Here is a 57,671-nt window from a genome sequence, read left to right as displayed (position 1 = left end):
GCACCTTCGCCCTGCACCTGGACGCCGGCTCCCGCGAATTCAACGACCTGCGCATCCCCGGCTATGCCCACTCGTCACGCCAGCGCCAGACCGATGGCGACGACTCCAGGCACCGCGTGAACAACAGCGACGGCCGCCAGGACAGTGGCGCCATCGGCGGCAGCTACCACTGGGACCATGGCTATGCCGGCCTCTCCTACAGCGGCTACGACAGCAACTACGGCTCGCCCGCCGAAGACGACGTGCGGCTGAAGATGCAGCAGGATCGCTACGCCTTCGCCTCGGAAATCCGCGACCTCGACGGCCCCTTCAGCTCGGTGAAGCTGGACGCCGCCTACACCGAGTACCAGCACAAGGAGATCGAGGACGGCGAAACCGGAACCACCTTCAAGAACGACGGCTACGAGGCACGCATCGAGGCCCGGCACAAACCCATCGGGCCACTGGACGGCGTGGTCGGCGCGCAGATCGCCAACAGCCGCTTCTCCGCGCTCGGCGAAGAAGCCTTCGTGCCGCATACCGAGACCGACAGCGCCGCACTGTTCTTCCTCGAGAACTGGCAGGCCACCGAACGCCTGGCGCTGAACCTGGGCGGCCGCGCCGAGCACACGCGCATCGAGCCCAACGCCAAGGACAACGAGCGCTTCGCCGAGAATGACGGTTCGCGCAGCTTCACCGCGGGCAGCCTGTCCACGGGCGCGGTGTACAAGCTGACCTCGATCTGGTCGCTGGCCGGCACCCTGGCCTACACCGAGCGGGCACCGACCTTCTACGAGCTGTATGCCAACGGCGCCCACGCCGCTACCGGCACCTATGAAGTGGGCGATGCCGACGCAAGCAAGGAAAAAGCCGTCTCCACCGACCTCGCCCTGCGCTTCGACAACGGCCGCCACAAGGGCAGCGTCGGTGTGTTCTACAGCCGCTTCTCCAACTACATCGGCCTGCTGGCCAGCGGGCGCTATCGCGACGAGGAAGGCGCGGTCGTCGATGCTGGCGACGACGAGGCGCTGCCCGAGTACCTCTACAGCGGCGTGAAGGCGGACTTCTACGGCGTCGAGGCGCAGGACCGCATTCACCTTCTGGACAGCCCCTACGGCCGCTTCGGCCTGGAACTCTCCGGCGACTACACCCGCGCCAAGAACAAGGACACCGGCGAAGCCCTGCCGCGCATCGCCCCGCTGCGCCTGAACAGTGCAATTCTCTGGGAACTGCAGCAGTGGCAGGCCCGGGTCGACGTGGAATACGCCGCCGACCAGAACCGCGTCCCGGAAAACGAACTGCGCACCGACGGCTATACCACTCTCGGCGCCAGCGTGGGCTACCGCTTCGACCTGGGCGACAGCCGCTGGCTGGCCTTCGTCAAGGGCGAGAACCTGACCAACCAGACCGTGCGCTACGCCAGCTCGATCCTCCGCGACAGCGTGCCGGCCGGCGGACGCGGCATTCAGGCGGGGGTGAAAGTGGCTTTCTAAGCAGTGGCGTTCCGAGTCTCTAGAACTGGCGCCCGGCGTAATCCCGGGCAAACTGCGCGGCAATCCGCCCGGACCGCGACCCGCGATGGGTCGCCCAGCGGATCGCCGCCTGTTCCCACTCGTCCTGTTGCACACCGCCCAAGCCGTGGTACTCCAGCCAGCGCGCGACCGCCTCCAGGTACTGCTCCTGGCTGAAGGCATAGAAAGATATCCACAGGCCGAAGCGCTCGGAGAGCGAGATCTTCTCTTCCACCGCCTCGCCGGGGTGCAACTCGCCGCTCTCGCCGCGCTGGAAGGACAGGTTGTCCTCGGCGCGCTCGGCCAGCAGGTGGCGGCGGTTGGACGTGGCGTAGATCAGCACATTGCCGGACTGCCCGGCGACCGAGCCATCGAGCACGGTCTTCAGGCCCTTGTAGCCCGTCTCGCCATCCTCGAACGAGAGGTCGTCGCAGAACAGGACGAAGCGCTCCTGGCGATGGCGCAGCAGGTCGATGATCTGCGGCAGGTCGGCCAGGTGTTCCTTGTCCACCTCGATCAGACGCAACCCCTCCGCGTGGAAGGCATGCAGGCAAGCCTTCACCAGCGAACTCTTGCCGGTGCCGCGCGCGCCGGTCAGCAGCACATTGTTGGCCGGGCGGCCGGAGACGAACTGGCGGGTGTTCTGCTCGATCAGCGCCTTCTGCCGCTCGACATTGCGCAGGTCCTCGAAGGCAATCAGCGCCGGCTCGATCACCGGCGTCAGGCGCGGCTGGCCCTGGCGGTACTCCCAGAGATGGGCGATGGCGCCTTCGTCCAACGCCAGCTCGGCGCGCGCAGGGAGGGATTGTTCAAGCAACTGGGCGATTCGGGCCAGTTGTTCGGCGATCAGGGACATGTCGTTCATGGCGGGATCATCGATGCAGAGGGGACTGTTCAGCAGCCTAACGATGGAGGAAAGTGGTCGTCTAACGACAAACAGGTATCCAGATGCGCAAAAAGGACATTCCACCCCAACCGCTGGAGAACCACGGTGACGAACGGGCCGCCAGCCCGGTGGCGGCCATCGCCCTGGACTTCCCCGATGGCCATCAGGTGCCCGCGCACAGCCATCACCGTGCGCAGTTGCTCTACGCCGTGCGTGGCGTTCTGGTGGTGGGCAGCGCCAGTGGCCAGTGGGTGGTACCGGACAACCGTGGCCTGTGGATACCCGGCGGCGTGGAGCACTGGACGCGCATGGTCGGCGACGTGCAGGTGCGCACCCTTTATGTGGAGCCGGGCAGCGCCCCGCACCTGCCTGCGGACTGCTGCGTACTGGCGGTTTCGCCGCTGCTGCGGGAACTGATCCTGGCGGCGCTGTCGATCAGCGGCGAGGTCAACCCGGACTCCCGCGACGGCCGCGTGCTAGGCCTGATGCTCGATGAACTGCGCGAAGACCCGATGCTCCCGCTGCACCTGCCCCTGCCCGCCCATCCGCGCCTGCGTGGGCTGTGCCAGGCCATCCAGGCCCAGCCCAGCGACCATGCCAGCCTCAGCGACTGGGCCGCCCGGCTGAGCGTCGACGGCAAGACGGTGCAACGCTGGTTCTGCGCCGAGACCGGGCTGACCTTCGGCCAATGGCGGCAACAGGCACGCCTGCTGGCCGCCCTGGAACGTCTGGCCATGGGCGAGAGCGTGCTGAGCGTGGCGCTGGAAGTGGGCTACAGCACGCCCAGCGCCTTCAGCGCCATGTTCAGCCGCCAGTTCGGCCGGCCGCCCAGCGATTTCCTGCGGCCGCGTCGCTAATCCGCTCCTAAGCTCCTGTCGTCCACAATCGACCGCAACATCCCCAGACATATCCTTCGAACAATGGGATTGAAACCCCGAGCCGGTTTCCCCATCTAGACTGTCATGTTCAATCAGTCAGGTGCCTCATGAGCGACCACGACGAGATTCACGATATCCATAGCGCCGAAGAGGTCAGCAACACCGGGCTGGTGTTGCCGGGGCAGAACCTGCCGACCACGGTGTACGTCATTCCGATCCACAACCGCCCGTTCTTCCCGGCGCAGGTGCTGCCGGTGATCGTCAACGAGGAGCCGTGGGCCGAGACGCTGGAACTGGTCGCCAAGACCGAGCACCACAGCCTGGCGCTGTTCTTCATGGAGAACCCGCCGGAAGACCCGCGCCACTTCGACCCGGACAGCCTGCCCGAGCACGGCACCCTGGTGCGCGTGCACCACGCCAGCCGCGAGGGCGGCAAGCTGCAGTTCGTCGCCCAGGGCCTGTCGCGCGTACGCATCCGCGGCTGGATCAAGCGCCACCGCCCGCCCTTCCTGGTGGAAGTGGAGTACCCGCACACCCCCAACGACCCCAGCGACGAGGTGAAGGCCTACGGCATGGCCCTGATCAACGCGATCAAGGAACTGCTGCCGCTCAACCCGCTGTACAGCGAAGAGCTGAAGAACTACCTCAACCGCTTCAACCCCAACGATCCTTCGCCGCTGACCGACTTCGCCGCCGCGCTGACCACCGCGCCAGGCGCCGAGCTGCAGGGCGTGCTGGACACCGTGCCGATGCTCAAGCGCATGGAAAAGGTGCTGCCGCTGCTGCGCAAGGAAGTGGAAGTCGCGCGCCTGCAGAAGGAGCTGTCCGCCGAGGTCAACCGCAAGATCGGCGAGCGCCAGCGCGAGTTCTTCCTGCAGGAACAGCTGAAGATCATCCAGCAGGAGCTGGGCATCACCAAGGATGACAAGAGCGCGGACTCCGACGAATTCCGCGCCCGCCTGGAAGGCAAGACCCTGCCCGACCAGGCGAAGAAGCGCATCGATGAAGAACTGAACAAGCTGTCGATCCTGGAGACCGGCTCGCCGGAATACGCCGTCACGCGCAACTACCTCGACTGGGCGACCTCCGTGCCGTGGGGCCTGATGGGCGTCGACAAGCTCGACCTCAAGCACGCACGCAAGGTCCTCGACCGGCACCATTCGGGCCTGGAAGACGTGAAGGACCGCATCCTCGAGTTCCTCGCGGTCGGCACCTTCAAGGGCGAGATCGCCGGCTCCATCGTCCTGCTGGTGGGCCCGCCGGGCGTCGGCAAGACCAGCATCGGCAAGTCCATTGCCGAGAGCCTGGGTCGGCCGTTCTACCGCTTCAGCGTCGGTGGCATGCGTGACGAGGCCGAGATCAAGGGCCACCGCCGCACCTACATCGGCGCCCTGCCCGGCAAGCTGGTGCAGGCGCTGAAGGACGTCGAGGTGATGAACCCGGTGATCATGCTCGACGAGATCGACAAGCTCGGCAGCAGCTACCAGGGCGACCCTGCCTCGGCGCTGCTGGAGACGCTGGATCCGGAGCAGAACGTGGAGTTCCTCGACCACTACCTGGACCTGCGCCTGGACCTGTCCAAGGTGCTGTTCGTCTGCACCGCCAACACCCTGGATTCCATCCCCGGCCCGCTGCTGGACCGCATGGAGGTCATCCGCCTGTCCGGCTACATCGCCGAGGAGAAGCTGGCCATCGCCAAGCGTCACCTGTGGCCCAAGCAGCTGGAAAAGGCCGGCGTGCCGAAGAATCGCCTGTCGATCAACGATGCTGCACTGCGCGCGGTGATCGAAGGCTACGCCCGCGAGGCCGGCGTACGGCAGCTGGAGAAGGTACTGGGCAAGCTGGTGCGCAAGTCGGTGATGAAGCTGCTGGAAGACCCGGACTCGGTGGTGAAGATCGGCGCCAAGGACCTGGAGGAGTACCTCGGCATGCCGGTGTTCCGCACCGAACAGGTGCTCTCCGGCATCGGCGTGATCACCGGCCTTGCCTGGACCAGCATGGGCGGCGCGACCCTGCCCATCGAGGCGACGCGCATCCATACGCTGAATCGCGGCTTCAAGCTCACCGGGCAACTGGGCGATGTGATGAAGGAGTCGGCGGAGATCGCCTACAGCTACATCAGCTCGAACCTGAAGAAGTACGGCGGCGAGTCGACCTTCTTCGACCAGGCCTTCGTCCACCTGCACGTGCCTGAGGGCGCCACGCCCAAGGACGGCCCCAGCGCCGGCGTCACCATGGCCAGCGCCCTGCTGTCCCTGGCGCGCAACCAGGCGCCGAAGAAAGGCGTGGCCATGACCGGCGAGCTGACCCTCACCGGCCAGGTGCTGCCTATTGGCGGGGTGCGCGAGAAGGTCATCGCGGCGCGGCGGCAGAAGATCTTCGAACTGATACTGCCCGAGCCCAACCGGGGGGACTTCGAGGAACTGCCGGAGTACCTGAAGGAAGGCATCACGGTGCATTTCGCCAGGCGCTTCGGTGACGTGGCGAAGGTGCTGTTTCCGGGCTGATGTCCTGAATGAACCCGCAGAAGCGGGCCACGCTTGCGAATCACCTCCATGGGCGTGATTCGCAAGATCACTGCTGCCTTTCCGTTCTATCTCCTCGTAGGAGCGACGCTTATTCGCGGCAGACGCTATCGCTGCCTCCGTCGAACACCGGCGTAGGATGGTGTGGAGCGCAGCGATACCCATCGACTCGGTCGCACCGACAGCATGGGTATCGCTAGCTCCACCCACCCTGCATTCCTGCTCCGTGGTGATTCAGGTGTGGACTTGGATTCTGAACACGGAGAATTCCCCTGCCCTCGGCGAACGCCCCGAATTCGCACCCGCGCCAAACGCCTTCCCCGCGAAACCTCTATTTCTCACATGATTGCGTTATCCTGCGGCCCAACCTGTCCCCACCCAGGAGCCGTCATGCCGTCGTACCGCCCGTTGCTGCCCCTCACCCTGGCCCTGCTCGCCGGCTGCGCCGGACAGAGCAAACCCGTGGTCACCCTGGAAGACGCCAGCGACTGCAAGCCGCTGAAGCTGCACACCGGCCAGGAACTGGTGCTGATCCTGCCGAGCAACCCCACCACCGGTTTCCGCTGGGAACTGCGCAACGCCGCCAACGGCCTGCTGCGCGCCCTCGGCCCGGAGGTCTACAGCAACCCGGAAGACGCAGGCCTGGTCGGCAGCGCCGGCGAATCCACCTGGCGCTTCCGCGTCACCGCCGCCGGCGAGGACAAGCTTGAACTGGCCTACCGCCGCCCCTGGGAAGCGGAAGTGGCACCGGCGCAGACCTTCGTCTGCCCCATCCTCGTCAAGTAGGCGCCGTCGAATAGGCGCAGACAACGAAGGCGCCATAAGCCGCTCGCACTGACGCCTTCGGCCTGTAGGCCTGGCGTCGCGCTGCGGCACAGTGGACGTTCATTTCCTCGGGAGGGAACCCCATGCGCTGGACGCTCCTGGCACTGATCGGCGGTGCCGCCTACCTGTTCGCCGTCACCTTCGACCTGCCCGCCCTGCGCATGCTCTGCAAGCCGCTGCCGGTGCTGGCGATGCTGTTGTGGATTCTCGCCACGCCAGCTGATGGCTATCGCCGCTGGGTCGCCATCGGCCTGGCGCTGTCGATGCTCGGCGACATCCTGCTGGAATGGCCGATCAACGCCTTCGTGCCCGGCCTCGCCGCTTTCCTGCTGGCGCACCTGGCCTACCTGGGCGCCTATCTGGGCGATACCCGCCGCTTCGCCCCGCTCGGCCTGCTGCTCGCCGGCAGCGTGGGTGGCGGCCTGTTCGCGCTGCTCCATAGCCGCGGCCTGGGACCGCTGTTGCTGCCGATTGCGTTATACAGCCTGACCATCAGCGCCATGCTCTGGCGCGCCGTCGCCCGCCTTGGCGTGCCTTCGATCACCAATGCCAGCCGGGTGTTCGCAGCCCTGGGCGCACTGCTGTTCGTCAGCTCCGACTCGATGATCGGCATCAGCCGCTTCGTCGCCGCCTTCGATGGCTCCTCCTACGCCATCATGCTGACCTACTGGCTTGGCCAGTTCGGTATCGCCGCGTCCGTCACATCCCGTCATATCGCTCTGCCATACTCGGAAGGACAAACCACTTCCCGGGCCTGACATGCTGCGAATCGCGTCACCGCTGCTGCTCCTCTGTTCGGCGCTGACCAGCGCAGAACCCCTGCGCCTGGCCGGCGACGACTGGTGCCCCTACCTCTGCCCGGATAATCCGGACAAACCCGGCTACCTGCTCGAAGCCCTCGGCCAGGTGCTCCCTCAACCGCCCCTCTTCGAACCCCTGCCCTGGCCACGCGCTCTGCAGATGGCCCGCGAGGGACTGGTGGACGGCGTGGTCGGCGCCTACAGCGAAGAGTCCGAGGAACTGCTGATCGGCGAGGAGCCCATCGGCTGGGTGACCATGCGTTTCTACGTGCGCAACGATAACCCCTGGACCTGGAAGGGTCCGACCTCGCTGAGCAGCCAGTCCATCGGGCTGGCGCAGGGCTATTCCTACGGCAAGGAACTGGACGACTGGCGCGACGAGCACCTCGCCAACCACGAACAGGTGCAAGTGCTCAGCGGCGAAAAGGTGCTCGAGCGCAACATCCAGAAGCTGCTGCTCGGGCGCATCACGGTGCTGCTGGAAGACAGCCAGATCGTCGAGCACTACCTGCACCGGCACGGCCTGACCGAGCGCATTCAAGCAGCCGGCGAGCTCGCCGATAAACGTCCCATGTACGTCGCGCTCAACCCTCGCCTGGAAGGCGTGCAGGAACGCCTGGCCGACCTCGACGAAGGCCTGCGCGAACTGCGCCGCAACGACCAGTGGAAACCCCTGATGCAGGGTTACGGCGTCGTCGTTGACTAGTCCTGCGAAGGCGTGAGAAAAGTCCGGCAGAGCCCTCTGTCATCGGCTATAGATCAATCAATAAGAGACTGGGAAAAGGGGAGCTCCATGCGTGCAGTAGTTCGCTCGATGTTGTTGCTGGGAGCCTGCCTGACGCTCTCTGCCTGTGGCAGCCTGCTGCCCAGCGAACGCGCGGAAGTGCAGTCACCATTCCTGGATTACCAGGATGCACAGAGCCGCTACAACCAGGTCGACCCTGGCAAGACCACCAAGTCGCAGCTCTACGCCCTGGGCTTCGATCCGCTGTCCCAGGGCAACGCCAAGATGCTTTCGTTCATCGACGTGCGCCTGCTCTTCGTGCAGCCCAACATCCCCATCGACTACCTGCCCGACGGCCTGGTGACCTGCCTGCAGGCCAAGGACCGCTGCATCGGCTATGCCTTCGATTTCAACAAGACCGACAGCCAGCGCGTGGGCAGTTTCTGGGCCGACATCTTCAACTTTCGCAAGCGCCGCCAGGTGCAGGGCTGGTCATTCCGTCCGGTGTTCGTGCTGATCGACGACGTGGTGGTGCACAAGACCAGCAACGGCGAGCCGAACATCCGCCGCATGGAAGACAAGAAGAACCCCCTCGGTCCATTGCAAGGCGCCGGCGAATACTTCTCCGACCAGCTCAAGTGACCCTTATCGGCTGAAGCTTGGGCGCACCCCGCGCCTCGGCTACAATGCGCGCCCCGGCAATCGGGGCGCGCTGCGCCCCGCTGCCTGTTCCAGCGTAACGAGGCCCCCTCCAGCGTGAGCGAATCCGACCGCATCTTCGCCCAGCCGCAAACCCAGGTTCCCGACTTCACCTTCAATGAGGACGTGGTGCGCGTCTTCCCGGACATGATCAAGCGATCCGTGCCGGGCTACCCCACCATCGTCGAGAACATCGGTGTGCTCGGGGCGCGCTTCGCCACGCCGAACAGCTTGCTCTACGACCTCGGCTGCTCGCTGGGCGCCGTGACCCAGGCGCTGCGCCGCCACGTGAAGAGCGATGGCTGCCGCGTGATCGGCGTCGACAACTCCGCGCCGATGATCGCGCGCTGCGGCGAATACCTGCGCGCCCAGGACGCCATGCACCAGGAACTGCTGCCGGTCGAACTGATCGAGGCGGACATCCTGAAGCTGGACCTCAAGCCCTGCTCGCTGATCGCGCTGAACTTCACCCTGCAATTCATCGCCCCCGAACAACGCCTGGGCCTGCTCACCCGCCTGCACAGCGCACTGCTGCCCGGCGGCGCGCTGATCCTCTCGGAAAAACTGCGCTTCGCCGACGAGCAGGAGCACGACCTGCTCACCGACCTGCACATCGACTTCAAGCGCGCCAATGGCTACAGCGAACTGGAAATCGCCCAGAAACGCACCGCCATCGAGAACGTCATGCGCCCCGACACCCTGGAGACCCACCGCGAGCGCCTGCTGGCCGCCGGTTTTTCCAAGGTGGTGCCCTGGTTCCAGTGCCTCAACTTCGCTTCCCTGATTGCCCTGCCATGATCGAACGCTTCGACCTCGACCGCCTGCGCCTTGAACTGGCCGGCACGCCACTGGAATCCTGGGCTGCCTCGCTGCCCGTGCAACTGGCCGGCAAGGTCGACGATGGCCATGGCGATCTCGAACGCTGGCTGGCCGCGGTGGACCGCCTGCCGGAGCTGCAAGCCGCCGCCGTCGAGCTGCGCGAGCGCTTCAGCCTCGAAGGCGACTGCGACGAGGACACTCGCGCCCAGCTCAAACTCGCGTTGCAAGGGCTGATCCCGTGGCGCAAGGGGCCGTTCAACCTGTTCGGCGTACACATCGACACCGAATGGCGCTCGGACTGGAAATGGGAGCGTGTCTCGCCGCACATCGACCTGGTGGGCAAGCGCATCCTCGACGTCGGCTGCGGCAATGGCTACTACCAATGGCGCATGCTGGGTGCCGGCGCGCGTAGCGTGGTCGGCGTGGACCCGAACTGGCTGTTCTTCTGCCAGTTCCTCGCCATGAAGCGCTACCTGCCGGACTTGCCGGCCTGGCACCTGCCCTTCGCCCTGGAAGACCTGCCCGAGAAGCTGGAAGGCTTCGATACGGTGTTCTCCATGGGCGTGCTCTACCACCGGCGCTCGCCCATCGACCACCTGCTGGCGCTCAAGGACTGCCTGCGCCGGGGCGGCGAACTGGTGCTGGAAACCCTGGTGGTGGAAGGCGACGTGAACACCGTGCTGGTGCCCGAAGACCGTTACGCGCAGATGCGCAACGTGTGGTTCCTGCCGTCGGTGCCGGCGCTGGAACTCTGGCTGCGTCGCGCGGGCTTCACCGACGTGCGCAGCGTCGATATCAGCCGCACCTCGGTGGAGGAACAACGCGCCACCGACTGGATGCGCTACCAGTCGCTGCCGGACTTCCTTGATCCGCACGACCACAGCCGCACCGTCGAAGGCCTGCCGGCGCCGCTGCGCGCCACGCTGGTGGCGCGCAAGCCCTGATCCGCAGGTGCGCCCTGACGGGCGCCATCGCGGGCATGGCCCGCTCCTACAGGGACCATCGGATCAGCGGTTAGCCGCCGCCACGATCAGCGCCTTCATCTCGGCGACCGCCTGCTTGAAGCCCACGAACAGCGCATGGGCGACGATGGCGTGGCCGATGTTCAGCTCGTTGATCCCGGCAATCGCCGCCACCGGTTCGGCATTGTGGTAATGCAGGCCATGGCCGGCGTTGACGATCAGCCCATGGGACAGACCGAACTCCACGCCATCGCGGATGCGCGCCAGCTCATGGGCGGCTTCGGCCGGGTTGTGGGCGTCGGCGTAGCGACCGGTATGCAGCTCCACAGCCGGGGCGCCGATGCGGGCGGAGGCTTCGATCTGGCGCTGGTCCGGGTCGATGAACAGCGACACCTCGCAGCCAGCAGCCGCCAGGCGCTGCACCGCCTCGCGGATGCGCGCTTCCTGGCCGGCGACGTCCAGGCCGCCTTCGGTAGTCAGCTCCTGGCGGGTCTCCGGGACCAGGCAGACGTGGGCCGGGCGGATGATCTCGGCGAACTTCATCATCTCCTCGGTGACGCCCATCTCGAAGTTCATGCGGGTCTGCAGCACTTCGGCGAGCACGCGCACGTCGCGGTCCTGGATGTGCCGGCGATCTTCGCGCAGGTGTACGGTGATGCCGTCGGCACCGGCTTCCTCGGCGTCCAGCGCCGCTTTCACCGGGTCGGGATAGCGGGTGCCACGAGCCTGGCGCAGGGTAGCGACGTGGTCGATGTTCACGCCGAGCAGAATACGGTTGGCTTCAGTCACGGGAGTTGTCCTTGCGATTCATGAAGAGCTCACGGCTGACCAGCGGTCGGCCGCCTAGATGGGGCGCCAGGGCCTGGCGCATCAGGCGCTTGGCCGCCGCCAGGGCGCCGGGTGCGCTCCAGTCGGCTTCGGCCATTGCCAGCAGGTCGGCGCCATGGAACAGCCCCGGCTGCAGGCTGCCGACCGGTTCCAGGCCGGAGTCGGGCAACAGACGGTAGAGGCCATCCGGCGCGACGGGCTGGCCGACGATATCGCTGTCCAGGGAAAAACCATAGCCCAGGTCGTCCAGCAGCCGCCATTCGAACGAGCGCAGCAGCGGCTCCAGCGGGCTGCCGGCAGCCAGCAGCGGCAGGGTCGCGCGGTAGTGCTCGAACAGTGCGGGATGCGGGTCTTCGGCCGGCAACAGGCGAATCATCAGCTCGTTCAGGTACAGGCCGCTGAACAGCGCTTCGCCACTGAGCAGGTTGGGGATGCCGTTGGGCTCCAGGCGCACGACATTCTTCAGGTCGCTGCGCCCGCGGAATTCGGCTTCCAGCGGCACGAACGGCCGCGCCAGCGCTCCAGCCTTGCCCCGCGCACCACGAAGGACGGCGCGCAGCCGTCCCTGCGGGGTGAAGAAATCCACCAGCGCACTGGTTTCCTTGTAGGGACGGCTGTGCAGGACGAAGGCGGCTTGGGCAGTAGAAGCGAGGCTCATGGCGCTGCGCCTGGAGTGGAAGTCGGAAGACGGGCGCGCTCAGGCGCCCGGAGGGTGCGCCCCGCGAAGGCTCGCGGGGCAGCGAGGATCAAAGGTCGCCGTAGCCCAGCGAACGCAGCGCACGTTCGTCGTCGGACCAGCCGCCCTTCACTTTCACCCAGAGGTTGAGCATGACCTTGGAGTCGAACAGCACTTCCATGTCCTTGCGGGCGTTCTGGCCGATGCTTTTGATGCGCTCGCCCTTCTCGCCGATGATGATCTTCTTCTGACCGTCGCGTTCCACCAGGATCAGCGCATGGATGTGCAGGATCGGACCGTCCTGCTTGAACTCTTCGATCTCCACCGTGACCTGGTACGGCAGCTCGGCGCCCAGCTGGCGCATGATCTTCTCGCGCACCAGTTCGGCGGCGAGGAAGCGGCTGCTGCGGTCGGTGATCTGGTCTTCCGGGAAGAAGTGCTCGCTCTCCGGCAGGCGCTCGGCCACCAGGGATTCCAGGACGTCGAGGTTCTGCCCGTGCTGGGCGGAAATCGGCACGACCTCGGCGTTGGGCAGTTGCTCGGCCAACCACTGCAGATGCGGCAGCAGCTCGCCCTTGTCCTCCATGCGGTCGACCTTGTTCACCGCCAGCAGGACCGGACAGCTCACGTACTTGACCTTGTCGTAGACCATCTGGTCTTCGTCGGTCCAGCGGTTGCGGTCGACGACGAAGATGACCACGTCGACGTCCTTCAGCGCGGCACTGGCCGACCGGTTCATGTAGCGGTTGAGCGCCTTGTCGTTGTCCTTGTGCAGGCCGGGGGTGTCGACGTACACCGCCTGCACGTCACCCTCGGTCTTGATGCCCAGCAGGGTGTGGCGGGTGGTCTGCGGCTTGCGCGAGGTGATCGCCAGCTTCTGCCCGAGGATGTGGTTGAGCAGGGTCGACTTGCCGACGTTGGGGCGGCCGACGATGGCGACGTAACCGCAACGAACGGCTCCTGCTTCATCGTGCTCGGATGGGTCGTGCTGGTCTTGCTCGTGCTCACTCATGGCCATTCTCCACGCCCAGGGCTGCCAGTGCGGCGGCGGCGGCCACCTGCTCGGCGATGCGGCGGCTGCCGCCGTGACCGTGGGTCTTGTCGTTCAGCAGGGCCACCTCGCACTCCACGAAGAAAGTGCGGCAATGCGGTTCGCCCTGGATATCCACCACGTCGTAACGCGGCAGTTCGCACCCGCGGGACTGCAGGAACTCCTGCAGGCGGGTCTTGGGGTCCTTGTTGGTATCCACCGGGGTCAGCTCGCGCAACTGCGGGCCGAGCCAATCCATGATCCGCTCACGGGCGGAATCCATGCCGGTGTCCAGATAGATGGCGCCGATCAGCGCCTCCATGGCGTCAGCCAGGATCGACTCGCGGCGATAACCGCCGCTCTTGAGCTCACCCGAGCCCAGTCGCAGGTAATCCCCGATCTCAAACCCGCGGGCCAACAGGGCCAGGGTCTCGCCCTTCACCAGTCGCGCGCGCAGGCGCGACAGCTGGCCTTCGCGGGCCTGGGGAAAATGGGTGAACAGGGCTTCGCCGATGACGAAGTTGAGGATGGCGTCACCGAGAAATTCCAGGCGCTCGTTGTTGCGCCCGGCGAAACTGCGATGGGTCAGCGCCAGGACCATCAGGTCCTGGTCGCGGAAGGTGTAGCCAAGCTTGCGCTCGAGTCGATCCAGACTGTTGTTACTCACGGCATTCGTACACGGAATTCTTTGTCAAATTTGACCACCAGGTCGATGTTCTGCACCAGCGGCTCGCGTTTTTCGTATTTGAGGTGGGCGCGGAACTCGTTGTTCTCGAGCTTCACGTCCAGGGCATCGTCTAGATTGAGGTCGCGAATGTTGTTGAGCATCAGCGCCTTGCCGACATAGGAATAGAACTCGGGGACAGTATGCACTTCGGCGGCCTTGTCGGTTTCCACCGAGGTGATGGCCTTCTCGATGGCGTAGTAGTCCAGGTAGTGCGGAATGATCTTGAACGCGGCACTGGCAAGAAACGCCACGAGCGCAAGAACGACCAGCCAACCCAGCAACGACATTCCCTTCTGCGAACGTGCGTACGTCATATCGACCTCATGTCGGTATCTTTCTTATATGCCCGCCAGGCGCGGCGGGTCCAAGTGAAGCGGGGCTGCCTCGCTCCCCGCGTGCAGCCCCGCCCTTTTCTAGCACCGCTCCAGCCTTGCCGGCCTGAAACGTCTCACAAGTTTAGTGAATCACGCCGACTCGCGAGAAATTCGGCAGATTGCGCATCTTCGGATCCGGCCAGCTCATCCAGACCGCGAACGCCTTGCCGACAATATTGCGGTCCGGAACCATGCCCAGCAGGTCCTTGGGAATCTTCGGATCGTTCCAGTAGCGGCTGTCGTTGGAGTTGTCGCGGTTGTCGCCCATCATGAAGTAATGGCCGGCCGGCACTTTCCACTGCTTGCCCGGCTCGATGCGGAAGCGGGTCATTTCCTTGCGGATCATGTGCTCCACCGCGCCCAGCTTCTCCTGGTACAGCGTTACGCTGCCCAAGGTGCCCGGCTCTTCGCCCACCAGCGACTCGGCCACGGCCTGGTCGTTGATGTACAGGCGCTTGTCGCTGGTGTAGCGAATGGTGTCGCCCGGTACGCCGATGACACGCTTGATGTAGTTGATGTTCGGGTCGCTGGGGTAGCGGAACACCATGACATCGCCACGCTGCGGGTCACCCACCGGGATGACCTTGGTGTCCAGCACCGGCAGGCGGATGCCGTAGGCGAACTTGTTCACCAGGATGAAATCGCCCACTTCCAGGGTCGGCTTCATCGAGCCCGACGGGATCTGGAAGGGTTCGACCAGGAACGAGCGCAGCACCAGCACGATGAACAGCACCGGGAAGAACGACTTGCCGTACTCGACGAGCACCGGCTCCTTGTTCAGTTTTTCCAGCACTTCCGGGTCGGGCTCGCCGACCGTGCCCTCGTAGGCGGAAATGGCTGCCCGGCGGCGCGGTGCAAACAGCACCAGGTCCACCAGGGCGAGAACGCCGCATACCGCGACGGCAATCACCAGCAACAGCGGGAAATTCAGGGTCATAGGGTTCAACTGTCCACTTTGAGCACAGCGAGGAAGGCTTCCTGCGGAATCTCCACGCTACCGACCTGCTTCATCCTTTTCTTACCGGCCTTCTGCTTCTCCAGCAGCTTGCGCTTACGGCTCACGTCACCACCGTAGCACTTGGCCAGCACGTTCTTCCTGAGCGCCTTGACCGTCGAGCGGGCGATGATCTGCCCACCGATGGCCGCCTGAATCGCGACATCGAACATCTGCCGCGGAATCAATTCCTTCATCTTCTCCACCAACTGACGGCCCTTGTACGGAGCGTTGTCGCGGTGGACGATCAGGGCGAGGGCATCAACCTTCTCACCGTTGATCAGCACATCGAGGCGAACCAGGTTGGCCGGCTCGAAGCGGTCGAAGCTGTAGTCCAGCGAAGCATAGCCACGGCTGGTGGACTTCAGGCGGTCGAAGAAGTCCAGCACCACTTCGTTCATCGGCAGGTCGTAGATCACCTGGACCTGGCCACTGAGGAAGTGCATGTCGCGCTGGACGCCGCGCTTCTCGATGCACAGGGTAATGACGTTGCCCAGGTGCTCCTGAGGCACAAGGATAGTGGCGCGGCAAATTGGCTCACGCATCTCGTCGATGGACGAGAGGTCCGGCAGCTTCGACGGGTTGTCGACATAGAGGATGTCGCCGTTCTTCTGCACGATCTCGAAGATCACGGTCGGAGCGGTGGTGATAAGGTCCAGGTCGTATTCGCGCTCCAGGCGCTCCTGGATGATCTCCATGTGCAGCATGCCGAGGAAGCCGATGCGGAAGCCGAAGCCCAGGGCCTCGGAGCTTTCCGGCTCGTACTGCAGTGCAGCGTCGTTCAGGGTCAGCTTCTGCAGGGCTTCGCGGAAGTCCTCGAAGTCGTCCGAGCTGACCGGGAACAGGCCGGCGTAGACCTGCGGCTTGATGCGCTTGAAGCCCGGCAGCACGTCCACGTCCGGGGTGCTGTTGAGGGTCAGGGTATCGCCCACCGGCGCGCCGAGGATGTCCTTGATGCCGGCGATGATGAAGCCCACTTCGCCGGCCTTGAGGTCCGGAGTCTCGGTGTGCTTCGGGGTGAAGACGCCGACGCTGTCCACCTGGTGGACCTTGCCGGTGGACTTCACCAGGATCTTGTCGCCCTTCTTGACGCGGCCGTGCTTCACACGCACCAGCGAGACCACGCCCAGGTAGTTGTCGAACCAGGAGTCGATGATCAACGCCTGCAACGGCGCATCGATATTACCTTCCGGCGACGGGATGGTCGCAACCAGGCGCTCCAGCACCTCGTCGACGCCCATGCCGCTCTTGGCCGAGCAGGCCACGGCATCGGTGGCGTCGATACCGATGATGCTTTCGATCTCGTCCTTCACGCGGTCCGGGTCGGCCTGCGGCAGGTCCATCTTGTTCAGGACCGGCATCACTTCCAGGCCCTGCTCGATGGCGGTGTAGCAGTTGGCGACCGACTGCGCTTCCACGCCCTGGCCGGCATCCACCACCAGCAGCGCGCCTTCGCACGCCGCCAGCGAACGGCTGACTTCGTAGGTGAAGTCGACGTGGCCGGGGGTGTCGATGAAGTTCAGCTGGTAGGTCTTGCCGTCCTTCGCCTTGTAGTGAAGGGTGACGCTGTGCGCCTTGATGGTGATGCCGCGCTCGCGCTCCAGATCCATGGAGTCCAGTACCTGGGCCTCCATCTCGCGGTCGGACAGGCCGCCGCACATCTGGATGAAGCGGTCTGCCAGCGTCGACTTGCCATGGTCGATGTGGGCGATAATGGAGAAATTGCGGATATGACTCAGGTCACTCACGGCGAACACACTCGGAAGGCTGAAGGCGGCGGTCCGCCGAAAAATAGCCGGGGAGTTTACCTGACTACAGCCTGATGCGTCACGCCGCGCCGGACGGTCAGGCATGAAAAAGGGCGACCGAAGTCGCCCTTTTCTGGTGCGTCGACCTTATTCGGTCAGTTTGAAGGTGATGAAGCTCGCGCGGCCCTGGCGCAGCACGCGCATGGAGATCGAGCGATCCTTCGGCAGCGCCTTGGCCAGCTCGCTGAAGGTTTTCGAGGAATCCACCGCGCGGTTGTTCAGGTGCGTGATGACGTCACCCGGACGCAGGCCGATCATCGCTGCCGGACCGCCCTGCACTTCCTTGATGACCACGCCGCCCTTGATATCCAGGGACTTGCGTTGCTCGGCAGTCAGCTCCGCCACGGTCACACCCATGCGATTGCTACTGCGCTCCGCGCCCTTGCCTTCGACGGCTGCGACGGCATCGTCGTCGTCCGGCAGGCTGCCGATGGTCAGGCTCAGGTTCTGGCGCTTGTTGTCACGAATGACTTCAAGGTTCGCCTTGTCGCCCGGCTTCATGTTGCCCACCAGGTGCGGCAGGTCGGCGGATTCGTTGATGGTCTGGCCGTTCAGGCTCAGGATCACGTCCCCCACCTGCAGGCCGCCCTTGGCTGCCGGGCCGTCTTCAACCAACTGCGCAACCAGGGCGCCGGCCGGCTTGTCGAGACCGAAGGATTCGGCAAGGTCCTTGTTCACTTCCTGGATCACCACGCCCAGCCAGCCACGGTTGACCTTGCCGCCGGCTTTCAGCTGATCGGCGACGTTCAGCGCCACATCGATGGGGATCGCGAAGGAAAGGCCCATGAAGCCGCCGGAACGGGTGAAGATCTGCGAGTTGATACCGACCACCTCACCCTGCAGGTTCAGCAGCGGACCGCCGGAGTTACCCGGGTTGATCGCCACGTCGGTCTGGATGAAGGGTACGTAGTTCTCGTTCGGCAGGCTGCGGCCCTTCGCGCTGACGATACCGGCGGTCACCGAGTGGTCGAAGCCGAACGGCGAACCGATGGCCAGAACCCATTCACCGACCTTCAGCTTGTCGGAATCGCCCAGCTTGAGTGTCGGCAGGCCCTTGGCGTCGATCTTCAGCACGGCCACGTCGCTGCGCGGGTCGGCGCCGATCAGCTTGGCCTTGTGCTCGCTGCGGTCCGACAGGCGCACGAGGATCTCGTCGGCGTCGGCCACCACGTGGTTGTTGGTGAGGATGTAGCCATCATCGGAAATGATGAAGCCCGAACCCAGGGACTGGGCCTCGCGCTGCTGACCACGGGGCGCCTGCCCCTGGCCGCCCTGGCCGCGGGGAATGCTGCGCTCGAAGAATTCACGCAGGCCCGGCGGCAGGCCATCGAGATCCGGAATGCCCATCTGCGCGTTGGAGCGGTCGGGAATCTTCTGGGTAGTGCTGATGTTGACCACCGCCGGCGAGGCTTTCTCGACCAGTGGGGTGAAGTCCGGTAGTTCAGCCCGCGCGGTGGCCGCCAGGCTCAGGGCCAGCAGGGCGACCAGCGCAGCCATGCTGCGTTTCAGGGTTTGCATTGACTACAGCTCCCGTGATGTTGATTGGGAAGATCACTAAACAGGGCCGGGCGGCCCGCCGACCAGCGCACGCAGCACAAGCGGTTGCATCGCCGGATCATCGGAATGACACCGCGAATAGCGGCGCACAAGCAACCAGGCCAGCAGAAAACCCGCCAGCCCGGCCACGATGATGAGAGGTTCTCCCAGATCGAGGCGCGCCGCCAGTAGCGCCAGCGCGAAAAGTCCGATCAGTGGAGCAAGATGGAAAAGCAGGGCGCTTTTCAACAGCAGGTCTTCATCCATGCCCAGCAGGATTACATCGCCAGGCTTAAGACCCGATGAAGCCAGGTCCCCAGCGGGAACGCGCACAGGGTCAAGCCGCCGAAAAGCCCCGAGCCGCCCCAGCAGTCCATGGCCGCAGGCCGCGCTGGCGGAACATCCCGAGCAGGTAGAGCGGCGCAGCGTTTCGATCTGGACAGCTCCAGCATCGATCGCAACCACCCTCCCCCGCTCATGGATCACTGAGGCTGGGTTCCCGTCGGCCGCATGGACAGTGCCACTCGCTCGGCCGTACCGCTGGGTATCTCGCCGACCACTGTCACCATGGTCCCGCCGTCGTCACTGGCGAACCGCCTGGATACCACCGTCGTCGGCCCCAGCTGGGTGCGGGCATCGTCGACCTTGGCGCCGTGCAGCGGCTCAAGGAACACCGAGAATCGCGCCAGGCCGTCACCGTAGGCGAGGCACAGGACCTGGTCATTGGAAACCGGGCTGCGCTCCTGCAGCGTGCTGTTCAGGGTGAAGCCCGGCGGCACCCATTCGGAATGCCAGCTGGTCTTCACTGCCGCAACCTTGGTTTCCTTCACCGGCTTGCAGGCCGCAGTGGGCTGCAGCTCACTGTCGTCCGGCGCGGACAGATCGATGCGGGTGAACTGCAGGCGCTCGATGATCTGGCCCTTGTCATTGAGCAGCAAGGACTTGAGCGGCAGGCCGGTCTGCTTGTCCACATGCAGCTCGAAGCCGTAGCGATGCTGATCGCGCGGGATCACCGCCAACACCACCGCCGGACGGTCGGCAATGCGCGACTCGCCAGCGACGCGAACGTCATAGTAGGAAGAAAGGTCGGTGGGATTGAACTTGCGTGCCGGCCACATCTCGCCAGTCGAAACCTGGCCAGACATGCCGCCACCTACGCACTGGGTGGCGCCGTCGACGCGCACCACTTCCTGGCGCGGCCCATCGACCTGGACCAGGTGTTCACGCACGGAACCATCGCTCTCAACACGATGCCAGACATCGTGGGTGGAGAAGGCTCCACTGCGTTCGTAGATGAAAGTGCCCTGGAAATTCTGCTTCTGATCAGCCTCGGAGAGGCGCTTGATCCAGTCCAACGCATCGGCGGCCTGGACTGGCAATGCCAGCAGGCCACCGAGGAAGAACAACAGTGCTGTCTTCGCGCGCATGTCGCTCCTTAAGGTCGCAAATCAGCGGCTTTCCAGGCTCGCGGCGCGTGCGTAAGGCAGGGCGCTGTCGGTGCCGCTGACGGCTGACTGCTGTGCGTGCTGACGCAGGTAACCCGGAAGACGCTGCTCATGCCAGGTGGTCTGCCCGCCCTGGGCATTGGTGATCACCTGCGGCGCCTCGTCCTGAGTGTAGCCTGCCAGCACCGCCGGGCCTTGCACTTGCGGCAGGGCTATCTGCGGAGTGGCACCTTGCTGGGCAAGGCCGTTGGCCACACTGTCATCCTGGTGGTACATGCGCACGCCTGCCAGCACGGCCAGGGTCACCGAGGCGGCGACAGCCAGGCGACCAACGTTGCGCCACGGATTGCGGCTGCGCTGCGCCGGCGCGGCTTCATCGGCCAGCGCGGCGGACACCGCGGCGGCAATGTCCAGCTTGGGCATGGCCGGCTCACGGTGCATCACTGCACTGGCCAGCTGGTAGCGGGACCAGGTGGCCCGCAATTCGGCGTCCTCGCCGCAGGCTGCAAGCACACGCCGCAGCTCCAGCTCGTCCGCTTCGTTATCCATAACAGCGGACAGCGACTCCTGCAGGGCTTCACGACTCATAGCGGTACCTCTCTTGGCTTCTGCCGCTGTATCAGACTTCATCATGCAACAAAGGCTGCAAAGCTTTGTCGATCGCTTCCCGCGCACGGAAGATCCGTGAGCGGACGGTCCCCACCGGACACTGCATCACGGTGGCTATATCTTCGTAACTCAAGCCTTCGAACTCACGCAGGGTCAAAGCCGTGCGCAAATCATCGGGCAGCTGCTGGATGGTGCGATGGACCGTTTCCTCGATCTCATCCCGCAGCATGGCTCTTTCCGGCGACTCGATGTCCTTCAGGGCGTGGTCGCCGTCGAAGAACTCCGCGTCCTCTGCCGTGACATCGCTGTCCGGCGGCCGCCGACCGCGCGCAACCAGATGGTTTTTCGCGGTGTTGATGGCGATACGGTACAGCCAGGTATAAAAGGCACTGTCGCCGCGGAAGTTACCCAAGGCGCGGTACGCCTTGATGAACGCTTCCTGTGCAACGTCCTGGGCTTCCTGGGCGTCATGTACGAAACGCACGATGAGCCCCAGAATCTTGTGCTGGTACTTCAGCACCAGCAGGTCGAAAGCCCGTTTGTCTCCGCGCTGTACCCGTTCAACCAGTTGCTGATCCTGTTCCTGGGTTAGCATGAATGCTCCTCTGAAAACCTGGAGGAGCTTCGAGCACCCTGGTGAATCGTCCTGCCAAGATAGACTCGGGTCTTTTGCAAAAGTTCTCCCCTCCAAGCATGCGCCGCACAGTTTTTTCACATTGGCGGCAATCGGACCCCGACATGCGTCCGAAGCCCGTCAAATTCAACGATACCGGGCGGAACACCCGCTCCCCTTCCGCGCAATGTCGATCTGCGCGCAAAGTTGATTGGGTATTCCGAGTTCGAACCGGAACTCGGAAGAAAGTTCCGGCGAATTACCTTGATTCCTCAGCGGTTTCGACAACCCCGACTGGGCCTGGCCGATCAGCCCGCCTGGAGCGAAACCCATCCGCCTCCGGGCGGACCGCGCGCTCCCCGCGCCTTCGGTGTCATCGGTTCGCCAGTATTGTGCCGTGGCCCCCTTCTATATACTAGGGCGCCATTTTGTGGAGCCGGGTATGAGTCAGCATTTCCAGCACGATGTCCTAGTGATCGGCAGCGGGGCCGCCGGCCTGACGTTGGCCTTGACACTGCCCTCGCACCTGAGGATTGCCGTGCTGAGCAAGGGCGAACTCTCCCAGGGCTCCACCTTCTGGGCCCAGGGTGGAGTCGCGGCCGTGCTGGACGACACCGATACTGTCGAATCCCATGTCGAGGATACCCTGGTGGCCGGCGCCGGGTTGTGCCGCGAGGACGCGGTGAAATTCACCGTCGAGCACAGCCGCGAGGCGATCCAGTGGCTGATCGAACAGGGCGTGCCCTTCACCCGCGACCACGAGCCGGGCCGCGAGGACGGCGGTTTCGAATTCCACCTGACCCGCGAGGGCGGCCATAGCCATCGGCGCATCATCCACGCGGCCGATGCCACCGGCGCCGCCATCTTCAACGCACTGCTGGAACAGGCACGGCAGCGGCCAAACATCGAGTTGCTGTCGCAGCGGGTCGCCGTGGACCTGATCACCGAGCAGAAACTCGGGATGGATGGACAGCGCTGCCTGGGTGCCTACGTGCTGGACCGCTCCACCGGCGAAGTCGACACCTTCAGCGCGCGCTTCACCGTGCTCGCCTCCGGCGGCGCCAGCAAGGTCTACCTCTATACCAGCAACCCGGACGGCAATTCCGGCGACGGCATCGCCATGGCCTGGCGTGCCGGCTGCCGGGTCGGCAACCTGGAGTTCAACCAGTTCCACCCGACCTGTCTGTACCACCCCCAGGCCAAGAGCTTCCTGATCACCGAAGCGTTGCGCGGTGAAGGTGCGCTGCTGCGCCTGCCCAACGGCGAGCGCTTCATGCCGCGTTTCCACGCACTGGGCGAACTCGCCCCGCGCGACGTGGTGGCACGCGCCATCGACCACGAGATGAAGCGCCTGGGCATCGACTACGTCTACCTGGACATCAGCCACAAACCGGCCGAGTTCATCCGCGAGCATTTCCCCACCGTCTACGAGCGCTGCCTGGACTTCGGCATCGATATCACCCGCGAGCCCATCCCGGTGGTGCCGGCGGCACACTACACCTGCGGCGGCGTGGTGGTGGATTCCCAGGGCCGCACCGACGTGCCGAACCTCTACGCCATCGGCGAGACCACCTTCACCGGCCTGCACGGCGCCAACCGCATGGCCAGCAATTCCCTGCTGGAATGCTTCGTCTATGCCCGCTCTGCCGCGGCCGACATCATCGCCGAGCTGCCCAAGGCGCAGGAACTGGTCGCGCTGCCCTGCTGGGATGCCAGCCAGGTCACCGACTCGGACGAGGACGTGATCATCGCCCACAACTGGGACGAGTTGCGGCGCTTCATGTGGGACTACGTGGGCATCGTGCGCACCAACAAGCGCCTGGCGCGCGCCCAGCACCGGGTGCGCCTGCTGCTGGACGAGATCGACGAGTTCTACTCGAACTACAAGGTCAGCCGCGACCTGATCGAGCTGCGCAACCTGGCCCAGGTCGCCGAGCTGATCATCCTCTCCGCCATGCAGCGCCACGAAAGCCGCGGCCTGCACTATACGTTGGACTATCCGGACCTGCTGCCCGAGGCCCGCGACACTATCCTGGCGCCGTCCACCTATTGCGGCTGAAGCGCAGCCGCACACGCAGGCGCCGGTGCAACTCCGGCGCCAACGCATCGGCCGGCACGCAGACACTGCGCGCCAGCCAGTCCCCAGGGCGACGAAACCGCAGGACGATCAACGCCGGCAGCGCCAGGCTGTCCGGCATCAACTGCACCGGTTCAAACCCCTCCCGCTCGCTCCACAATTGCCAGCCCTCGGCGTTGTGGCGCAGCGCACGCACCGAATCCGGCGCGCGCAATAGAATCCGCCCAGGCACAACCCAGCAGGCATGCAGCAGGCAGAGGCTCAGACCGAAGGTTTTCCAGTGAAGGGGAATGTCTGCTAGCAGCAGCGCCAGGACGGCACCGGATTGCGCGACGAGGTAGGCCGCGAGCAAACCGATGGACGGCTGCCAGCGGCACTCGAAGGGGTCACTTCGGCTGGACACGGTCCAGGATCATGCGAACGATGATGCGCAGGTCGGCATCTTCCGGCTCGCCGCGCTGCATGAACCAGCCGAACATGTCCTGGTCCTCGCACTCCAGCAGCTTGCGGAAGCGCGCCTGATCATCGGCGGGCAGCCCCGGATAGACTTCCTGGACAAAGGGCACCAGCAGCACGTCCAGTTCCAGCATGCCGCGGCGGCTGTGCCAGAAAAGGCGTTTGAGTTCGGTTTCGTCGGTCATCTGCGGGGCACCTCGATTAACAGCGGGCGAATACGTCTTGTCGCTCGCGAAGTCGACGGACGGCGCGAGCCGAGCGGCATTATACGCATGCTCGGCCCACCCGGCACCCGCTGACAAGGCTGGGCCTGGGCTCTATCATGAGGCCCCTAACTTTCTTCCAGCGAATCGTGATGACCGACTCTGCTTTCTACACCGAACTCAATCACGAAGGGATTCTCGCCGTCCGTGGCGCGGACGCGGCCAAATTCCTCCAGGGCCAGCTGACCTGCAACCTCAATTACCTGAATGCCGAGTACTCCAGCCTCGGCGCCCGCTGCACGCCCAAGGGCCGCATGACCTCCAGCTTCCGCATCCTCGCCGAGGGCGAAGGCTTCCTGCTGGCCATGGCGAATGACCTTGTGGACAGCCAGCTGGCGGACCTGAAGAAATATGCGGTGTTCTCCAAGGCGACCCTCTCCGATGACAGCACCCAGTGGGCGCGCTTCGGCCTGAGCGGTGCGGACGCTGTCCTCACCGAACTGGGACTGAACCTTTCCGGTGCAGCCGACCAGGTGGCGCGGGCCGACGGCCTGATCGCCATCGGCCTGGGCCAGGGCCGCGTCGAATTCTGGGCGCCGGCCGAGCGCGCCGCCGCCATCGCCGACCTGCTGCAGGCCCGCCTGCCCCATGCCGAGCTCAACGACTGGCTGCTCGGCCAGGTTCGCGCCGGGGTCGGCCAGGTATTCGGCGCCACCCGCGAGCTGTTCATCCCGCAGATGATCAACCTGCAGGCCGTGGGCGGCGTGAGCTTCAAGAAGGGCTGCTACACCGGCCAGGAAATCGTCGCGCGCATGCAGTACCTGGGCCGCCTCAAGCGTCGTCTGCAGCGTCTGAAACTCGACGGCGCCGAACTGCCGGAGCCGGGCCGCGAACTGTTCTCGCCGGTGCACTCCACCAGCGTCGGCGAAGTGGTGCTGGCTGCGCGCGCAGCCGATGGCGTGGAGCTGCTCGCCGTGCTGCAGGACGACGCCGCTGCCGACGGCAATGTGCGCCTGGGCGAGGACCAGCCCCTGCGCCTGCTGGATCTGCCTTACGTTCTGGACAGCGACCGCGAGATCCAGCGCTGACTTTCCGTGCCGGGCGGGGAGCCCGGCTTTCCCTGAAGGACACTGCATGAGCAAGCTTGCCGAAAAAGTACAACAGGAACTGCTGCGAGCCATCGACAACGATGAACTGGTGCTGCCAACGCTGCCGGAAGTCGCCCTGCGCGTCCGCGAGGCTGCGGAAGACCCGGACATCAGCATCCAGGACCTCAGCAAGGTGATCGGCAACGACGCCGCGCTGACCGCGCGCATCATCAAGGTGGTGAACAGCCCACTGCTGCGCACCAACAAGGAGATCAACGACCTGCAGATGGCGATCAGCCGCCTGGGGATCAACTACACCTGCAACCTGGCCACAGGTCTTGCCATGGAACAGATGTTCCAGGCCACCTCCGACGTGGTCGACCGCAAGATGCGCGAGGTGTGGAACAAGAGCACCGAGATCGCCGGCATCTGCCATGCACTGTGCCGCCATTACACCCGCCTGGCGCCTGACCAGGCGACCCTGGCCGGCCTGGTGCACCAGATCGGCGTACTGCCCATCCTCACCTACGCCGAAGAGCACAGCGAACTGCTGGCCGACTCCATCAGCCTCAACCACGTGATCGAGCGCATCCACCCGATCATCGGCGACCGCATCCTCAAGGCCTGGGACTTCCCGGCGCCGATTGCCGCCGTGCCCGGCCAGCACCTGGATTTCAGCCGCGACTCGGCCAAGGTCGACTACGTGGACATCGTCCAGGTCGCTACCCTGCAGAGTTACCTCGGCAGCCAGCACCCCTATACCGAGCTGGACTGGGCGACCATTCCGGCGTTCGCCAAGCTGGGCCTGGACCCGAAGGCGGACGTGAAGGAAGACGAAGACCTCTCCGCCGCCATGGAAGCGGCCATGAGCATGTTGCAGTAATTCTGGAGATCGGCGCGAATCGAAACCGATCGCGGACAGAGTCCGCTCCTACGCCAGGTTCAACCTCCGGGTAGGAGCGGCCTCCGTCCGCGATATCTTCGCCCAACCCAGGAGCCCGCCCCTACCGGCGGGTTTCGCGTTTCTGGCTCAGGCGTTTTCCGCCGGGAAGGTCACCCGCACCAACAACCCGCCCAACTCGCCCTGGCCCAGCTCGATGCGGGCGCGGTGTGCGCTGCAGATCTCGCCGACTATGGCCAGCCCCAGGCCGGTGCCCTGCTGGCGGCGGCGGTAGAAGCGGCGGAATACCTTGTCGCGCTCATCCGGCGGAATGCCCGGGCCGTCGTCCTCGACTTCCAGCTCCGCCGGCGAGCGCACGCGGATGATCACATTGCCGTCCGCCGGGGCGTGGGCGATAGCGTTGTCCACCAGGTTACTGAGCAGCTCGTTGAGCAGGGTCGGATCGCCCTTCACCCACGCCGGTTCGTCCGCCTCCAGGGCCAGCGCCACGCCGCGCGAATACGCCAGGGGTGCCAACGCAAGGCCCAGCTCGCGGGCCAACTGGCCCAGTTCGATGCGCTCCCCCGCGCCTTCGGCGATGGCGCGGGCGCCACTTTCCACGCGCGCCAGGGACAGCAACTGGTTGGCCAGCCCGGTCACCCGGTCAGTGTTCTGCACGGCGTCTACCAACGTGGCGCGCCACTGCTGCGGGTCCTGCTCGCGCAGGCCCAGTTCCAGCCGCGCCTTGAGCGCCGCCAGCGGTGTACGCAATTCGTGGGAGGCTTCGGCGATGAATTGCGACTGGCGATCGAACAGCCCGCGCAGGCGCACGGTGAAGTGGTTGAGCGCCGCCACCAGCGGACGCAGCTCCTTCTGCACACGGACTTCCGGCAGTGGCCGCAGATCGTCCGGCTGGCGTTCTTCCACCGCGTCGCGCAGCCGGTCGAGCGGGCGCAGACCGGCACTCACCGCATACCAGACCATCATCAGCGCGGCGATGGCCGACAGCGCGAGGTTGAGCAGGGTGTCGGTCAGCAGGTTGCGCGCCAGCCGCTCGCGGGCGCCCAGGGTTTCGGCGACGCGAATTTCCGCCATGCCGCTGACCGTCGGCTGGCTCACCGGCTGCAACAGGCTGACCACCCGCACGCCCTGGCCTTCGTAGGTGGCGTCGTAGAACTTGGCCAGCGCCGGGTAGTCGTCCGTGCGCGGCGTGGTCGGCAGCGGCGCAGGAAGATTCTCATAGCCGGAGATCATGTGTCCCTGGGGGTCGATCACCTGGTAGAAGATGCGCCCGGCGCTGTCGTACTCGAAGCTGTCCAGCGCCACGTAGGGCACATTGGCGCGCAGCGTTCCGTCGCTGGCGTAAAGACCATCGGCGATGTCCCGCGCGGAAGCCAGCAGGGTGCGGTCATAGGCAATGTCAGCCGCGTGCCGGGCGCGCCAGTAAGTTGCCGCGCTACCGATCAGCAGCAGCACCAGTAGCAGACCGCCGAGGCGCCAAAGCAGGCGCCCGCGCAGGCTGCCCGTGCCGGGCAGCATCCAGCGCCGTTCAGCCATCCCGGGCCTCGAGCAGGTAGCCCAGGCCACGGAAGGTGACGATGCGCACCGAGCTGCCTTCGAGCTTCTTGCGCAGGCGGTGGACGTAGATTTCGATGGCGTCCGCGCTGGCGTCCTGGTCCAGGCCGAACACCTGCGCCGCCAGTTGTTCCTTGCTCATCACCCGACCCGGCCGGGCAATCAGGGCTTCGAGCACGGCCTGCTCGCGGGAGGTCAGGTTCATCGCCTGCTCGGCCAGGGTGAAGCGCCGTGCGCCGAGGTCGTAGACCAGTTCGCCACAGCGCTGCTGCTGTTCGCCGCCGAGCACGCTGCGGCGCAGCAGCGCCTTGACCCGAGCCTCCAGCTCGGTGAGCTCGAAGGGTTTGGCCAGGTAGTCATCGGCGCCCAGGTTCAACCCGTGCACGCGGTCGCGTACTTCGCCACGGGCGGTGAGCATCAGCACGGGGAGGGTCTTGCCGCGCTCGCGCAGGCGCGCCAGCACCTGGAAGCCGTCCAGCCGCGGCAGGCCGACGTCGAGGATCGCCAACGCATAGTCCTCGCTGGCCAAAGCCAGGTCAGCGGCCACGCCGTCCTGCAGCAGGTCCACGGTCCAGCCGGCGCCCTTGAGCGCCTGGGCGACGCTTTCGCCGAGCTGCGGATGGTCTTCAACCAGGAGTATTCGCACGGATTTCTACCCTCGGACTACAGGTTCGGGCCGGCAGTTTACCCATCCGCGCGCCGCTGTGAATGGAGGAAATTCGCCGAAATCACTGCGAAAGGAGACTGAAAGCCTGGCGAAAGCTTAGTCCGTTAGCATCGCCAACGAGCCGCCTCCCAACCCCGATTTTTCAGCGCCCATTGCCCAGGCGCATCGGCGGGAGCAGCGGACTCGACGACGGCAAAGACCGTCAACAGAGCGGAAGGCGGCGTGGTGCCCTTTCGCGACAACAACAAGAACGGAGACCACAGATGCCCACCGCCCGGCCTTTGGCTGCACCGGCTTTCACCAAGCCCAGCTCCCGCTGTCTGCCCCCTGCCCTGCTGGCTTTCGCCGGCGTCGCCCCGCTGTGCGAAGCCGCCGGCTTCCTCGAAGACAGCAGCGCCACGCTCAGCACCCAGAACATCTACTTCAACCGTGATTTTCGCGACGGCGCCGGCCAGTCCAAGCGCGAAGAATGGGCGCAGGGTTTCATCCTCGATTTCCAGTCCGGCTACACGCCCGGCCCCCTCGGCGTCGGCCTCGATGCCATGGGCATGCTCGGCCTGAAGCTGGACTCCTCGCCCGACAGAACCGGCACCGGCCTGCTGCCGACCCACGATGACGGCCGCGCGGCCGACGAGTACAGCAAGCTCGGCCTGACCGCCAAGTTCAAGGCTTCCGAGACGGAGTTGAAAGTCGGCAGCCTGATCCCCGACCTGCCGACCCTGCAACCCAACGACAGCCGCCTGTTCCCGCAGACCTTCGAGGGCGGGCTGCTCAACTCCACCGACCTGCCGGGCCTGAACTTCACCGGCGGGCGCCTGGAGAAGGTCAAGGACCGCGACTCCACCGACTGGCAGGACCTCGCGCTGAACAACAAGAACCGCCGCTTCTCCGGCGGCAGCGCCGAGGGCAAGCATTACGACCTGGCCGGCGGCGACTACAAGTTCACCGACAACCTCACCGGCCGTTACCACTACGCACAGCTGGACGAGGTCTACCGCCAGCACTTCGTCGGCCTGCTCGCCAGTTACCCGCTTGGCCCCGGCAAGTTCAGCGCCGACGTACGCATGGCCATCAGCGACGACCAGGGCGAGGCCCGCGGTGGCGAGATCGACAACCGCGCCTTCAACGGCATGCTCGCCTACGCCCTGGGCGCCAACAAGTTCAGCCTCGGCTGGCAAAAGATGAGCGGCGACAGCGCCTTCCCCTACATCGATGGCAGCAACCCCTACCTCGTCAACTTCGTCCAGGTCGGCGACTTCGCCGAGACCGACGAACGCTCCTGGCAGGTGCGCCACGACTACGACTTCGCCAAGCTCGGCCTCCCCGGCCTGACCCTGATGAATCGCTACATCAGCGGTGACAATGCCAAAATCACCGGCATGGACGGCCACGGCAAGGAATGGGAGCGCAACACCGACATCAAGTACGTGATCCAGAGCGGCCCGCTCAAGGACGTCGCGGTGCGCGTGCGTAACGCCACCTACCGCTCCAGCTTCGCGCGGGATGCCGACGAGACGCGTATCTACCTCAGCTACTCCCTGGCGATCTGGTAAACCGACAACAACAAGAGAGGAATCGCACCATGTCCACCGTCCTGCGCAACCTGACCCTCGCCGGCGCCACCCTGCTCGCCGCGAGCCAACTGATGGCCGAGCCCAAGCGCCCGGAATGCATCGCCCCCGCCTCCCCCGGCGGCGGTTTCGACCTCACCTGCAAGCTGGCGCAAAGCGCCCTGGTCGACGAAAAGCTGCTGACCAAGCCGATGCGCGTCACCTACATGCCCGGCGGCGTCGGTGCCGTGGCCTACAACGCGGTGGTCGCCCAGCGTCCGGCCGACGGCAACACCATCACCGCGTTCTCCAGTGGCTCGTTGCTGAACCTGGCCCAGGGCAAGTTCGGCCGCTTCGACGAGAACGCCGTGAAGTGGCTGGCCGCCGTGGGCACCAGCTACGGCGCCATCGCCGTGCCCAGCGACTCGCCCTACAAGAACCTCGGCGACCTGGTGGCCGCGCTCAAGACCGACCCGAGCAAGGTGGTGATCGGCTCCGGCGGCACCGTCGGCAGCCAGGACTGGATGCAGACCGCACTGGTCGCCAAGGCCGCCGGTATCGATCCGAAGCAGCTGCGCTACGTCGCCCTGGAAGGCGGCGGCGAGATTGCCACGGCGCTGCTGGGCGGGCACATCCAGGTGGGCAGCACGGACATCTCCGACTCCATGCCGCACATCCGCGCCGGCAAGATGCGCATCCTCGCGGTATTCGCCGAAGAGCGCCTGAAGGATGAAGGCATGACCGACATCCCCACCGCCAAGGAACAGGGCTTCGACATCGTCTGGCCGGTGGTGCGGGGCTTCTACGTCGGGCCAAAGGTGAGCGACGAGGACTACCAGTTCTGGAAGGCCTCCTTCGACAAGCTGCTGGCTTCCGAAGACTTCGCCAAGCTGCGTGACCAGCGCGAGCTGTTCCCCTTCGCCATGACCGGCCCGGAACTGGACGCCTACGTGAAGCAGCAGGTCGCCCAGTACAAGCAGCTGGCCCGCGAGTTCGGCCTCATCCAGTAACGCCCCGAGCGGCGCCGCCTTCAGCGAAGGCGGCGCCAGGAGACTCACCATGTCCCGTACCAGCCTCTTCCAGCGGCTGTTCGCCGGCGCCTGGCTGTTCGCCTGCGTCGCCTTCGCCCTGATCGCCTGGCAGCTGCAGGCACCCTTTTCCTACGAACCGGTCGGCCCGCGCGCCTACCCGCTGCTCTGCCTCGGCCTGATGGCCGCCGGCCTGGCCTGGCTGATCGTGCGGCCCACGCCGATCAAGCGCGAGGACGACGAGCCCGCGCTGGAGGGCGCGCTGCTGGGCAAGGTGGTGCTCTGCGTCGCCCTGCTGGCGGTCTATGCCGGCCTGTTCGAACCGCTGGGCTTCATCCCCGCCAGCGCCCTGATCGGCACGTTCATCGCGCTGATCTACGGCGGTCGTCCGGCGGCCAGCGTGGTCACCGCCACCCTGCTCGCCGTCGGCCTGTACCTGCTGTTCGACCGCGCCCTGGATGTCCCGCTGCCGCTGGGCATTCTCGAACCCCTGCTCTGAGGAAAAGACGATGGATACCTTGAGCTATCTCGGGCAGGGCTTCGGCGTTGCCCTCTCGCCCTACAACCTCATTACCGCGCTGATCGGCACCCTGATCGGCACCGTCGTCGGCCTGCTGCCCGGCCTGGGCCCGATCAACGGCGTGGCCCTGCTGATCCCGGTCGCCTTTGCCCTCGGCCTGCCGCCGGAGTCGGCGCTGATCCTGCTGGCCGCCGTCTACCTGGGCTGCGAGTACGGCGGGCGGATTTCCTCGATCCTGCTGAACATCCCCGGCGAAGCCTCCACCGTGATGACCACCCTCGACGGCTACCCCATGGCCCGCAACGGCCTGGCCGGCGTGGCCCTGTCGCTGTCGGCCTGGAGCTCGTTCATCGGCGCCTTCATCGCCACCTGCGGCATGGTGCTGTTCGCCCCGCTGCTTGCGAAATGGGCCATCGCCTTCGGCCCGGCGGAGTACTTCGTGCTGATGGTCTTCGCCATCGTCGCCCTGGGCGGCCTGGCCGGCGACCGACCGCTGAAGACGCTGCTGGCGGCGCTGCTCGGGCTGTTCCTTTCCAGCGTCGGGATCGACGCCAACAGTGGCGTGTACCGCTTCACATTCGACAACATCCACGTTTCCGACGGCATCCAGTTCGTGGTGCTGGTACTGGGGCTGTTCTCGGTCAGCGAAATCCTCCTGCTGCTGGAGAAGACCCACCACGGCCACCAGATGGTGAAGGCCAGCGGGCGCATGTTGTTCAACGTCAAGGAAGCCGCCGCGGTGTTCGTGGTCAACCTGCGTTGCGGCCTGCTCGGCTTCATCATGGGCGTGCTGCCCGGCGCCGGCGCGACACTGGCCAGCGCCGTGGCCTACATGACCGAGAAGAAGCTGGCCGGCGACACCGGCAAGTTCGGCAAGGGCGACATGCGCGGTCTGGCGGCGCCGGAGACCGCCATCGGCGGCGCGGCATGCGGCGCCCTGGTGCCCATGCTGACCCTCGGCGTTCCCGGCTCGGGCACCACCGCGGTGATGATCGGCGCGCTCAGCCTGTACAACATCACCCCCGGTCCGCTGCTGTTCCAGGAACAACCGAACATCGTCTGGGGCCTGATCGCCTCGCTGTTCATCGCCAACGTCATGCTGATCATCCTCAACGTGCCGATGGTGCGGGTATTCACACGCATCCTCTCGGTGCCGAACTGGGCGCTGGTGCCGGGCATCGCGATCATCACCGCCATCGGTGTGTACGCCGTGCACGCCACCACCTTCGACCTGTTCCTGATGGTCGCTATCGGCATCCTCGGCTACATCCTGCGCAAGCTGGACTTCCCGCTGTCGCCGCTGCTGCTGGGCTTCATCCTCGGCGGGCTGATGGAACAGAACCTGCGCCGCGCGCTGTCCATCTCCAACGGCGAGCTGGGCATCCTCTGGTCCAGCCCCATCGCCATCGGTACCTGGGCGCTAGTCGCGCTGATGCTCGGCCTGCCGCTCTACCGCGCCTGGCGCAAGCGCTCCCGCCGCTCCCACGAGGCAGTGGCCGACGCCGCATAAAAGCTAACCACGCTCGCCGCGTCGAGACACGCGGCGACTTTCAAGGCCCGCCTTCGTGCGGGCCTCTTTTTTGTGCGGATCAGGAAGCGCTTGAGACGCGCAGTGAAATCGTCCAGCGCTCGCCACTTACAGGCTGGGTGCAGACGACTTCCACAACCCTGCCGGTGAGCTCGCGCCCGTCCGGCGCGAACAAGCGAATCTTCCCCCAACGGGTATCCAGCGGCACCGAACAGCGGGCAACAAGGGTCTTGAGATTGGGTTCGGCGACGGTCCAGCGCGCCTTGCTGCGGGCATTCTCGGCAGCTACGAAAGCACGGGCCGCCTGGTCGATTTCGTAAAGGCCGTGAATGGCGTCGTTGGAACGCCACTCCTCGAGAGAAGAACCGGCGGCGAGGCAGTCCATGCTGAGCACCATGCCCGGCAGGATCGCCACCCATGCGCGCCGGAGCATCGGCATCACACCGGCGGCAGCGACCAGTCGATGGGCGTCAGGCCGTGCTGTTCGAGGAACTTGTTGGTGCGGCTGAAGTGGCCGTTGCCGAGGAAGCCGCGGTAGGCCGACAGCGGCGACGGGTGCGCGGACTTGAGCACCAGATGCTTCTGCGCGTCGATCAGTTTCTGCTTGCTCTGCGCGTGGGAGCCCCAGAGGAGGAACACCAGGTTCTCGCAGCGCTGGCTGACCACTTCGATCACCTTGTCGGTGAACGGCCCCCAGCCGGCCTGGGCGTGGGAGCCGGCACGGGCTTGCTCGACGGTGAGCGAGGTGTTGAGCAGCAGCACGCCCTGCTCGGCCCAGTGCTGCAGGTAGCCATGATTGGGGATCGGCAGGTTGAGGTCGCGTTGCAGCTCTTTATAGATGTTCTGTAGCGACGGCGGCGTCGGCACGCCCGGCTGCACCGAGAAGCACAGGCCGTGGGCCTGGCCGGGGCCGTGGTACGGGTCCTGGCCGATGATGACGACCTTGATACGCTCCAGCGGTGTGCTGTTCAGCGCGTTGAAGATCAGCGGACCGGGTGGGAAGATCACCTTGCCGGCGGCCTTTTCCGCGCGCAGGAATTCCCCCAGCTGCTTCATGTAGGGCTTTTCGAATTCCTCGTGGAGGGCTTCTTTCCAGCTGGGTTCCAGCTTGATCCGGTCTTCGTTGGTCATGGTGCGTCTGCCTGGTGAAACGAACCGGCACGCTAAGCAAGCGCCCCGGCCAAGTCAAGGTGACTTGTGCCGAGCCGCCCACGCACCCGGCAAGCGCGGCGCACCACTGCCCAGGCCTGCAAGAGTCCACGCCGCGACAGCCACCGTCAGCCCCAGGTGGAACAGCTCGCGGCGCGGTACGCCGGCCAGTTCGCCACGGGTGCCGATCAGCAGGCCGCTGCCGATGAACAGCAGCGCCCCCAGCAGCGCCAGCGCATGGCGCCGCGAGCGACCGGGCCAGGCGATGAACAGCAAGGCGATCAGGTTGCTGACCAATGAAAGCTGCGCCAGGAATACCAGCAGCACGCCGATCACCAGCGCCACCAGCTGCCGACCGGGGCCCCCGGAAAGACGGCCGAGCGCGATCAGGGGCAGGCCCACGGCACCGGACACCACACTCGCGATGTGGTGCGCGCCGGCCAACCCGGCGACGCCGCCATATTCCAGCGCGCCCAGCAGCGCCGCGATGCCAATGGACAGAAACCCCAGCGCGCGCCAGCCCATCGGCTCGCGCTGGGCGAGCCAGGCGGCGACGGTGCAGGCCAGGGTGAGCAGCAGTTCGGCGATCACGGGCAACATCGGGCAGTCCTTCTTCCTGTCGTGGCCGCAGACTAGCGAGCCATCGCAGAAAGCGCACGGTCGAGCACGCCAGCGTGGGCGACGGCACGCGCCATCCTGCGTCCATCGACCACGTCCGGATTCGACCAAAGGCCAATGGGAGTGGCCGGCCAGTCTGTGCACAGTCCCCTCTTCGCTTCACCCGCCAATAAGAACAACAGGGAACGAACATGCGCTTTCTGACTGCCGCACTCTCGCTGGTGGCTACCCTCAGCTGCCTGGCGCAAGCCGCCGAACCGATCAACCTCGGCCTCAATTACCCCCGCACCGGCTCCTACAAGGAAGAAGGTCTCGCGCAGATGCGCGGCGCGCTGCTGGCCATCGACGAGATCAACGCCCAGGGCGGTGTGCTCGGCCGGCCGCTGCATCTGCTGAGCAAGGACGACGCCTCGCGTCCGGAAAAGGCCCTGCGCAATATCGACGCCATGGCCGCCGACGGCGCGGCAATGTTCTTCGGCGGCGCCTCCAGCGCGGTGGCCATCGCCGCTGGCGAGAGGGCGGCGCAGAAGAAGCTGCTGTACTTCGGCACCCTCACCTATTCCAACGACACCACCGGCAAGGACGGCCAGCGCTACCTGTTCCGCGAGTGCAACAGCGCCTGGATGAGCGCCCGCGCCTTGGGCAGCTACCTGGACCGCACGCTGCCGGACAAGCGCTACTTCTATGTCACCGCCAACTACACCTGGGGCCTGACCACCGAAAGCTCGCTGCGCCACTACACCGGTACCGAGGACGCCGCGCGGCACCCGTCGATCAAGGTGCCCTTCCCCGGCGCGCGCCTTTCCGATTACCGCGATGCGCTGACCCAGGCCGCCGCGAGCAAGGCCGACGTGCTGGTCCTGGCATTGTTCGGCGAGGATCTGGTGCACGCCATGCGCATCGCCGACGAACTGGGCCTGACGCGCAACCACCAGATCATCGCGCCCAATCTCACCCAGAGCATGGTCGAGCTGGCCGGCCCCGGCCTGATGCAAGGCGTGATCGGCACCGAACCCTGGACCTGGCAGGTGCCCGCGCGCGAAGGTTCGGCGCGCGGACAGGCCTTCGTGCGCGATTTCACCCAGCGTTACGGCGTCTATCCCGCCAGCTCCGCCGCCTCGGCCTACAGCATCGTCTACCAGTGGGCCGACGCCGCCAAGCGCAGCGGCAGCCTGGACAGCGATGCGCTGGTGAAGGCGCTCGAAGGCCATCGCTACAGCCTGCTCAAGGGCGAGCAGCAATGGCGCGACTTCGACCACCAGAACATCCAGCGCGTCTACGTGGTGAAGGTGAAACCGCGCGACGAAGTGATGCGCAGCCCGCTGCACCAGGACTATTTCGAGATCGTCGAGCACATGGACGGCCCCGAGGCCGCCCCGACTCTCGCCGAATGGCAGGCCGAGCGCCGCGCCGCGGGCAAGCCGCTGACCCTGCAATGACTCAGCCGGTATGCAATGCCCGGTAGTGACTGGGCGCCATGCCCACCACGCGCTTGAACAGACGCGAGAAGTAATAGGCATCGGCATAGCCGAGCTGCTCGGCGACCTGGCGCACTTCCAGGTTGCCCTGGTCGAGCAGTCGGCAGGCGTGGGTCATCTTCAGGCGGATGAAATCCTGGATCGGCGCCTGGCCGGTCAGCGCGCGATAGGTCTTGGCGAAGTGGAAGCGCGACAGGCGGAACTGCGCGGCCAGCTCATCGAGGTTCAGCGCATCGTGCAGGTGCTCGCGCATCATCGCCTGCACCGCCTCCACGTCCAGCACCCGCCCGGACTTCAGCCGCGCCCGCGCCGGGCGCAGGGCCAGCGAGGTCAGCAGGCTCTGCAGCAGGTGGGCGGCGTGGATGAAGTGCGGCAGGCTCAGGCCCTGGCGGCGCAGCGCCAATAGCGCGTCGAACTCTCCCAGAAGGCGCGGCTGCACACCTACGCGCAGGCGCGGCGACTTGCCCAGCGGGCGCAGGAAGTCCTCGGCCAGCCGGCCTTCCAGGTGCACCCAGAAGATCGACCAGGGTCGCTGGGGGTCGGCCCCGTAGGCATGGGCGCGCCCCTTGGGCAACACCAGCAGATCGCCACCGGCGACCTCGAATCGTCCATCCGCCGTTTCCAGCCAGCCCTGCCCGGCACTGCAGTAGATCAGCAGGTGATCATCCGGGCTCTCCCGCTCCATACGATGCCCGACCGCTGCGGGGTAATACCCCAGGGCCAGCGGATAACACGCCTGACCGAGCGGATGGCGGTCCAGCGCACGGCGCAGGCGCGGTGGGGTGATGAAGCGCACGCCCTGCTGCGGCAGTGGCCAGGTGGAAATCAGTGGACGGGACATGAGCAGGCATCCGGGATCTGCAATGCCAAGATCGTCCATCCCCAGCACAAGATCGTCAATCCACAGCAGCCGGCGCAACGGCTATAACCGAAGGACTCTTTACCCAAGAGCCTCTTCGCCCAAGAGCGCGCGCGCCACAAGCGCGAAGCGGTAGCCAACAAGAACAACAGAGGTAGCTGCATGCATTTCGATCTGTCCGAAGAACAACGCCTGCTGGTGGACAGCGCCCGCGCCTTCGCCAGCCGTGAGCTGGCGCCCCACGCCGCCGACTGGGACCGCCAGCACCACTTCCCGGTGGAAGTGATCCGCCGCGCCGCCGAGCAGGGCTACCTGGGCCTGTACATCGCCGAGGAAGACGGCGGCCTGGGCCTGTCGCGCCTCTCCGCTTCGCTGATCTTCGAGCAACTGGCCGCCGGCTGCGTCGCCACCACCGCCTATATGACCATTCACAACATGGCCAGCTGGATGCTCTCAAGCTTCGGCGACGCCGCGCTCAAGGAGCAGTGGCTGCCAGGGCTGATCGGCGGCGAATTGCTCGCCTCCTACTGCCTGACCGAACCGGACGCCGGCTCCGACGCCGCGCGCCTGCGCACCCGCGCCAAACGCGACGGCGACGACTATGTGCTCGATGGCGCCAAGACCTTCATCTCCGGCGCCGGCTCCACCGACGTGCTGATCGTCATGGCACGCACCGGGGAGGAAGGCGCCAAGGGCATCTCCTGCTTCCTCGTGCCGGCCAACGCTGAAGGCATCCGCTATGGACGCAACGAAGACAAGATGGGCTGGAAGGCGCAGCCGACCCGCACCATTACCTTCGAAGGCGTGCGCATCCCCGCCGGCAACCGCATCGGTCCGGAAGGCCAGGGCTTCGTCTACGCCATGAAAGGCCTGGATGGCGGCCGGCTGAACATCGCCAGCTGCTCCCTCGGCGCGGCCCAGGCGGCGCTGGAGCAATCGCTGCGCTATGTGGAGGAACGCAAGCAGTTCGGCAAGGCGCTGGCCGAATTCCAGGCCCTGCAGTTCAAGCTCGCCGACATGCTCACCGACCTTACCGCCAGCCGGCAGATGGTGCGCCTGGCCGCGCACAAGCTGGACCACAAGGACGGCGAGGCGACCCTCTACTGCGCCATGGCCAAGCGCTTCGCCACCGACCGCTGCTTCGCCCTGTGCAACGAGGCGCTGCAGCTGCACGGCGGCTATGGCTACCTCAACGACTACCCGCTGGAGCGCTGGGTGCGTGACAGCCGCGTGCACCAGATCCTGGAAGGCACCAACGAAATCATGCGCGTCATAGTCGCCCGCCGCCTGCTGGAACAGGGTGGGATGCTGGACCGCCTGCTCTGACCCGAATTCCGCCGATCACTGGAAAAACCGCCCGCCCGCGCGGGCGCAATCGAACAGATCGGACATGGACGCGTGCCGCCGCGCACACCTAGAGTCCATGCCCATGACCGACAAGGAGATGCCCATGAGCAACGCCATCGAGCCCTACAAGCCCGGAGTCTTCGACCTGACCCACAAGCTGACGGTGGAAAAGCACGGCCATACCGCGCTGATCACCATCAACCACCCGCCGGCCAACACCTGGGACCGCGACTCGCTGATCGGCCTGCGCCAGGTGATCGAACATCTGAACCGCGACGACGACATCTACGCCCTGGTGGTGACCGGCCAGGGCCCGAAATTCTTCTCTGCCGGCGCCGACCTGAACATGTTCGCCGACGGCGACAAGGCCCGTGCCCGCGAGATGGCCCGCCGCTTCGGCGAAGCCTTCGAGGCGCTGCGCGACTTCCGTGGCGTGTCCATCGCCGCGATCAATGGCTACGCCATGGGCGGCGGCCTGGAATGCGCCCTGGCCTGCGACATCCGCATCGCCGAGCGTCAGGCGCAGATGGCCCTGCCCGAAGCGGCCGTGGGCCTGCTGCCCTGCGCCGGCGGCACCCAGGCGCTGCCCTGGCTGGTCGGCGAAGGCTGGGCCAAGCGCATGATCCTCTGCGGCGAGCGTGTCGATGCCGACACCGCGCTGCGCATCGGCCTCATCGAGCAGATCGTCGATACCGGCGAAGCCCGCGGTACCGCGCTGCTACTGGCGGCCAAGGTAGCGCGGCAGAGCCCGGTGGCGGTGCGCACCATCAAGCCGCTGATCCAGGGCGCCCGCGAACGCGGTCCGACCACCTGGCTGCCGGAGGAGCGTGAGCGCTTCGTCGACCTGTTCGACGCCGACGACACTCGCGAGGGCGTGAACGCCTTCCTGGAAAAACGCGACCCGCACTGGCGCAACCAATAAGGCCCCGACCATGAATGTGATGTTCGAAGAACGCCCTGGCCTGCATGGCTTCCGCATCGGCGTGGTGACGCTGGATGCGGAAAAGAGCCTGAACGCCCTGAGCCTGCCGATGATCGAGGCGATGAACCACCAGCTGCGCGTCTGGCAGGACGATCCGCAGATCGCCTGCGTAGTGCTGCGCGGCAACGGCGGCAAGGCCTTCTGCGCTGGCGGCGACGTGCGCAAGCTGGTCGATGCCTGCCGCGAGAAACCCGGCGAGGTGCCGGAACTGGCCCGCCGCTTCTTCGCCGACGAGTACCGCCTGGACTATCTCATCCACACCTATTCCAAACCGCTGATCTGCTGGGCCCACGGCTACGTGATGGGCGGCGGCATGGGCCTGATGCAGGGCGCCGGCGTGCGCATCGTCACCCCGAGCAGTCGCCTGGCCATGCCGGAAGTGAACATCGGCCTGTACCCCGATGTCGGCGCCAGCTGGTTCCTCGCCCGCCTGCCCGGCCGCCTTGGCCTGTTCCTGGGGTTGACCGCGACGCAGATGAATGCCCGCGACGCGCTGGACCTGGACCTCGCCGACCGCTTCCTGCTCGACACCCAGCAGGAAGACCTGATCGAAGGCCTGGTGCAACTGAACTGGCGCGAACAGGCCGACGTGCAGCTGCACAGCCTGCTCCAGGCGCTGGAGCACGAAGCCCGTGGCGAAATGCCCGAAGCCCAGCTGCTGCCGCGCCGCGCTCGCCTGGATGCGGTGCTGGACTGCGCCAACGTCGCCGAGGCCTGGAACGCGCTGACCGCGCTGACCCAAGACGAGGACGCCCTGATCGCCCGGGGGGCGAAAACCCTCGCCTCGGGCTGCCCGCTGACCGCTCATCTGGTCTGGGAACAGATCCGCCGCGCGCGCCATCTGTCGACTGCCGAAGTATTCCGCATGGAGTACGCGATGAGCCTGAACTGCTGCCGCCACCCGGAATTCCCCGAAGGCGTGCGGGCCCGGCTGATCGACAAGGACAACACCCCACACTGGCACTGGCCGGATATCGCTGCCATACCTGTTGCTGTGGTGAGTGCGCACTTCGACGCGACCTGGGAGGGCGAGCATCCGCTGGCGGACCTGTAGCCCCTGCCGTCCCCCTGCCGCAGCGTAGGGCGCATAACCTGGAACAGGTTATCCGCCGCCCACCTGAGCGGCGGATAACGCTTGCGCGTTATGCGCCCTGCGAGAGCCGCCGCCCGGAGCTGGCATGACATCTCCGGGCGCTGGAGTGCTCTGCGGTCCAACAGGAGGAAACCAGCATGCAAACCATCGCCTTCATCGGCCTCGGCCACATGGGCGCCCCCATGGCCGCCAACCTGATCAAGGCCGGCTACCTGCTGCGCGTGTTCGACCTGGTGCAGAGCGCCATCGACGGCCTGATCGCCCAGGGCGCCAGTGCCGCGCGCAGCGCCCACGACGCGGTGGACGGCGCCGACGTGGTGGTCACCATGCTACCGGCCAGCCAGCACGTCGAAGGGCTCTACCTCGGCAATGAAGGCCTGCTGGCGCACATCGCCCCCGGCACCCTGGTGCTGGAATGCTCCACCATCGCCCCGGCGTCCGCGCGCAAAGTCCACCAGGCCGCTGCCGAACGCAGGATTCCCATGCTCGACGCCCCGGTCTCAGGTGGCACCGGCGGCGCCATCGCCGGCACCCTGACCTTCATGGTCGGCGGCGACGCACAGGTGCTCGAACGCGCCCAGCCGGTCTTCTCCGCCATGGGCCGCAACATCTTCCACGCGGGTGGCGATGGTGCCGGACAAGTGGCCAAGGTGTGCAACAACCAGCTGCTCGCCGTGCTGATGATCGGCACCGCCGAATCCCTCGCCCTCGGCGCCGCCAATGGCCTGGACCCGGTGGTGCTGTCGGAGATCATGCGCCGCAGTTCCGGCGGCAACTGGGCGCTGGAGGTCTACAACCCCTGGCCCGGCGTGATGGAGAACACCCCGGCCTCGCGCGGCTACACCGGTGGCTTCATGGCCGCACTGATGACCAAGGACCTCGGGCTCGCCCAGGAAACCGCCCAGGTCAGCGGCAACAGCACGCCCATGGGCAGCCTGGCCCTGGCGCTGTATCGGCTGCTGGTGAGACAGGGCCATGGCGAACAGGACTTTTCCGTCATACAGAAACTCTTCGATTCCTAGGCTCATGCCTGGAAGTCCGAAGAGGTGCTGAATCAGACTGGCCAGCCTTTCCCAAGCTGTACCCTTGGCGGCCCTCTTGAAGCACTTTCTGTCGCACTACCGTTTCCGCCTGCTGCTCAACAGTGTTCTGCTGGTGCTGCTGGTGTTGTCGATCCCCTCTCCGCCCCTGCTGCTGGAGCTGGGCAGCCTGCTATTGCTGGTCCTGGCCGGCATCAATACCGTGCGTAGCCACCACCGCTGGTTCCACTTGATTTGCGCCATGGGCACGCTGAGCCTGTTCATGACCTTCGTTCCCCCCAGCTGGCACATCCATCCTTTCCTGAAACGCGGCATTCCGCAGATCGCCTTCCTCCTGCTGCTGGTCGTCAGCATCTTCCACCGGGTCACCCAGCAGCGGCCGGTCACCCGCGAGCTGCTCTATGGCCTCTGCGCGCTGTACCTGAACTTCGTGCTGGCTTTCGCCCTCACCTACAACCTGATCGAACGTCTGAATCCCCACAGCTTCGTGTCCGCCAACGGCCCGCTGGACATGGCCAGCTTCGTCTACTTCAGCATGATCACCCTGACCACCATCGGTTACGGCGACATTGTCCCGGTACACCCTTTGCCGCGCCTGCTGGCGGGCAGCGAGGCCATCATGGGGTCATTGTTCATCGCACTGGCCGTGGCGAGGGGGTTGAGCCTGATGACCGACGACAGCAAGGACTGATTGTGAAGCCAGGCTTACGAGTGCATGCCCTCAACCCCTCTTTATCGTCAACCGCCCCCAGCCGAAGATGAATCACCCGCCGCCCAGGCGCGGCACTCCATCCCCACAAAGGTGATTCCATGAACATTGCCCTGATCGGCGCCACCGGCCACGTCGGCCATTACTTCCTCGAAGAAGCCCTGCGCCGCGGCCACCAGGTGACCGCGCTGGTGCGCGACCCGGCGAAACTGCCGGCGCGCGATGGCCTCAACGTCGTCCAGGCCGACGTCTACGACCCGGCCCAGGTCGCCCGTGCCGTCGCCGGCCAGGACGCCGTGGTCAGCGCGTTCAACGCCGGCTGGGGCAACCCGGACATCCGTGGCGCCCACGCCAGGGGCAGCCGCGCCATCCTCGACGGCGTGAAGGCCGCCGGCGTGAAGCGCCTGCTGGTGCTCGGCGGCGCCGGCAGCCTGGAAATCGCCCCCGGCCAGCGCCTGGTGGACAGCCCGGAATTCCCCGAGCAGTGGAAACAGGGCGCGCTGGGCGCGGCCGACGCGCTGGAGCAGCTGCGCGCGGAGAAGGACCTGGACTGGGCCTTCCTCAGCCCGGCCATGCTGCTCGACGGCGAAACCCGCACCGGCAGCTTCCGCGTCGGCGGTGACCAGGTGCTGTTCGATGACAAGGGCGAAAGCCGCATCTCCCTGCCGGACCTGGCGGTGGCGATGCTCGACGAGGCCGAGCAGGCCAACCATCACCAGCAGCGGTTTACCGTGGCGTATTGAAAAACAGAAAGCCCCGCTCGGATGCGGGGCTTCCAGGCGCCATGGGGATTATGGCTTGACGGTGAAATCGCGTCCCCAAAGGCGGATCGACTGCACCGCAGCAGTCGGACCATCGAACACGAACTTCTGCCGCACTCCGGTGTTCGCCGGGATGGTCACGTCATCCGGATTGATCGCACCGGGTAAAGGCGCGCTGGAGTAACCCTCCTGATCGATGGCCAACAACGCGCCGGTCTGACGCAGGTTGATCAGGCGCAGCGGCTTCCCGGTGGCGTTCTTGAACCCGAGCGTGGCAACCAGGTTGCCATCCTCGCCTGGTTCGACCTTGAGCAACTGAACGCTGACCTGACCGTCCATTTGCGCCAGGCTGGAGACGACGATGGAACCATCGCTACCCTGGGCGGACTCTCGACCTTCGGTGACGCCGTCGGAAACTCCCCCCAGCAGATTCTTGCCAGCGGAAATGGCCGAGGACACGGCCGCCTTGGCGGAATCCTTGAGGGCGCTGGAACCGGTTGCAGCCTCCTCGGCGAAAACCGTGGGCGCTCCCAGCGCAACGAGTAAAGACAAGGCCAGCGGCAAATTCCCTTTCATGATCAAGCTCCTGATGAACCAAAACGCAAAGAGCTCAAGATTGCCGGCGCTTCCCGAGAAAAGCGAGTCGATTCCTGCAGAAACTCCGACTCGCTTGCGTTTTCGCCATGCCGCCCGGATCACCGCTCGCGCAGCGCCTCCGCCTTGGCCCGCAGGATGGGCTTGAGCAGGTAGCTGAGGATGCTCTTCTTACCGGTCATGATGTCCACCGTGGCGATCATCCCGGGGATGATCAGCAGCGGTTTGTCGTCGCTGCCCAGGTGGCTTTTGCGGGTGCGCAGCTTGATCAGGTAGAAGCTGTTGCCATCGTCGTCGGTGACGGTGTCGGCGCCGATCTGCTCCAGGTCCGCCTGCAGGCCGCCGTAGATGGTGTAGTCGTAGGCGGTGAACTTGACCATGGCGTGCTGGCCGGGGCGCAGGAAGGCGATGTCCTGCGGACGGATGCGCGCTTCCACCAGCAGGGTGTCGTCCAGCGGGACGATCTCGATCAGGTCGCTGCCGGGCTGGATCACGCCGCCGATAGTGTTCACCAGCAGTTGCTTGACGATGCCGCGCACCGGCGAGGTGACCAGGGTGCGGCTGACGCGGTCTTCCAGCGCCTTGCCGGTGGCCGTGGCCTTGCTCAGTTCGGTGCGCGCCTCGTTGAGTTCCTTCAGCGCGTCGCTGCGGAAACGCGACTGGGTCTCGGCGACCTTGCGCTCGACCTCCTTCACCGCCGCCTCGGCCCGCGGGATGGCCAGCGTGGTGGCATCGAGCTGGCCGCGGTTCTCCACTTCCGAACGCTTCAGGCGCAGCAGTTCCACCTGGGACATGGCGCCCTGGGCCACCAGCGGCGCGGACATGGAGATTTCCTCGCGCAGCAGGTTAAGGCTGTTGCGATACTGCGCCTGCTTGGAGACGAACTCGCGTAGCTCCTGCTGTTTCTGCACCAGTTGCTGCTGCAGGCCGTCGGTTTCGTCCTTGAGCTGCTGCTGTCGGCTGTGGAACAGCGCCTCTTCGCTGCTGGCCTGGCCGGGAGCCTTGGCGCGCACGTCGGCGGGGATGTCCAGCGGACGGTCTTCCACCTCGGCGGAGAGACGCTCCACGCGCAGGAACATCGCCAGGCGGTCGGCCTCGGTCTCGCCGACATTGGACTGGAAGCGTGTCGGGTCCAGGCGCATCAGCTGTTCGCCGGCCTGCACCACCTGCCCTTCATGGACGAATATCTGCGAGACGATGCCGCCTTCCAGGTTCTGGATCTTCTGCACCTTGGACGAGGGAATCGCCTTGCCCTCGCCACGGGTGACCTCGTCGATCTGCGCGAAATGCGCCCAGAGCAGCAGGAAGGCCACGAAGCCGATGAGAATCCAGATGGTCAGGCGCACCACCCGCGGCGCGTCCTCGATCAGCGCCTTGCTGACTTCCGGGAGCGGCTGGCCGGAGAGATTGTCGCCGCCCTTGAAATAGCCACGGACCGAGTGGCGGATGTTGCCCAGAGGATTAAGCGACACTGATCTGCCCCTTCTTCAGTGCATCCATGACCACGTCCTTCGGACCGTCGGCGATGATGCGGCCCTTGTCGACGATCACCAGGCGATCCACCAGGCTGAGCATGGAGGCACGGTGGGTGACCAGCAGCAGTGTCTTCTCGCCCATGATCGCTTGCAGGCGCTGTTTCAGGCGCTCTTCGCCGGCGTTGTCCATGGCGCTGGTGGGTTCGTCCAGCAGCAGGATCGGTGGGTCGAGCAGCAGCGCACGGGCCAGGGCGACGTTCTGCCGCTGGCCGCCGGAGAGGTTGTGGCCGCGCTCGCCGACCTGCAGCTCATAGCCCTGCGGGTGCAGGCGGACGAACTCGTTCACGCCGGTGAGCTCGGCCACTTCCAGCACGCGCTCGTCATCGACGTAGCGCGCGCCGCTGACCAGGTTGTCGCGCAGGGTGCCGCTGAACAGGCTGATGTCCTGCGGCACGTAGCCGATGTTGTGGCGCAGCTCGCTGATGTCCAGCTGGCGCACGTCGGCGCCGTCCACCAGCAGGTTGCCATTCTCGGGCTGGTGCAGGCCGACGATCAGCTTGGCCAGCGAACTCTTGCCCGAGCCGCTGCGGCCGATGATGCCGATCTTTTCGCCGGCGCGGATCTGCAGGTTGATGCCGTGCAGCGCCGCCACCTGCTGGTTCGGGTAGGCGAAGTCGAGGCCGCGCATTTCGATGCCGCCGCGCAGTTGCGAGCGGGTCAGCGGACGCTCGTCGGCGTTGCGCTCCTGCGGCAGTTCCATCATCTGGTTGGTGGTGGCCATCGACAGGCGCGCCTGCTGGTAGCGCTGGATCAGCCCGGAGAGCTGGGTCAGCGGGCCGAGGGCGCGGCCGTTGAGCATGTAGCAGGCGATCAGGCCGCCCATGGACAGGTCGCCGGCGATGATCAGGTAGACGCCGCCGATGATCATGACGACCCCGGCCAGCGCCTGGATCAGCACGGTGATGTTCATCGCCAGGGTCGACAGCAGCTTGACCCGCAGCTCCAGGCGGCTGAGGGTGCCGATGGTCTGTTCCCAGAGGTACTGGCGCTCGCTTTCGGCGTTGTTGACCTTCACCGCGTCGAGGCTGGCGAGGGTCTCGATCAGGCTGGACTGGCGCTCGGCGGCCAGCGCCATGGTGCGGTTCATGGTCTCCACCAACGGCTTCTGCAGCAGCCAGCCCAGGCCTGCGGCCAGCGGGAAGGCCACCAGCGGGACGAACACCAGCGGCCCGCCGATGATGCCGATCACCAGCAGGATCAGCAGGGTGAACGGCAGGTCGATCAGGGTGGTGAGCGTCAGCGAGTTGAGGAAATCGCGCAGGGTCTGGAACTCATGGATGTTCTGGGCGAACGAGCCGACCCGCGCCGGGCGGTACTTCATGCTCATGCCGACGATGCGCTCGAACAGCGTCGCCGAGATGATCAGGTCGGTCTTCTTGCCGGCCAGGTCCAGGCACAGGCCGCGCATGGTCTTGAGCAGCAGGTCGAACAGGTAGGCGCCGCTGATGCCGATGGCCAGCACCCAGAGGGTGGCGGCGGCCTGGTTTGGCACCACGCGGTCGTAGACGTTCATCACGAACAGTGGCGCGGCCAGGGCGATCAGGTTGATCAGCAGGCTCGCGGCCACGGCATCGACATAGAGCCAGCGCGAACGCTTGAGGGTGTCGCGGAACCAGCTCTTGGCGCGCGGGATCAGCTCGCCGTGCTGCAGGTCGAACTTGTGCTGCGGCTGGGCGAAGAAGGCCTGGCCGGCGTAGTCCTCGCCGAGCAGCTCGCGGCTGACGCGCACTTCACCGCCGTCGCTCTCGGACAGCAGCAGGCGCGCATCGCCATTTTTCTCCCACCCCAGCAGCACCGCGCAGCGCCCTTCGCGCAGCAGCAGCATGGCGGGCATCGCCAGTGCGGGAATCTGCTCCAGCCTGCGCTGCAGTAGACGCCCCTGCAGGCCGGCGCGAGCCGCCGCGCGGGGCAGCAGTTCGGCGGACAGGCGCTGGCCAGGCAGCGGCAGGCCGCTGGTGAGCATGGCGCGGCTGGCCGGCTTCTGGTGCAGCTGACAGAGCGTCAGCAGGCTGTCCAGCAGCGGGTCATCCAGCAGACCGCGCGGATCGTGGCTTAGGGGTACGGCGCTGACTTCTTGATCCACGCGGATGCTCTCTCGGGCAGGTTAGTTGAGGCCGGGCAGCTGGACTTTCGGCTTGATGTCTTCGGAAGCCACCGCGGCCATCGGCGCGACCACGCCCTGGCTCTTGAGCAGTTCGCCCAGGGTGGCCTTGATGCGGTACTGGGTGAACAGCTCGGTGTATTTCAGGTCGACCAGGCGGCGCGAAGCGTTGAACAGCTCGTTCTCGCTGTCCAGCAGGTCGAGCAGGGTACGCTCGCCGATGGTGAACTGCTTCTGGTAGGCCTCGCGCACGCGGGTGCTGTAGTCCACGTACTGGCGGGCGATCGGCAGCTGGTCGCGGGCGTTGTTCAGGGCATTCCAGGACAATCCGAGTTCCTCGTTCAACTGACGCAGGGCGTTGTTGCGGATATCCAGGGCCTGGTTCGCCTGATAGGACTTGGCTTCCAGCTCGGCCTTGTTGCTGCCACCGGCGAACAGGTTGTAGCGCATGCGCAACATGGCCTGCCATTCGTTGTTGTGGCCTTCTTCTCCGTCGAGGTTGTTATCGGCACCTCGGGAAAGTTCTGCATCGAATCTCGGATAGAAGGTCGATTTCGCCGCGTCGTACTGCTTCTCGGCGGCGGCCACGTCGGATTCCGCGGAGCGCAGGATCGGGCTGTTTTCCACCAGTTGGCGGCGGGCGGCCTGCAGGTCTTCCGGCAACTGGCCGACCAGACCGGTCGGCTCGCTCAGCTCCACCGGGTCGCTGCCCACCACGCTGTAGTAGTTGGTACGGGCGTCGGCCAGGTTGGTCTTTTCGGTCATCAGGTTGTTCTGCGCCTGGGCCAGGCGGGCCTCGGCCTGGTCCTGGTCGGCGAGGCGGCCGACGCCACGGGCGCTGCGCAGGCTGATCTGGTCGTAGACGCGCTGGTGGCTCTTCAGGTTCTCCTCGGCCAGACGAACCATTTCCTGACGACGCAGCACGTCGGTGTAGACCTGCGCGACGTCCAGCGCGGTGCGCTCGGAGGTACCCAGCAACGCGTAGGCGCGGGAATTGACGTTGGCCTGCTGGCGACCGACTTCGCTGGAGGTGGCGAAGCCGTCGAACACCATCTGGCGCAGGGCGAGGTTGGATTCGCCGCGGTTCAGGGTTTCCCAATGGTCGCCTTGACCACGGGTGGTGGTGTTGTCGGAGCCTTCCCGGCCATAGCCGGCGGTCAGGTCGACGGATGGCAGGTAGCCACCCTTCGCCGCACGCAGTTGCTTGTCTGCCGCCAGGCGCGAGTTCACCCCGGCCTGGACTTCCGGGTGGTACTCCAGGGCCTTCTGCATGGCCTGGTTAAGTGTGTCGGCGTGTACCGGCAGGGCAACGGGAATGACGAAAGCCAGGGCGAAGGGTACGGCGTGGGCGAATCGCATGCGCATGAGGAAAACATCCTTATCAGTGAGATAGCCGCAGCGATTCGATTGCCGCCAAGGAGCGTCAAAAGACCGGCGAATAGCTGCAAGAAAAGCTTCAAAAGCGTGACGAAATTCACGCTAATTTTTTTTGGGCGAACCACCGATATCAAAGTGACATCGATTTGCCAATTGTTTAGGATGGCAATCGAATGGTCAATACATTGGCATATACCTAATTTCCAACCGCTATAAGCCATGTTTTTGACGCCAATCTTTTTGCTCTTAAAGACAGGGAATGCCTCCTGAGCCGACCTCACCTGCGGCCGGTCGGCAACCAGGCAAGCCTCACCAGGAGAAGTGCATGAGCAGCGTCGTCGCCGTCGTAAAAAGCATCATCGGCCAAGTGATTGCGGTATCCCCCGAAGGCGCCCAGCGCGTCCTGGTCGAAGGTGACCGCATCTACCAGGGCGAGCAGTTGCTCACCGGCGCCTCCGGCGCGGTAACGCTCGATGTCGGCAAGGGCAAGCTGGTGGACCTGGGCCGCGACAGCCAGTGGAGCAGCGCCGACCTGCCGCAGGCCGAGACGCATCACGCTGCTGCGCAACCGGTCCACGCCCCGAGCACCGAAGACCTGCAGAAAGCCATTGCCGCGGGCCTCGACCCGACCCAGGCACTGGCGCCCACCGCGGCCGGCCCGAGCGCTGCGCCTTCTGCAGCCGGCGGTAACGGAGGTGTTGGCGGCGGCCACAGCTTCGTGGTGCTGGACGCCACGGCCGGTCGCGTCGACCCGAATATCGGCTACGCCACTACGGGCCTGGGCAATGGCGGTAGCGCCGCTGACGCGCGCCAGAACGAACTGCCGCCCAACCTCGCCCCCCAGTTCACCGACGGCAGCAATGGCGTGCTGGAGTTGACCACCGCAGAAGACACGCAGCTCACCGGTGCCTTCTCCGGCCGCGACGCCAACGGCGACCCGATCTCCTACAGCGTCGGCCAGGCGCCGACCAACGGCCTGCTGGTGCTCAACCCCGATGGCACCTGGCAGTACAACCCCAACGGCGACTACAACGGTGCCGACAGCTTCATGGTGATCGTCACCGACAGCCGTGGCGCGGCCAGCACGCTGGTGGTGAACGTCGGCATTACCCCGGTGAACGATGCTCCGGTCGCCACCGGCACCCATACCAGTGCCATCAGTGACACCGCTGCCAACGACAGCTTCGCCGACATCAAGGGCCAACTGACCGCCACGGACGTCGACGACACCAACCTGACCTGGAGCGGCAGCGCCAAGGGTGCCTACGGCGAACTGACCGTCAATGCCGACGGCAGCTACACCTATGTGGTCGACGCCAACGCGGTGAACGCCCTGCCCCAGGGCCAGAACCCGACGGAAAGCTTCACCGTCACCGTGACCGATGCCTCCGGCGCCACCGACACCCGGGTCATCACCGTGAACATCCAGGGCGCCAACGACACCCCGGCCGCCCAGGATGGCCAGGCCAGCGGCAACGAGGACAGCGTGATCGGCGGCCAGCTGGCGGCGACCGACCGCGACACCGGCAACACCCTCACCTTCACCACCCACGGCAATCCGCCAGCGGGCTTCACCCTGAAGCCGGACGGCAGCTGGACCTTCGATGGCAAGGATCCGGCCTACCAGCACCTGGCCGAGGGCGAGACCCTCGTCGTGCAGGTGCCCTACAGCGTCACCGACGAGCACGGCGCAACCAGCACCGCCACCCTCACCGTGACCCTGACCGGCACCAACGACGCGCCGGTCGCCCTGCCGGGCGCGGCCACCACCGAAGAAAACACCGTCCTCAACGGCCAGGTCCCGGCCGCCTCCGACATGGACGGCAACGTCGCCGGCTACCAACTGGCCACCGGCGTCGGCCAAGGCAACGGCAACCTGACCTTCAACCCGGATGGCAGCTACGTCTTCAACCCCGGCAAGGACTTCGACAGTCTGGCCCAGGGCGAGACCCGCGACATCACCTTCACTTACCAGGCGAAGGACGACAACGGCGCGCTGAGCGACCCGCAGACCGTCACCATCACCGTCACCGGCACCAACGACGCTCCGGTCGCCTTCTCCGGCACCGCCACCACCGAGGAAAACACCGTCCTCAACGGCCAGGTCCCGGCCGCCTCCGACGTGGACGGCAACGTCGCCGGCTACCAGCTGACCACCGGCGTCGGCCAGGGCAACGGCAACCTGATCTTCAACCCGGATGGCAGCTACGTCTTCAACCCCGGAAAGGACTTCGACAGCCTGGCCCAGGGCGAGACCCGCGACATCACCTTCACTTACCAGGCGAAGGACAACAACGGCGCGCTGAGCGACCCGCAGACCGTCACCATCACGGTCACCGGCACCAACGACGCCGCCGTGGTCACCGGCCAGTCCAGCGGCAGCGCCGAGGAAACCAACGCCCCGGTCACCCTCGACGGCAAGCTGAACATCAATGACGTCGACAGTCCGGCCAGCTTCCAGATCCAGGCCGACACCGCCGGCTTCTACGGCAAGTTCAGCGTCGCCGCTGATGGCAGCTGGTCGTATGTCGCCAATGACGCCTACAACGAACTCAAGGTCGGAGAGCAGCTGACCGACAGCTTCACCGTCCTCGCCGCCGATGGCACCAGCACCACCGTCACCGTGACCCTCAACGGCACCAACGACGCTCCGGTCGCCTCCGCCGACGTCGTCACCACCGGGGAAAACACCGTTCTCAACGGCCAGGTACCGGCGGCCACCGACGTGGACGGCACCGTCGTCGGCTACCAGTTGACCAGCGACGTCGCCCAGGGCAAGGGCACGCTGACCTTCAACGCCAACGGCAGCTACAGCTTCAACCCGGGCACCGCGTTCGACCATCTGGCCGCCGGCGCCCAGGAGACCGTGACCTTCACCTACCAGGCGAAGGACAACAACGGCGCACTGAGCGATCCGCAGACCGTCAGCATCACCGTCACCGGTACCAACGACGCACCGGTTGCCTATGCCGACAGCGCCACCACCGAAGAAAACACCGTGCTCAACGGCCAGGTACCGGCCGCCTCCGACGTGGATGGCAGCGTCGCCGGCTACCAACTGGTGAGCAATGTCGGCAATGGCAACGGCTCGCTGACCTTCAACGCCGATGGCAGCTATGTCTTCAATCCGGGCAAGGACTTCGACGGCCTCGCCGATGGCCAATCGCGCGACGTCACCTTCACCTACCAGGCGAAGGACGACAACGGCGTCCTGAGCGACCCGCAGACCATCACCATCACCGTCACCGGCAGCAATGACGCGCCGGTCGCCAGCGCCACCAGCGGCGCGGTGAAGGAAGACGCGCAGATCAGCGGCCAGCTCGCCGCCACCGACGCCGACAACGGCGCCCAGCTCAGCTACGCCCTGGACAAGACCGCACCGGCCGGCTTCAGCGTCGACGCCGACGGCAAGTGGACCTTCGATGCCAGCGTCAGCGAATACCAGCACCTGAAAGCCGGTGCCAGCCAGGTCATCAGCGTGCCGTTCACCGTCACCGACGAGCACGGCGCCACCAGCGCCAGCACCCTGACCATCACCGTTACCGGCACCAACGATGCGCCGGTGGCGGACGCCATCAGCACCAACACCAGCGAGGACAAGCTCAGCCTCGGCAAGCTGACGGCCACTGACGTCGACGACGGCGCCAAGCTCAGCTTCAGCCTCAACGACAAGGCCCCGGCTGGCTTCGCCCTGGCCAAGAACGGCACCTGGGTATTCAACGGCTTCGACCCGGCCTACCAGAGCCTCGCCGCCGGCGAGACCAAGGTTCTGTCGATCGACTACACCGTCACCGACGAACACGGCGCCACCAGCAGCAACACCCTGACCCTGACTGTCACCGGCACCAACGACACGCCGATCGCCCTGCCTTCGCTGCTCAATGGCGTCAACGAAGATGCGAAGATCAGCGGCGAGCTGAAAGCCATCGACCTGGACAATGGCGCGCAGCTCACCTACAGCCTGAACAAGGCCGCTCCGGCGGGCCTGTCCCTGAGCAGCGACGGTAAGTGGAGCTTCGATGCAAGCAATGCCGCCTACCAGCACCTGAAGGCGGGCGCCGTCCAGGTCATCAACGTGCCCTACACCGTCACCGACGAACACGGTGCAAAAACCTCCAGCAGCCTGGTGATCACCGTCACCGGCACCAACGACGCCCCGGTCGCCAGCGTTCCGGCGAACGTCGCCGCCAACGAAGACCAGCTCAGCAAGGGCCAGCTCAGCGCCACCGACCTGGACGATGGCGCCAAGCTGAGCTTCAGCGTTGCCGGCAACCCGCCGGCCGGCTTCGCCCTGAAGACCGACGGCAGCTGGACCTTCGATGGCAAGGACCCGGCCTACCAGGCCCTCGCCGAAGGCGAGACTCGCGACATCCAGGTCAAGTACATCGTCACCGACGAACACGGTGCCACCGACACCCAGACACTGACCCTCACCGTCACTGGCAGCAACGACGCGGCCGTGATCGGCGGCGTGGCCAGCACGAGCGTCGACGAGACCAATGCCCCGGTCACCACCGGCGGCCTGCTGAGCGTCAGCGATGTCGACAGCCCGGCCAGCTTCCAGGCACAAGACAACGTCGCCGGCCAATACGGCACCTTCAGCCTGGGCACCGATGGCGCCTGGACCTACATCGCCAACGCTGCCTACAACGAGCTCAAGCAGGGCGAAAAACTGACCGACAGCTTCACCGTCAAGGCGATCGATGGCACCAGCGCCACGGTCACCGTGAACATCGTCGGCACCAACGACGCGCCCGTGGCATTCGGCGACACCAGGACCACCGGCGAGAACGCCGCCTTCACCAGCCAGGTTCCTCCGGCGACCGATATCGATGGCAGCGTGGTCGGCTACCAGTTGGCCACCGACGTCGGCCAGGGTCATGGCAGCCTGACCTTCAATGTCGACGGCAGCTACACCTTCGAGCCGGGCACCGACTTCGATCACCTGGGCGCCGGCGAAAGCCAGGACGTCACCTTCACCTACCAGGCGAAGGACGACAACGGTGCGCTGAGCGACCCGCAGACCGTCACCATCACCGTCACCGGCAGCAACGATGCCGCCGTCATCAGCGGCCAGACCTCGGTCAGCGTCAACGAAACCGATACCGCCGTGAACACCGGCGGCCAACTGAACATCAGCGACGTCGACGGCCCGGCCAGCTTCCTGCCGCAGTCCGACACCCTCGGCAATTACGGCAAGTTCAGCATCGATGCCAGCGGCAAGTGGACCTACTACGCCCAGGGCGCCTACAACGAATTGAAGGTCGGTGAGGTGCTCACCGACACCTTCAGCGTCACGGCCGCCGATGGCACCACCGCCAATGTCACCGTGAACATCGTCGGCACGAACGACGCGCCATTCGCCATTGCCGCCAGCGCCAGCGCCGTGGAAGGCGGCATCAAGGACCCCGGCATCGTGGCCGGCGCCACCGACGGCTCGTCCGTCACCCTGACCATCACCACCACGCAGCCGGGCGAGGCGGTCAGCTTCAACTGGAAGTTCAGCACCGGCGACAGCGGGTCATACAACGACTTCGCCTATGTGCAGGTCAACGGCCAGAAGGTGCAACTGCTTTCCAGCGTGTCCGTGGTCGGCGATGGCGGCAACTCGGGCCTGCAGACCTTCCAGCAGGTATTCGACAAGCCGGGCACCTACACCATCGTGCTGGGCGTTTCCGATGCTCTCGACACTGTCGTCGACTCAACCCTCGTGCTGAGCAACCTGCCGTCGCAGGTCAGCGTCGGCAATGTCGTCGGCCAGGTCACCCACACCGGCAACAACTGGACCCTGACCACCAACGGCGCCAACAGCACCACCCTGGGCAATCAGCTCAAGCCGGTCAGCGAGATCACCGGCAAGCTGCAGGCCACCGACGTCGACCACGACGCCCAGCTGACCTTCAGCACCGCGCAGAACACCGCCGGCTTCACCCTGAAGCCGGACGGCAGCTGGCTGTTCGACGCCAAGGACCCGGCCTACGACAACCTCGCCCAGGGCGAGAAGCAGGCGGTGGTCATCCACTACACCGTCACCGACGAGCACGGTGCCACCGGCACCAGCACCCTGACCATCACCGTCACCGGCACCAACGACGCACCGGTCGCCGGGGTGATGCAGCAAACCGTCTACGAAGACAGCAAGATCGGCGGCCAGCTGGCCGGCAGCGATGTCGACCACAACGCCGTGCTGACCTTCACCACCACCGGCAGCCTGCCGGCGGGCTTCAGCAGCGACAGCAGCGGCAAGTGGAGCTTCGACGCCGGCAACGCGGCATACCAGCACCTGGCCGTGGGGGCGACCCAGGTCTTCACCGTCAACTACAGCGTCACCGACCAGTACGGTGCGAAGAGCGCCAGCACCCTGACCATCACCGTCATCGGCACCAACGATGCGCCGGTGGCCAAGGCCGCCAGCGCCTCGGTGAACGAAGACAAGACCAGCGGCGGCACGCTCACCGCCACCGACATCGATGACGGCCACGCGCTGTACTTCAGCCTGAAGGATGCAGCGCCCAACGGCTTCACCCTGAACGCCGACGGCACCTGGAGCTTCGACGGCAACCACGCCGACTACCAGAAGCTCGGCGCCGGTGAAACCCTCGAACTGCAGATCAAGTTCATCGTCACCGACGACAAGGGCGCCACCGACGAGAACGTCCTGACCCTGACCGTGAACGGCAGCGACGATGCCGCCGTCATCAGCGGCGCGAAGATCGTCAACGTCGACGAAACCGACGCGCCGATCATTACCACCGGCAAGCTGGACGCCAGCGACGTCGACGGCCCGGACACCTTCCAGGCCCAGACCAACGTCGCCGGCAAGTACGGCACCTTCAACCTGGGTACCGACGGCAACTGGACCTACGTCGCCAAGGAGGCCTACAACGAGCTGAAGGCCGGCGAAACCCTCACCGACACCTTCACCGTCAAAGCTGCCGACGGGACCAGCTCCAGCGTCACCGTGAACATCGTCGGCACCAACGACGCGCCCACCGCCTACGATGACAGCATCACCATCGACGAGAACGGCCGCGTCAACGGCAAGGTACCGGCCGCCACCGATCCGGATGGCAAGGTCTCCGGCTACCAACTGGTCACCGACGTCGGCCAGGGCAACGGTTCGCTGAACTTCAACTCCAGCGGCACCTACCACTTCGAGCCGGGCAGCGACTTCGACCACCTGGCCGCCGGCCAGAGCCAGGTCGTCACCTTCACCTACCAGGCGAAGGACGACAACGGTGCGCTGAGCGAACCCCGGACCATCACCATTACCGTCACCGGCAGCAATGACGCCGCCGTCATCAGCGGCGTGAAGTCCAGCAGCGTCAACGAGACCGACGCGCCGATCAGCACCGGCGGCAAACTCAACGCGAGCGACGTCGACAGCCCGGCAACCTTCCAGGCGCAGAGCGATGTGGCCGGCAAGTACGGCACCTTCAACCTCGGCACCGACGGCGCCTGGACCTACGTCGCCAGCAGCGCCTACAACGAACTGAAGGTCGGCCAGAGCTACACCGATACCTTCACCGTGAAGACCGCGGACGGCACCAGCGCCACCGTGACCGTCAACATCGTCGGCACCAACGACAACCCGGTCGCCTTCGACGGCACCGCGGCCACCGACGAGAACAGCGTCTTCAACGGCCAGGTTCCGAGTGCCACCGATGTGGACGGCACCATCGCCAGCTACCAACTGGCCAGCGACGTGGCGGCCGGCAAGGGCACGCTGACGTTCAACGCCGACGGCAGCTACAGCTTCAACCCGGGCAGCGCCTTCGACCACCTGGCCGCCGGCCAGAGCGAAACTGTGTCCTTCACCTACCAGGCCAAGGACAACAACGGCGGCCTGAGCGATCCGCAGACCATCACCCTCACGGTGAATGGCACCAATGACGCGCCGGTCGCCTACGCCGACAGCCAGACCACCGACGAGAACGCCGTGCTCCAGGGGCAGGTCCCGGTCGCCACCGATGTGGACGGCAGCGTCGCCAGCTACCAGCTCGCCACCCCCGTGGCGGCCGGCAAAGGCACCCTGACCTTCAATGCCGACGGCAGCTACAGCTTCGATCCGGGCAGCGCCTTCGACCACCTGGCCGCCGGCCAGAGCGAAGCCGTGACCTTCACCTACCAGGCGAAGGACAACGACGGCGCGCTGAGCGACCCGCAGACCGTCACCATCACCGTCACCGGCAGCAATGACGCAGCCGTGATCACTGGCCAGGCCAGCGGCAGCGCCGATGAAACCAACGCCCCGGTCACCCTCGACGGCAAGCTGAACGTCACCGACGTGGACGGGCCCGCCAGCTTCCAGGCACAGGCCAACACCGCCGGCACCTTCGGCACCTTCAGCATCGCCACCGACGGCAGCTGGACCTACGTGGCCAACTCCGCCTTCAACGAGCTGAAGGCCGGCGAGCACGTCACCGACACCTTTGTCGTGAAGGCCGCCGACGGCACCAGCAGCAACGTGACCGTCACCCTCAACGGCACCAACGACGCGCCGGTCGCCTACGCCGACAGCCAGACCACCGACGAGAACGCCGTGCTCCAGGGGCAGGTCCCGGTCGCCACCGATGTGGACGGCAGCGTCGCCAGCTACCAGCTCGCCACCCCCGTGGCGGCCGGCAAAGGCACCCTGACCTTCAATGCCGACGGCAGCTACAGCTTCGATCCGGGCAGCGCCTTCGACCACCTGGCCGCCGGCCAGAGCGAAGCCGTGACCTTCACCTACCAGGCGAAGGACAACGACGGCGCGCTGAGCGACCCGCAGACCGTCACCATCACCGTCACCGGCAGCAATGACGCAGCCGTGATCACTGGCCAGGCCAGCGGCAGCGCCGATGAAACCAACGCCCCGGTCACCCTCGACGGCAAGCTGAACGTCACCGACGTGGACGGGCCCGCCAGCTTCCAGGCACAGGCCAACACCGCCGGCACCTTCGGCACCTTCAGCATCGCCACCGACGGCAGCTGGACCTACGTGGCCAACTCCGCCTTCAACGAGCTGAAGGCCGGCGAGCACGTCACCGACACCTTTGTCGTGAAGGCCGCCGACGGCACCAGCAGCAACGTGACCGTCACCCTCAACGGCACCAACGACGCGCCGGTCGCCTACGCCGACAGCCAGACCACCGACGAGAACGCCGTGCTCCAGGGGCAGGTCCCGGTCGCCACCGATGTGGACGGCAGCGTCGCCAGCTACCAGCTC

General features: G+C 65.8%; 49 protein-coding genes (1 of these 49 running past the window's edge). 24 read left to right on the top strand and 25 right to left on the bottom strand.

From position 1 onward, the window contains the following. On the top strand, nt 1-1,472 hold the 3' portion of the coding sequence (locus MJ122_RS22310; RefSeq protein ID WP_239746062.1) for a TonB-dependent receptor. Its footprint begins 577 nt before the window's first position; 1,472 of the gene's 2,049 nt are visible here — the last part of the coding sequence; its start codon lies beyond the left edge, outside the window; it ends in the stop codon at nt 1,470-1,472. A 19-nt stretch (nt 1,473-1,491) separates the two neighbouring features. On the opposite strand, the gene MJ122_RS22305 is transcribed toward MJ122_RS22310, so the two are convergent. Further along, on the bottom strand, nt 1,492-2,355 hold the full coding sequence (locus MJ122_RS22305) for an ATP-binding protein (protein WP_239746061.1): 864 nt from the start codon (nt 2,353-2,355) through the stop codon (nt 1,492-1,494). Between the two features lie 83 nt (nt 2,356-2,438). On the opposite strand from MJ122_RS22305, the gene MJ122_RS22300 reads away from it, so the two are divergent. The 8 genes from MJ122_RS22300 (at nt 2,439) to cmoB (ending at nt 10,590) form a co-directional block, all read left to right on the top strand. Further along, a complete protein-coding gene (locus tag MJ122_RS22300) occupies nt 2,439-3,233 on the top strand; it encodes a helix-turn-helix transcriptional regulator (protein WP_239746060.1) in 795 nt (264 codons plus the stop codon). Between the two features lie 128 nt (nt 3,234-3,361). Further along, the gene (gene lon / locus MJ122_RS22295; protein WP_088417761.1) at nt 3,362-5,761 is read left to right on the top strand and encodes an endopeptidase La; all 2,400 of its coding nucleotides are present in this window, start codon (nt 3,362-3,364) and stop codon (nt 5,759-5,761) included. A 408-nt stretch (nt 5,762-6,169) separates the two neighbouring features. Next, nucleotides 6,170-6,565 carry a protease inhibitor I42 family protein gene (locus tag MJ122_RS22290; RefSeq protein ID WP_088417760.1) on the top strand — a complete coding sequence of 132 codons (396 nt, stop codon included), beginning with the start codon at nt 6,170-6,172 and terminating at the stop codon, nt 6,563-6,565. A gap of 122 nt (nt 6,566-6,687) precedes the next feature. Then, nucleotides 6,688-7,362: a lysoplasmalogenase gene (locus tag MJ122_RS22285; protein ID WP_239746059.1), complete on the top strand. Its 675-nt coding sequence runs from the start codon at nt 6,688-6,690 to the stop codon at nt 7,360-7,362. A 1-nt stretch (nt 7,363) separates the two neighbouring features. Beyond that, nucleotides 7,364-8,110 (top strand): transporter substrate-binding domain-containing protein, encoded by a 747-nt coding sequence (locus MJ122_RS22280; protein WP_088417758.1) that lies wholly within the window; start codon nt 7,364-7,366, stop codon nt 8,108-8,110. Between the two features lie 87 nt (nt 8,111-8,197). Continuing rightward, the gene (locus MJ122_RS22275) at nt 8,198-8,770 is read left to right on the top strand and encodes a hypothetical protein (protein WP_026078837.1); all 573 of its coding nucleotides are present in this window, start codon (nt 8,198-8,200) and stop codon (nt 8,768-8,770) included. 114 nt (nt 8,771-8,884) lie between these two features. Next, nucleotides 8,885-9,625, top strand: coding sequence for a carboxy-S-adenosyl-L-methionine synthase CmoA (gene cmoA, locus MJ122_RS22270; protein ID WP_239746058.1), 741 nt, complete (start codon nt 8,885-8,887; stop codon nt 9,623-9,625). Next, nucleotides 9,622-10,590 (top strand): tRNA 5-methoxyuridine(34)/uridine 5-oxyacetic acid(34) synthase CmoB, encoded by a 969-nt coding sequence (gene cmoB / locus MJ122_RS22265; protein WP_239746057.1) that lies wholly within the window; start codon nt 9,622-9,624, stop codon nt 10,588-10,590. Before cmoA ends, cmoB begins: the two co-directional genes overlap by 4 nt. Nucleotides 10,591-10,653: 63 nt before the next feature. Here cmoB and pdxJ read toward each other — a convergent pair whose 3' ends face one another. The 12 genes from pdxJ to rpoE form a co-directional block, all read right to left on the bottom strand. Continuing rightward, nucleotides 10,654-11,397 carry a pyridoxine 5'-phosphate synthase gene (pdxJ, locus tag MJ122_RS22260; RefSeq protein WP_017517398.1) on the bottom strand — a complete coding sequence of 248 codons (744 nt, stop codon included), beginning with the start codon at nt 11,395-11,397 and terminating at the stop codon, nt 10,654-10,656. Continuing rightward, on the bottom strand, nt 11,390-12,094 hold the full coding sequence (gene recO / locus MJ122_RS22255; RefSeq protein WP_088417755.1) for a DNA repair protein RecO: 705 nt from the start codon (nt 12,092-12,094) through the stop codon (nt 11,390-11,392). Before recO ends, pdxJ begins: the two co-directional genes overlap by 8 nt. Before the next feature lie 88 nt (nt 12,095-12,182). Beyond that, nucleotides 12,183-13,124, bottom strand: a complete 942-nt coding sequence (gene era, locus MJ122_RS22250; RefSeq protein WP_017517396.1) for a GTPase Era — start codon at nt 13,122-13,124, stop codon at nt 12,183-12,185. Then, nucleotides 13,117-13,809, bottom strand: a complete 693-nt coding sequence (rnc, locus tag MJ122_RS22245) for a ribonuclease III (protein ID WP_017517395.1) — start codon at nt 13,807-13,809, stop codon at nt 13,117-13,119. Before rnc ends, era begins: the two co-directional genes overlap by 8 nt. Continuing rightward, the gene (locus MJ122_RS22240; protein ID WP_017517394.1) at nt 13,806-14,183 is read right to left on the bottom strand and encodes a DUF4845 domain-containing protein; all 378 of its coding nucleotides are present in this window, start codon (nt 14,181-14,183) and stop codon (nt 13,806-13,808) included. Before MJ122_RS22240 ends, rnc begins: the two co-directional genes overlap by 4 nt. A gap of 142 nt (nt 14,184-14,325) precedes the next feature. Then, entirely contained in the window at nt 14,326-15,180 is an 855-nt protein-coding gene (lepB, locus tag MJ122_RS22235; protein WP_017517393.1) for a signal peptidase I, read from the bottom strand. Between the two features lie 5 nt (nt 15,181-15,185). Then, nucleotides 15,186-16,985, bottom strand: a complete 1,800-nt coding sequence (gene lepA, locus MJ122_RS22230; RefSeq protein WP_088418228.1) for a translation elongation factor 4 — start codon at nt 16,983-16,985, stop codon at nt 15,186-15,188. A 147-nt stretch (nt 16,986-17,132) separates the two neighbouring features. After that, nucleotides 17,133-18,563, bottom strand: a complete 1,431-nt coding sequence (locus MJ122_RS22225) for a DegQ family serine endoprotease (RefSeq protein ID WP_017516658.1) — start codon at nt 18,561-18,563, stop codon at nt 17,133-17,135. 36 nt (nt 18,564-18,599) lie between these two features. Beyond that, nucleotides 18,600-19,067 carry a SoxR reducing system RseC family protein gene (locus MJ122_RS22220; protein WP_088417754.1) on the bottom strand — a complete coding sequence of 156 codons (468 nt, stop codon included), beginning with the start codon at nt 19,065-19,067 and terminating at the stop codon, nt 18,600-18,602. Beyond that, complete coding sequence (locus tag MJ122_RS22215; protein WP_239746056.1) at nt 19,064-20,008, bottom strand: MucB/RseB C-terminal domain-containing protein; 945 nt, start codon at nt 20,006-20,008, stop codon at nt 19,064-19,066. Before MJ122_RS22215 ends, MJ122_RS22220 begins: the two co-directional genes overlap by 4 nt. Nucleotides 20,009-20,029: 21 nt before the next feature. After that, the gene (locus MJ122_RS22210) at nt 20,030-20,614 is read right to left on the bottom strand and encodes an RseA family anti-sigma factor (protein ID WP_017516655.1); all 585 of its coding nucleotides are present in this window, start codon (nt 20,612-20,614) and stop codon (nt 20,030-20,032) included. 31 nt (nt 20,615-20,645) lie between these two features. Next, on the bottom strand, nt 20,646-21,230 hold the full coding sequence (gene rpoE, locus MJ122_RS22205) for an RNA polymerase sigma factor RpoE (RefSeq protein WP_017516654.1): 585 nt from the start codon (nt 21,228-21,230) through the stop codon (nt 20,646-20,648). Between the two features lie 460 nt (nt 21,231-21,690). On the opposite strand from rpoE, the gene nadB reads away from it, so the two are divergent. Beyond that, nucleotides 21,691-23,307 carry an L-aspartate oxidase gene (gene nadB / locus MJ122_RS22200; RefSeq protein WP_088417752.1) on the top strand — a complete coding sequence of 539 codons (1,617 nt, stop codon included), beginning with the start codon at nt 21,691-21,693 and terminating at the stop codon, nt 23,305-23,307. On the opposite strand, the gene MJ122_RS22195 is transcribed toward nadB, so the two are convergent. Together MJ122_RS22195 and MJ122_RS22190 are read right to left on the bottom strand one after the other, a co-directional pair. Continuing rightward, nucleotides 23,276-23,728: a protein YgfX gene (locus MJ122_RS22195; RefSeq protein WP_088417751.1), complete on the bottom strand. Its 453-nt coding sequence runs from the start codon at nt 23,726-23,728 to the stop codon at nt 23,276-23,278. The two genes, nadB and MJ122_RS22195, sit on opposite strands and share 32 nt — an antisense overlap. Further along, on the bottom strand, nt 23,712-23,966 hold the full coding sequence (locus tag MJ122_RS22190; RefSeq protein WP_024765533.1) for a succinate dehydrogenase assembly factor 2: 255 nt from the start codon (nt 23,964-23,966) through the stop codon (nt 23,712-23,714). Before MJ122_RS22190 ends, MJ122_RS22195 begins: the two co-directional genes overlap by 17 nt. 170 nt (nt 23,967-24,136) lie before the next feature. Here MJ122_RS22190 and MJ122_RS22185 point away from each other — a divergent pair, with 170 nt between their 5' ends. Both MJ122_RS22185 and MJ122_RS22180 read left to right on the top strand, forming a co-directional pair. After that, a complete protein-coding gene (locus tag MJ122_RS22185) occupies nt 24,137-25,072 on the top strand; it encodes a folate-binding protein YgfZ (RefSeq protein ID WP_239746055.1) in 936 nt (311 codons plus the stop codon). A gap of 46 nt (nt 25,073-25,118) precedes the next feature. Beyond that, a complete protein-coding gene (locus MJ122_RS22180) occupies nt 25,119-25,955 on the top strand; it encodes an HDOD domain-containing protein (RefSeq protein ID WP_088417749.1) in 837 nt (278 codons plus the stop codon). 147 nt (nt 25,956-26,102) lie between these two features. Here the strand turns inward: MJ122_RS22180 and MJ122_RS22175 are convergent, their stop codons facing one another. Then, on the bottom strand, nt 26,103-27,488 hold the full coding sequence (locus MJ122_RS22175) for a sensor histidine kinase (protein WP_239746228.1): 1,386 nt from the start codon (nt 27,486-27,488) through the stop codon (nt 26,103-26,105). Between the two features lie 13 nt (nt 27,489-27,501). After that, nucleotides 27,502-28,173 (bottom strand): response regulator, encoded by a 672-nt coding sequence (locus MJ122_RS22170; RefSeq protein ID WP_015476079.1) that lies wholly within the window; start codon nt 28,171-28,173, stop codon nt 27,502-27,504. A gap of 284 nt (nt 28,174-28,457) precedes the next feature. On the opposite strand from MJ122_RS22170, the gene MJ122_RS22165 reads away from it, so the two are divergent. The 4 genes from MJ122_RS22165 to MJ122_RS22150 are packed head-to-tail and all read left to right on the top strand — an operon-like array spanning nt 28,458 to nt 32,802. Then, the gene (locus MJ122_RS22165; protein ID WP_239746054.1) at nt 28,458-29,747 is read left to right on the top strand and encodes an OprD family porin; all 1,290 of its coding nucleotides are present in this window, start codon (nt 28,458-28,460) and stop codon (nt 29,745-29,747) included. Nucleotides 29,748-29,776: 29 nt separating this feature from the next. Then, on the top strand, nt 29,777-30,754 hold the full coding sequence (locus MJ122_RS22160) for a tripartite tricarboxylate transporter substrate binding protein (RefSeq protein ID WP_088417746.1): 978 nt from the start codon (nt 29,777-29,779) through the stop codon (nt 30,752-30,754). A gap of 49 nt (nt 30,755-30,803) precedes the next feature. Continuing rightward, on the top strand, nt 30,804-31,271 hold the full coding sequence (locus MJ122_RS22155) for a tripartite tricarboxylate transporter TctB family protein (protein WP_239746053.1): 468 nt from the start codon (nt 30,804-30,806) through the stop codon (nt 31,269-31,271). Between the two features lie 10 nt (nt 31,272-31,281). Beyond that, nucleotides 31,282-32,802 (top strand): tripartite tricarboxylate transporter permease, encoded by a 1,521-nt coding sequence (locus MJ122_RS22150; RefSeq protein ID WP_239746052.1) that lies wholly within the window; start codon nt 31,282-31,284, stop codon nt 32,800-32,802. 79 nt (nt 32,803-32,881) lie between these two features. Here the strand turns inward: MJ122_RS22150 and MJ122_RS22145 are convergent, their stop codons facing one another. From MJ122_RS22145 to MJ122_RS22135, 3 genes are read right to left on the bottom strand one after another with little or no spacing between them, the layout of a single operon-like run. Further along, nucleotides 32,882-33,205, bottom strand: coding sequence for a hypothetical protein (locus MJ122_RS22145; protein WP_239746051.1), 324 nt, complete (start codon nt 33,203-33,205; stop codon nt 32,882-32,884). Between the two features lie 53 nt (nt 33,206-33,258). Then, nucleotides 33,259-33,951, bottom strand: a complete 693-nt coding sequence (ung, locus tag MJ122_RS22140) for a uracil-DNA glycosylase (protein ID WP_239746050.1) — start codon at nt 33,949-33,951, stop codon at nt 33,259-33,261. Nucleotides 33,952-34,005: 54 nt separating this feature from the next. After that, nucleotides 34,006-34,569 (bottom strand): hypothetical protein, encoded by a 564-nt coding sequence (locus tag MJ122_RS22135; protein ID WP_239746049.1) that lies wholly within the window; start codon nt 34,567-34,569, stop codon nt 34,006-34,008. A gap of 209 nt (nt 34,570-34,778) precedes the next feature. Between MJ122_RS22135 and MJ122_RS22130 the strand changes: the two genes are divergently transcribed. Beyond that, a complete protein-coding gene (locus tag MJ122_RS22130) occupies nt 34,779-36,026 on the top strand; it encodes an ABC transporter substrate-binding protein (protein ID WP_088417740.1) in 1,248 nt (415 codons plus the stop codon). Nucleotide 36,027: 1 nt separating this feature from the next. Here the strand turns inward: MJ122_RS22130 and MJ122_RS22125 are convergent, their stop codons facing one another. Next, on the bottom strand, nt 36,028-36,906 hold the full coding sequence (locus tag MJ122_RS22125; protein ID WP_088417739.1) for an AraC family transcriptional regulator: 879 nt from the start codon (nt 36,904-36,906) through the stop codon (nt 36,028-36,030). Between the two features lie 180 nt (nt 36,907-37,086). Here MJ122_RS22125 and MJ122_RS22120 point away from each other — a divergent pair, with 180 nt between their 5' ends. From MJ122_RS22120 to MJ122_RS22095, 6 genes are all read left to right on the top strand, one after another. Further along, complete coding sequence (locus MJ122_RS22120; RefSeq protein ID WP_239746048.1) at nt 37,087-38,250, top strand: isobutyryl-CoA dehydrogenase; 1,164 nt, start codon at nt 37,087-37,089, stop codon at nt 38,248-38,250. A gap of 124 nt (nt 38,251-38,374) precedes the next feature. Continuing rightward, nucleotides 38,375-39,193, top strand: coding sequence for an enoyl-CoA hydratase (locus MJ122_RS22115; RefSeq protein ID WP_239746047.1), 819 nt, complete (start codon nt 38,375-38,377; stop codon nt 39,191-39,193). Nucleotides 39,194-39,203: 10 nt separating this feature from the next. After that, nucleotides 39,204-40,307: an enoyl-CoA hydratase/isomerase family protein gene (locus MJ122_RS22110; RefSeq protein WP_239746046.1), complete on the top strand. Its 1,104-nt coding sequence runs from the start codon at nt 39,204-39,206 to the stop codon at nt 40,305-40,307. 176 nt (nt 40,308-40,483) lie between these two features. Continuing rightward, nucleotides 40,484-41,368: a 3-hydroxyisobutyrate dehydrogenase gene (gene mmsB, locus MJ122_RS22105; protein ID WP_239746045.1), complete on the top strand. Its 885-nt coding sequence runs from the start codon at nt 40,484-40,486 to the stop codon at nt 41,366-41,368. A gap of 76 nt (nt 41,369-41,444) precedes the next feature. After that, complete coding sequence (locus MJ122_RS22100) at nt 41,445-42,077, top strand: potassium channel family protein (protein WP_239746044.1); 633 nt, start codon at nt 41,445-41,447, stop codon at nt 42,075-42,077. A gap of 119 nt (nt 42,078-42,196) precedes the next feature. Next, the gene (locus MJ122_RS22095; RefSeq protein ID WP_239746043.1) at nt 42,197-42,838 is read left to right on the top strand and encodes an NAD(P)-dependent oxidoreductase; all 642 of its coding nucleotides are present in this window, start codon (nt 42,197-42,199) and stop codon (nt 42,836-42,838) included. Between the two features lie 48 nt (nt 42,839-42,886). On the opposite strand, the gene MJ122_RS22090 is transcribed toward MJ122_RS22095, so the two are convergent. The 4 genes from MJ122_RS22090 to MJ122_RS22075 form a co-directional block, all read right to left on the bottom strand. After that, nucleotides 42,887-43,432, bottom strand: a complete 546-nt coding sequence (locus MJ122_RS22090) for a hypothetical protein (RefSeq protein ID WP_088417734.1) — start codon at nt 43,430-43,432, stop codon at nt 42,887-42,889. 119 nt (nt 43,433-43,551) lie between these two features. Continuing rightward, nucleotides 43,552-44,922, bottom strand: a complete 1,371-nt coding sequence (locus MJ122_RS22085) for an HlyD family type I secretion periplasmic adaptor subunit (protein WP_088417733.1) — start codon at nt 44,920-44,922, stop codon at nt 43,552-43,554. Beyond that, on the bottom strand, nt 44,912-47,068 hold the full coding sequence (locus MJ122_RS22080) for a type I secretion system permease/ATPase (RefSeq protein ID WP_239746042.1): 2,157 nt from the start codon (nt 47,066-47,068) through the stop codon (nt 44,912-44,914). Before MJ122_RS22080 ends, MJ122_RS22085 begins: the two co-directional genes overlap by 11 nt. A 21-nt stretch (nt 47,069-47,089) precedes the next feature. Next, nucleotides 47,090-48,451, bottom strand: a complete 1,362-nt coding sequence (locus MJ122_RS22075) for a TolC family outer membrane protein (protein WP_088417731.1) — start codon at nt 48,449-48,451, stop codon at nt 47,090-47,092. A 337-nt stretch (nt 48,452-48,788) separates the two neighbouring features. Here MJ122_RS22075 and MJ122_RS22070 point away from each other — a divergent pair. Then, the coding region (locus MJ122_RS22070) for a retention module-containing protein (RefSeq protein WP_239746041.1) at nt 48,789-57,671 on the top strand (8,883 nt) is incomplete at its 3' end.

It is taken from the genome of Pseudomonas sp. DP-17 (assembly GCF_022380625.1).
In the GTDB taxonomy this organism is placed as follows: domain Bacteria; phylum Pseudomonadota; class Gammaproteobacteria; order Pseudomonadales; family Pseudomonadaceae; genus Pseudomonas; species Pseudomonas nitroreducens_A.
The sequence above is the reverse complement of the archived record's forward strand: the minus strand, read 5'-3'. Positions and strand labels throughout refer to the sequence as shown.

Excerpts from the sequence above, each read along its gene's own strand:
- MJ122_RS22225 (WP_017516658.1), bottom strand. The coding sequence starts at position 18,563 with ATGCAAACCCTGAAACGCAGCATGGCTGCGCTGGTCGCCCTGCTGGCC.
- MJ122_RS22160 (WP_088417746.1), top strand. The coding sequence starts at position 29,777 with ATGTCCACCGTCCTGCGCAACCTGACCCTCGCCGGCGCCACCCTGCTC.
- rpoE (WP_017516654.1), bottom strand. The coding sequence starts at position 21,230 with ATGCTAACCCAGGAACAGGATCAGCAACTGGTTGAACGGGTACAGCGC.
- nadB (WP_088417752.1), top strand. The coding sequence starts at position 21,691 with ATGAGTCAGCATTTCCAGCACGATGTCCTAGTGATCGGCAGCGGGGCC.
- lon (WP_088417761.1), top strand. The coding sequence starts at position 3,362 with ATGAGCGACCACGACGAGATTCACGATATCCATAGCGCCGAAGAGGTC.
- MJ122_RS22120 (WP_239746048.1), top strand. The coding sequence starts at position 37,087 with ATGCATTTCGATCTGTCCGAAGAACAACGCCTGCTGGTGGACAGCGCC.
- MJ122_RS22150 (WP_239746052.1), top strand. The coding sequence starts at position 31,282 with ATGGATACCTTGAGCTATCTCGGGCAGGGCTTCGGCGTTGCCCTCTCG.
- MJ122_RS22115 (WP_239746047.1), top strand. The coding sequence starts at position 38,375 with ATGAGCAACGCCATCGAGCCCTACAAGCCCGGAGTCTTCGACCTGACC.
- ung (WP_239746050.1), bottom strand. The coding sequence starts at position 33,951 with ATGACCAACGAAGACCGGATCAAGCTGGAACCCAGCTGGAAAGAAGCC.
- MJ122_RS22075 (WP_088417731.1), bottom strand. The coding sequence starts at position 48,451 with ATGCGCATGCGATTCGCCCACGCCGTACCCTTCGCCCTGGCTTTCGTC.
- MJ122_RS22285 (WP_239746059.1), top strand. The coding sequence starts at position 6,688 with ATGCGCTGGACGCTCCTGGCACTGATCGGCGGTGCCGCCTACCTGTTC.
- MJ122_RS22125 (WP_088417739.1), bottom strand. The coding sequence starts at position 36,906 with ATGTCCCGTCCACTGATTTCCACCTGGCCACTGCCGCAGCAGGGCGTG.
- MJ122_RS22145 (WP_239746051.1), bottom strand. The coding sequence starts at position 33,205 with ATGGACTGCCTCGCCGCCGGTTCTTCTCTCGAGGAGTGGCGTTCCAAC.
- mmsB (WP_239746045.1), top strand. The coding sequence starts at position 40,484 with ATGCAAACCATCGCCTTCATCGGCCTCGGCCACATGGGCGCCCCCATG.
- MJ122_RS22135 (WP_239746049.1), bottom strand. The coding sequence starts at position 34,569 with ATGTTGCCCGTGATCGCCGAACTGCTGCTCACCCTGGCCTGCACCGTC.
- MJ122_RS22280 (WP_088417758.1), top strand. The coding sequence starts at position 7,364 with ATGCTGCGAATCGCGTCACCGCTGCTGCTCCTCTGTTCGGCGCTGACC.
- MJ122_RS22110 (WP_239746046.1), top strand. The coding sequence starts at position 39,204 with ATGAATGTGATGTTCGAAGAACGCCCTGGCCTGCATGGCTTCCGCATC.
- era (WP_017517396.1), bottom strand. The coding sequence starts at position 13,124 with ATGAGTGAGCACGAGCAAGACCAGCACGACCCATCCGAGCACGATGAA.
- MJ122_RS22130 (WP_088417740.1), top strand. The coding sequence starts at position 34,779 with ATGCGCTTTCTGACTGCCGCACTCTCGCTGGTGGCTACCCTCAGCTGC.
- lepB (WP_017517393.1), bottom strand. The coding sequence starts at position 15,180 with ATGACCCTGAATTTCCCGCTGTTGCTGGTGATTGCCGTCGCGGTATGC.
- MJ122_RS22215 (WP_239746056.1), bottom strand. The coding sequence starts at position 20,008 with ATGCGCGCGAAGACAGCACTGTTGTTCTTCCTCGGTGGCCTGCTGGCA.
- MJ122_RS22210 (WP_017516655.1), bottom strand. The coding sequence starts at position 20,614 with ATGAGTCGTGAAGCCCTGCAGGAGTCGCTGTCCGCTGTTATGGATAAC.
- MJ122_RS22240 (WP_017517394.1), bottom strand. The coding sequence starts at position 14,183 with ATGACGTACGCACGTTCGCAGAAGGGAATGTCGTTGCTGGGTTGGCTG.
- MJ122_RS22180 (WP_088417749.1), top strand. The coding sequence starts at position 25,119 with ATGAGCAAGCTTGCCGAAAAAGTACAACAGGAACTGCTGCGAGCCATC.
- MJ122_RS22275 (WP_026078837.1), top strand. The coding sequence starts at position 8,198 with ATGCGTGCAGTAGTTCGCTCGATGTTGTTGCTGGGAGCCTGCCTGACG.
- cmoB (WP_239746057.1), top strand. The coding sequence starts at position 9,622 with ATGATCGAACGCTTCGACCTCGACCGCCTGCGCCTTGAACTGGCCGGC.
- MJ122_RS22155 (WP_239746053.1), top strand. The coding sequence starts at position 30,804 with ATGTCCCGTACCAGCCTCTTCCAGCGGCTGTTCGCCGGCGCCTGGCTG.
- MJ122_RS22185 (WP_239746055.1), top strand. The coding sequence starts at position 24,137 with ATGACCGACTCTGCTTTCTACACCGAACTCAATCACGAAGGGATTCTC.
- MJ122_RS22095 (WP_239746043.1), top strand. The coding sequence starts at position 42,197 with ATGAACATTGCCCTGATCGGCGCCACCGGCCACGTCGGCCATTACTTC.
- MJ122_RS22300 (WP_239746060.1), top strand. The coding sequence starts at position 2,439 with ATGCGCAAAAAGGACATTCCACCCCAACCGCTGGAGAACCACGGTGAC.
- MJ122_RS22090 (WP_088417734.1), bottom strand. The coding sequence starts at position 43,432 with ATGAAAGGGAATTTGCCGCTGGCCTTGTCTTTACTCGTTGCGCTGGGA.
- MJ122_RS22290 (WP_088417760.1), top strand. The coding sequence starts at position 6,170 with ATGCCGTCGTACCGCCCGTTGCTGCCCCTCACCCTGGCCCTGCTCGCC.
- recO (WP_088417755.1), bottom strand. The coding sequence starts at position 12,094 with ATGAGCCTCGCTTCTACTGCCCAAGCCGCCTTCGTCCTGCACAGCCGT.
- MJ122_RS22165 (WP_239746054.1), top strand. The coding sequence starts at position 28,458 with ATGCCCACCGCCCGGCCTTTGGCTGCACCGGCTTTCACCAAGCCCAGC.
- MJ122_RS22305 (WP_239746061.1), bottom strand. The coding sequence starts at position 2,355 with ATGAACGACATGTCCCTGATCGCCGAACAACTGGCCCGAATCGCCCAG.
- MJ122_RS22190 (WP_024765533.1), bottom strand. The coding sequence starts at position 23,966 with ATGACCGACGAAACCGAACTCAAACGCCTTTTCTGGCACAGCCGCCGC.